The following is a 51497-nucleotide window of genomic DNA, read 5'->3' as shown; positions in this document are numbered from 1 at the left end:
TCTCGCGGCCCATCGGCCGTCCGCTGGGGGCACGGGGGGGGGCCGGCCCCCCCCACCCCCCGCCAGAGGGGGCGAGCCCCCTCTGAACACCCCGCCCGCGCCCGGTTCAGAGCTTGGCGAAGAGACGGGCGATGCGTTGCGATTCGCCTTCGAGCCCCCAGGGCGGGTTCAGCACGAACATGCCGGATCCGATCATGCCGTGGCCTTCGCGGGCAGGGGGGAAGCGCACCTCGGAGATCAGCGCCTCGGGATGCGCCCGTGCAAGGCCGCGCGCCATCGCCGCCTGATCCTGCGCGACCGCGACCGCGGGCGCGAGGATCGGATACCAGAGCGCGATCACCCCGACGTTCCATTTCCGCGCGATCTGGCCGATCAGCCTCGGGATCGTCTCGTAATCCGTTTTCACCTCCCACGAGGGGTCGATCAGCATCAGCCCGCGCCGCGGCACCGGCGGCGCCATGGCCAGCGCCATCTGCAACCCGTCCTTGTGGTGCAGGATGCCGCCATAGGGGGCCATGGCGGTGCGCAGGGCCTCGAACTCGCGCGGGTGCAGTTCGCACAGCTGGATGGAATCGATCGGCCGCAGCAGCGTCGCCGCGACCATGGGCGAGCCCGGATAGGCCGCCCGCCCATGCGCCGCGCGGGTGGCCGCGAGCGCCCGCATATAGGGGTGATCCGGCCCGAACCAGCCGAGCCGTTCGATCCGCGAAATCCCCGCCGCGGCCTCGCCGGTCTTGACCGCCTCGCTTGCGTCCAGCGCATAGGTCCCGCGGCCGGAATGGGTTTCCAGATAGCTCAGCGGTTTGTCCTTGCGGGTCATGTAGTCGATCATCACCGCCAGCAGCGCGTGCTTGTGCACATCGGCCAGATTTCCGGCGTGATAGATATGTTGATAGGACAGCATGGGGGCCTCCGCCGTATCGGTGCCTGCCCTGAATGACCTGTGCGGGCGATGCCCGCAACCCGGATGTCATGGCCGCAAAAGAAAACGGCGGCACCCAGGAGGAGGGGGTGCCGCCGTCAATCAACCAGACCCCAGGGAGGAGGAGGGGGTCCTGGCATGACTGGCGCCGCTCAGGGAGGAGGAGAGAGCAGCGCCTCCCGATGGTCCAAATGGGAGGAGGAGAACCATCGGTATAGATTGGCGGTGCCCTCAGGGAGGAGGAGGAGAGCACCGCCTTAAGCGTGGGCCCGGGAGGAGGTGGGCCTGCGCAAACACGTCGCCGAAGGGGAAAACGGCGACCCCAGGGAGGAGGAGAGGGGTCGCCGCCTTCGTAACGAGGCCTCAGGGAGGAGGAGGAGGCCATCGCATCGGCTTTCCGGCAGTGCCTTTCGGCTGGGGCCGGTATAGGGTGGCGGCGCCCTCAGGGAGGAGGAGGAGAGCGCCGCCGATTTCCGAGGCTCAGGGAGGAGGAGGAGCCTCAGGAACTTTATGTCGTTTCGGCGGGTCGGTCCGCCTTGGCTCGGGGTTGGTTTCCCTTCGCTGTTGACGCAAACATGGGCCTAATGCTGCATCTGCACAATAGGGTTGAGCCTCATCGCAGCCATGCGCGAATTGCATAACGTCTGCTGACCTATTTTTCGGCGATTTTTGGCAATGATCTTTCGTGGTGGCCCGCAAAAGAAGCATCGTGAAGTCATGTTTGCGCCATTCGCCTTGAACTTTGCGGCAAAAACGCCACAGTCCACCCCAAACATCTGGAGAATGAAATGACCCTGAGCAAGGAATCGGTGCTCGAGACGCTGCGTAATGTCGCCCTTGAACCCGGCGGGGACCCCGTTTCGCGCGGACTGATTCACGCTTTGGCGGTGGAAACGGGCGTTGTGCGCTTCGTTCTGGAGGGCGCGCCGCTGTCGGAACTCGAATCACTGCGCCCGCGGGTCGAGGCGGCGGTGAAGGAACTGCCCGGCGTGGTCAGCGTGACGGCGGTGATTCCCGCAGGCTCGGCGCCGCGCATCGGCGGCCATCCCACGCCGCAGGCGGGGCCGCTGCCGGTGGCGGGGGTGAAACATGTGATCGCCATCGGCTCGGGCAAGGGGGGCGTGGGGAAATCCACCGTCTCGGCCAATCTGGCGGTGGCGCTGTCGCGGGCGGGCAAGAAGGTCGGCCTGCTCGACGCCGATATCTACGGGCCGAGCCAGCCGCGCATGATGGGCATCAACCGCCGCCCGGCCTCGCCCGACGGCAAGACGATCCTGCCGTTGCAGGCGCATGGGCTGACGCTGATGTCGATCGGCTTCATGCTGAAGGAGGAAGAGGCGATCATCTGGCGCGGGCCGATGCTGATGGGCGCGCTGCAGCAGATGCTCGGGCAGGTCGTGTGGGATTACTACGGCGCGCTGGACGTGCTGATCGTCGATCTGCCGCCCGGCACCGGGGATATCCAGTTGTCGCTGTGCCAAAAGACCAGGATCGACGGGGCGATCATCGTGTCGACCCCGCAGGACATCGCGATGCTGGATGCGCGCAAGGCGCTGGACATGTTCCGCCGCCTGAACACGCCGGTGATCGGCCTGATCGAGAACATGTCCACCTATGTCTGCCCGAACTGCGGCCATGAGGTGCATCTGTTCGGTCATGGAGGGGTCGAGGCGGAATCGAAGCGGCTGGATATTCCCTTCCTCGGCGCGCTGCCGCTGGATCTGGAGGTCCGGCTTTCAGGCGATTCGGGCACGCCGGCCGCGACGGGCGATGGTCCTGCCGCGCAGGCCTATGCCGCGATCGCGCAGCAGCTGATCGCCTCGGGCCGGGTGTAGGCGCGCTGCCGTCGTGCGGAAAACGGGCTGGCGGGATCGCCGTGCTTCGGGCAGGGTGGCGTCATGACGCCGCGGATCATCCTGAGCGAAAGCGATATTGCCGAGGGCATGGACTGGCTCGCCGCCTGCGAGCCGCAATTCGCGCAGGTGGCGCTGTTGACCGGCCCCTGGCCCCTGCGCCGCCGCGAGGAGGGTTTCGCCGCGCTGCGCGATGCGATTCTGGGCCAGCAGGTGTCCGTCGCCTCGGCGAATGCGATGCGCGGTCGTCTTCTGGCGGCGGGGCTGGGCGCGCCCGAGGCGATCGCGGTGGCCACGGCCGAGGATCTGCGCGCCTGCGGCCTGTCGCGGCAGAAGATCGTCTATCTTCAGGCGCTCGCCCGTGCGGGGATCGACTTCAGCGCCCTGCGCGGGATGCCGGATGCGGCGGTGATGGAGCGGCTGCTGCCGCTGCCGGGAATCGGCTGCTGGACGGTCGAGATGTATCTGATCTTCGCGCTTGGCCGCTCGGACGTCTTCGCGGTGGACGATCTGGCGCTGGCCGAGGCGGCGCGTCTGCTGTTTCGCCTGCCCGCGCGGCCGAAGCGCGGCGAATTCCACGACATGGCCCTGCGGTGGTCGCCCTGGCGGGCGGTGGCCGCGCGCGGGCTCTGGGCCTACTATGCGCATCTGAAACAACGTGAGGGAGTAGCTCCGTGACGGAAGAAGTGACACGTGAGTTGAAGATCGGGCGCGTCGCGCCGAAATCGGGCACGGTGAAATCGGTGCTGGTGTTCCTGCATGGCTATGGCGCCGATGGCGCGGATCTGCTGGGTCTGGCCGAGCCGATGGCGGAACAGTTGCCGGATACGTTGTTCCTTGCGCCCGATGCGCCGGAACCCTGCCGGGGTGCGCCTTTCGGGCGTCAGTGGTTCCCGCTGCCCGGGTTCGACGATTCGGATGACGAACAGGCGGCCGCGGGCTTCGCTGCCGCGGCGCGGGATCTTGATGCCTGCCTCGACGAGATCATCGCGCAGGAGGGGATCGGGGCGGATCACCTCGCGCTCTTCGGCTTTTCGCAGGGTGCGATGATGGCACTCGAGGTCGCGCCCCGCCGGGCGGAGCGTCTGGCCGCGGTGGTGGCCTGTTCGGGGCGCCTGCTGCGGCCCGAGAAACTGGCGAAGGATACCAAGACGAAACCGCCGGTCCTGCTGCTGCATGGCGATGCGGATCCGGTGGTGCCGTTCGAGAATATGGGGCTGGCGGGCGACGCGCTGGTCTCCGAAGGGTTCGAGACCTATGCCCATGTGATGCGCGGCACGGCGCACGGGATCGCCCCCGATGGCCTTGCGGTCGCGCTGTCGTTCCTGAAGGACCGGCTCTAGCCCTGTCACGCCTCTGTCATCCGGGGCTGCGATCTTTCGGCCGTGGTGATCTGGCGCAGATTGCGGGGCTTGTCAGATGCAAAACGCCATATATAGTCGGACCGATGGCGGAGGTCTTCGGCGGCCCCGCCCGGATCGCGCATCGAGGCAAGGATGGATCCGTGATGCTAGACGGATGTGACAGGTCGGTTTTCGCAGTCGCGCCCCGGGGGATGACCCGCCCGGCGCGCGGCGGGATCGTGCCCTGTCCCGACTCTGCGCACAGTCGCCCGCGGATGCCGCAACCGGGGGTGACGATCTGGCGTGAGGCGATAGCCCAGATGCCGGTTCGGGTCCGGAATGATCGAGACAGACCGATGAAGCGCGTGGCCGACACGCGCTTTTTTCATGTCCGGGGCAGGGCGCCGGGGAAGGAGGCCGCATGATGACGCAAAACCTCAACGGGTTGAGGACGCTTGTCCTCAACGCCGACATGCAGCCGCTGAGCTGGGCACCGCTTTCGGTCTGGAGCTGGGAAGACGCCTTTGTCGCCGTCCACCGGGAACGGGTCATTCAGGTCAAGACCTACGACGATGTGGTGGTCCATTCCGCCTCGCGCACCTATGAGGTGCCGGCGGTGGTGGCGCTGAAACGCTACCGCAAACGCAAGAAGGTGGCCTTCACCCGCTACCATCTGTTCCTGCGCGACGAATTCACCTGCCAGTATTGCGGCCAGCGCTTCGCGGCGAAGGAGCTGACCTTCGACCATGTGGTGCCGCGCTCGAAAGGCGGCAGTTCGAGCTGGACGAATATCGTTGCCTCCTGCAGCGCCGACAATCTGCGCAAGGCCAATCTGACGGTGAAACAGGCGGGGATGAAGCTCTTGCGCCGCCCGTTCGAGCCGACGGTGCATCAACTCGATCAGGCCGCCCGCCGCCTGCCGTTCACCAAGGGTGAGCTGCACCAGACCTGGATGGACTTCCTCTACTGGGATGCCGAGATCATCACCGATTAGGCCGGGACAGGACCGCGCGATCCGGGTGGGCTTCCGTCAACGGGCGCAAGGTTCGGACGTTGCCTGAGCAGGGCGGTTGCCCGAAACGACAGAAGGCAGCCCGGAGGCTGCCTTCCATAGGTGCTTCGGTGAAGAAGCGGATTATTCAGCCGCGAACTTCGTCGCGAACTCGCCGCACCAATCGGTGGGCTTGACGACCGGCCAGTAACCGCGGCTGTCGGCATCCTTTTGGGTGACCGGCGGATTCGCGCGGCACAGGCCGGCATCGGAGAGCTGGCTGTCGGAGTTGGCGGCATGGTTTTCATAGAACGCACAGGCGTTGCAGTTATGAGCCATGATAACCTCCTGGCTGGCTGATGGTGGATTGCTGGCTGGCTTTCGGCTGGCTTGCTGTCTGATGAACACCATATAGGGGCCGCGTCGGGGTCGTCAAGTTTTTTCTTTTATTATCAAATAGTTGAGTGATTTCCTCGGGGACTTTCGCCTGACTGTTTCGGTTGGATTTGGGTTTTGTCAGGGTCCCGAAGGCGGGGAAATTGAGGTCGCCACCGGAATAGCCCGCGCAATCAGCACGTTGGGACGCCGGTGCCGCGACGGCCTGCCGTCCCTGCCCGGAGGCGGAGAACTTTCCTATCGTCGGCGCGCCCGTGACAGTGGAACAATTCTCCCTTCCGCCGCCTTGGCGAAACGTGGCTGCCAAGTTGGCGCCCCGTCCGTTCCGGGCCGTGGTTTTCGCTTCCGCGCTTTCGTTCGGGGGCCTTATCATCGGCCAAAGCCGGATTTCAGCGCGCGGCTGAGCAAGCGAAAGGAACGGACCGATGACCCGACGGGGCGACACCAGCGGCGCGACCGGGATCTGGTCCGTGCCGGAGCGGCCAAAGAGGGCGATCCACGGCGCCATCGGCGCGGGGGAGGACTGGCGTTCCCGTGTCCTGCCGCGGCGGCAGGATTGAAAGCCGGGACCCCATCGCAGATGACCGCCGATCTTTCCCCGCCCCGTGACGATTTCCCCGATATCGACGCCGTCGTGCGCGAGCTTGCCGCCGCGCGCCATGACTGGCGTTCGGCGCATCACCGGCTGAACGAACCCGGCCCGCGCGAGCTTCCGTCCCGCGAACGGGTGGCCGAGATTGTCGAGGCCCTGCGCGGCGTGCTGTATCCGATGCGGCTCGGCCCCGCCGACCTGCGGCAGGAGCATGAAAACCGCTATGTCGCGCTGACGCTGGACACCGCACTCGGGGTGCTGCTGGAACAGGTGCGGCTGGAGCTTGCGTGGGAGGCGCGCCATATCGCCGCCGAGGGGGCCGCGCCGCTGCCGCGCGGCGCCGAGGCCATCGTCACCGATTTCGCCAACGGGCTGAGCGATATCCGGCGCCTGCTCGACACCGATGTGCTTGCGGCCTTCAACGCCGATCCCGCCGCCCGCAGCGTCGATGAGGTGCTGCTGTGCTATCCCGGCATTCAGGCGCTGATCCATTACCGGATCGCGCATCGGCTGCATCTGCTGGGGGTGCCGCTGATCGCGCGGATGGTGTCGGAACTGGCGCATGGCGCGACGGGCATCGACATCCACCCCGGCGCGACGATCGGTGAACGCTTCTTCATCGACCACGGCACCGGCATCGTGATCGGCGCGACGGCGATCATCGGCGACCGGGTGCAGATCTATCAGGCCGTCACGCTTGGCGCCAAGAGCTTCCCGACCGATGCCGAGGGCCGCGCGATCAAGGGCGCGCCGCGCCATCCGATCGTCGAGGACGATGTGGTCATCTATTCCGGCGCGACGGTGCTGGGCCGCGTCACCATCGGGCAGGGGGCCATTCTGGGCGGCTCGGTCTGGGTGACGGAGGATGTGGCCCCGCACACCATCGTTTCGCAGGCGCGGATGCGCTCGGTCGGGCAGCCGGAGGAACGCAGGACCGCCTGAGGCATCGGGCGCCGCGCATCAAACGGCCGGCGCCCGGGGGGGACGCCGGCCGTTTCGTTTCCGCGCCAGAGGATCAGATCCAATAGGGCGGAAGGCCGTAATAGTCGTAGGTCCGCTTTTCCCAGTCGCGGTCGCTGCGCCAGGTATCCGCCGCCGGCGGAGCGCCTTCGAGATCCGCCTGCGTCAGGTCGGTGACATAGCCGTGCAGCCCGCTGTCATAGCGCAGGCGGCCGAACGGAATCGGGTGGGTATCAGACCCGATACCGAAGAAACCGCCGAACTGAAGGATGCCATAGACAACCTTGCCGGACGCCGCGTCGATCATGATATCCTCGATATGACCGAGTTCATCGCCAGCGGGGCTGAATACCTTGGTCCCCTGAATGGTCTTGCCGGAGATGAGCGACGAATCCACGGAAATGTCTGCCCCGGTGGGGGGGAGAGTAGCTTCGGTCTGCATGTTCGTCTCCTTCTCTTGTTCACGACGTCCCGGGCTTGAGCCGTCATGTGCAGGGAAAACCCGCGGAGGCGGCCGGGGTTCCGTCGGAATGGAGCCGGCGGCGGGAATGCGCTGAAACGGAGCCGGTCCGGCGCCATTTTGCCGGGATGGGGCGCGATGCGCGGCGCGGTTTCGGGCTTGCGCCGGCCGCGCCGTGCGGATCAGATCCGGGCATGCGCATCCTCGCCCTCCTGCTGAGCACCTTTGGCGTTCTGCTGACGCTCGCCACCTTTCCGGCCATCTACTGGCTGGTGGTCTTTGCCTGCGGCATGGGCACGGCGGGATGCCGGCAAAGCGGGACGGCGCTGTTTGCGGAGTTCATCCTGTCGCATGAGGCGTGGATGTTCTGGGTGCCTCTGGCGACCGGGCTGGCGCTGGTCTGTCTGGGATGGCGGATGCGGGTGGCGATCGCGCGTGGGTGCGGAGAACGGGAATAGGCAAGTCTGCGCGCGCGGATAGGGGTTGCAGGGGGCCAGCCCCCTCGCCCGTTCCGGGCTCACCCCCGGGATATTTATGGAAACACGAAGAACAGGAGGTCGTGTGGGGAGGATGCGCTTTGAACCCCCGCGGTCACTCGGTCCCGGTTGCCGCGCGTTCGGCTTGTGCCGCGGCGTCCCGGGCCTCGCGCTGCGCCCGCTCCAGTTGATCGGGCGAGATGGATGGCGCGCCGTCATAGCCGCCGGTCGCCCGCTCGCCGATGCGGAAATCGAGCATATGCGAGCCGATCGCCAGACAAAGGATGGCGAATGCCGCGAGAATGCACAGCGCGCGGCGCATCGGCTAGCCCATCAGCGGCTTGGTCCGGTCCACGGTGATGACGGCCCGGTTTCCGGAGAATTGCAGCCGGAACATGCGCAATAGCTCGGGCGCGACCCTGCCGAGATGGGTGAAGCTCGCCGACACCCCGAGACCGAGGAGCAGGTTCAGGAATTCCTCCTCGAATTCCGGGTGCTGGCCGACGAAGCGCACCTCTGCCTTGGAGATGCCGCTCATCTGCCGGGTGATGAAGACGATGGCCTTTTCATCCAGATGCTGAAAGCCGAGTTCTGGCAGGTCGGGCATGGGGTGGCTCTCCTGGGTTCGCGGGCGGCGGCGTGCAACCTACCCGACGGACGGGGGGGCGCCAGAGAGAGTTCGCTGGCGCGGCGTGATTTCGCCGATCGGGCGGGGCCGGTCCGTGGCGGTGGGCGCCACGTGCGGTTGGTGTTCGTTTTGCCGACCGGCTTTGCGGTGCATCCGGCGGGCGCGTCGAGGACGCATGGCAGGCGACAGGCCGGAGGGTCGGTCGCGGTGTGCGGCCTCGATATCCGAACGTCTATCATGGAACGGGCGGGGGATGCCACCGCCCCCTGTTCCCTTTCCGACGCATTGGCGGTTCCGTCTTTTGCATGCCGGCTTTCCGTTGACGCGGCGGCAATTGCCATTGCGGGCGCGCTGTGGCCTGCTGCGGAGCGTGAATGACATGATTCCGAAGATATGCGGCTTTGGCCCGGATCAGCCCGACGTCGCGGGGACGGGCTCCCCCGCGCGCGCCCGTCCGCAACCCTGCGCGGAGGCATGACCGTGCCGATCAAGGGCCTTCATGAGGCGTCGGCCCGGGGCGGGTTCCGGGCGATCGCGGAACGTGCGGGCGTCAGCGTCAGCACCGTCGACCGGGTGCTGAACGAACGCGGCAGCGTCTCGGCCGAGCGCAGGGACCGCGTGCTGGAGGCCGCGCGCCTGCTTGGCATCCGCAGGATCCTGCCCGAGGCCTGGCACCGGACGCGCCGGGTCGAGATCATCCTGCCGCGGAACAGGCCGGGGAATGCGACACCGTTCTGGGACCGGCTGGATCAGGCCGCGCAGCGCGAGGCGCGGCTGGCCCCCGCGCATGTCGCGTTCCACCGCACCCGCATTCCCGAAGGCGATGTCGAGGCATTGCGGCAGGCCATCCTGCATCCGCCGGTGCAGCGCGACGCGCTGATCCTCCCGCCCGATGCGTCGGACGCGATCCGGCAGGCGCTGCGTTCGGTCATCGACCGGGGGGAGCAGCTTCTGACCATCGTGACCGATATTCCCGGCCTGCCGCCGCATGCCTATGCCGGGATCGACAACCGCGCCGCCGGCCGGACCGCGGGATTCCTGATGTCGGGTTTCGTGCGGGGCGAGGGCAGGCTTCTGGTGCTGGCCCCGGGGGATCAGCGGCAGGATCACAAGGATCGGGTCCAGGGCTTTGCCGAAACGGTCGCCGCGCGGTTTCCGGTCGATGTGATCGTCACCGACGAAACCGCCGAGCGGACTCGGGCGCTGACGCTCGAGGCGCTGCGCCGGGGGCCGGTTTCCGGCATTTACCTGACCGGCCATACCCCCGAGGCGATCGCCGATATCGTCCGGGACCAACCCGTCAAACCGGTGTGGATCAGCCATGAACTCAGCCCCGCCCATGTGGGCCTACTGCGCGAGGGGGTGCTGGATTTCGTGCTGGATCAGGATCCGGACGCGCAGATCGCCTGGGCGGTCGGCATGGCCATCTCTGGCGGGGCAATCGATGGCGGGGAGGGGACGGAAAACGGCGCATCCGCGCCGCGCGGCCCCGAATTCCGGATCTACTGCCAGACGAATGTCTGAGCCCGCAAAAGGCAACCTCAAAATTTGACGCGAACACGTCAAATTGGAGGGGCGCGGCGACTTGTCTCACCCTCCGGACGGGCGATATGCGACGGCATCCCGCTTGCGCTCCTGCGGATCGGTTCCCGCGTCCGGCGGATGGTTCCATGCCATCCCGGCCGCGTTCCGGAAGCAGCCGCAAGGGGCGTCTGACGTCGGGCACCCGGGCTGCGAAGACCTGCCGGTTTTCCGCAAGACCCGCGGCACCTTCGTCGTGCGGACGAATATCCCGCAAAGGCGCCGGCTCCGCCGTCGCATAAGGAGTGGCATAGTATGAAACCTTGGGTTCGATGGGTGATCAGCGGTCTTGGGATCGTTGTTGCCCTTCTCGGGCTTGCGCTGGCACTGGGGGGCGTAAAGCTCATCTCGCTGGGCGGGTCCTGGTTCTATCTGTTGGCCGGGCTCGCGATGATCGCGACCGGCTGGTTCGTGTTCCGCCTGCGGGCGCCGGCGCTGTGGGTGGCGCTTGGCCTGCTGGTGGTGAGCGGGCTGTGGTCGTATTGGGAGGTCGGCACCGACTTCTGGCAGACCGTGCCGCGTGTCATCGTCTTCCTGTTCATCGCGCTCGGCGCGGCGATCGTCTCGCCGGTGCTGGTGGACAAATCGGGCAAGCCCGCGCTGCGCTGGCAGCCTGCGGCGGCGCTGTCCGTCGTTCTGGCGGTGGCGCTGGTCGCCCTTTTCGCCAACATGTTCCGTCCGCATCCGACCGTCATCGCCGACGCCGGCGCCAAGGCCGCGGTGATCAAGGCCGACGCCGGGCAGGACAGCGGCAACGACTGGCCCGCCTATGGCCGCAACACCGAGGGCAACCGTTTCGCCCAGTTCGACCAGATCAACCGTGACAACGTGAAGGATCTGCAGGTCGCCTGGACCTATCACACCGGCGATCTGGCGGTGGACGGCAAGGAATACCAGGTCACGCCGATCAAGATCGACGACACGATGTATCTGTGCACGCCGTCGAACATCGTGATCGCGCTTGACCCGACGACCGGCGCCGAGCGCTGGCGCTTCGACCCCGAGGTCAAGGACAACTTCGGCAACCAGAACTGGAAGCGCTGCCGGGGCGTCGCCTATATCGACCTCGACCAGACGCCGCCGCCTTCGTGGCGCGTGACGCCGGCTGCCGACCAGACCGGCACCGATGGCACCGCGCCCGTCACGCCCGTCGCGCCCGCGCCGGGGATCGCCGCCGCGATCTGCCACAAGCGGATCGTGACCACGACGGTCGATGCGCGGGTCTTCACGCTCGACGCGGAAACCGGCGCGCTCTGCCCCGATTTCGGGGACGGGGGCTATGTCGACCTGCTGAAGGGCCTCGGCCCGACGGCGGAGGGGTCCTACTACCTGACCTCGGCGCCGCTGGTGGCCGAAGGCATCGTGATGATCGGCGGCAAGCTGAACGACAACCTGACCGTGGGGGAAGCCTCGGGCGTGGTGCGCGGCTATGACGTGGCCTCGGGCGATCTCGTCTGGGCATGGGATCCGTCGCGCGGCGCCACCGACAGCAGCCCGCTGCCGGAGGGCGAGATCTACAAGCCCGAAACCCCGAACTTCTGGGGCACCGCGGCCTATGATCCCGAGCTTGGCCTTGCCTTCTTCCCGACCGGCAACCAGACGCCCGACTTCTGGACCGGCAACCGTCACCCCTATTCCGACGAATACAACGATGCGGTCGTGGCGGTGGATGTGAAGACCGGGCAGGAACGCTGGCACTTCCGCACGGCGAACATCGACCAGTTCGACTATGACGTCTCGTCGCAGCCGATCCTCTACGATCTGCCCAAGGCGGATGGCACCACGGTTCCGGTGCTGATCCAGCTGACCAAGCGCGGCCAGATCTTCGTGCTCGACCGCCGCACGGGCGAGCCGGTGGTTCCGGTCGTTCAGCAGCCCGTCGCCACCGATGCGATGCCGGGCATGAACGTCGCCCCGACGCAGCCGCATTCGGCGATCTCGGTCGGCACCACGCCGTTCAAGGAAAGCGACATGTGGGGCGCGACGATCTTCGATCAGCTCTACTGCCGCATCCAGTTCAAGGACATGCGGTGGGAAGGCGAGTTCACGCCGCTGTCGGACCAGAAGCGCACGCTGATCTATCCTGGCTACTACGGCGGCTTCAACTGGGGCGGCGGCGCGATCGACGCCTCGACCGGCACGCTGATCGTCAACGACATCCGGATGGCGCAATGGGGCCGCTTCATCAAGCAGGACGCGGCGGAGAAGATCGGGCTCGAAGCCACGACCGAGGGCGAATATTCGACCCAGACCGGCACGCCCTGGGGGGTTGAACGTTCCATGTTCATCTCGCCGCTCGGCGTTCCGTGCTTCAAGCCGCCCTTCGGCACGATGACCGCGATCGACCTGAACAGCGGCAAGACCAAGTGGCAGGTTCCGGTGGGCTCGATCCAGGATGCGCCGGTGCATGGCATCGTCCCGGGCGTGCGCATTCCGCTCGGCATGCCGACGATGGGCGGGCCGCTGGTGACCGGCGGTGGGCTGACCTTCTTCCACGGGTCGCTTGACTACTATGTCCGCGCCTTCGACAACGACTCGGGTGAGGAGTTGTGGCGCGGTCGTCTGCCGGTTGGCGGGCAGGGCGCCCCGATGAGCTACATCGGCAAGGACGGCAAGCAATACATCGTCGTCGTTGCGGGTGGGGCCACGCGGACCGGCACCAACGACAACCGCGGTGACGATGTCATCGCCTACACGCTGCCGGGGAACGTGGGCCAGTAAGGCGCGCGGATACCTGACACAGGACTCCCCCGGCAGTGATGCCGGGGGCGTTTTTATTTTGGCGGTGGCCGGTTTCTGTGCCGGAACCGTTGGCGCGTGTGGAGAGGGGGTAGGGGGCCAGCCCCCTCTTTGCGCTGACGCGCAAATTCACCCCCGGGATATTTATGGAAAAACGACGGCAGGAAGGCCGTTGCGGGAGAGAGCCGGGGCGCGCCGCGCCCCGGGTTCGGCGGCATCAGGCGGGGCTGCAGGATTTTTCCTTCAGCACCGTGCCGTCGCTGTCGATCTCGCGCAGGATCACGTCGTAGCTCCACAGATTGGCCAGATGCTGAAGCACGCGGCGGGCGTCCGCCTCGGTCAGCAGGATGCCGTTGACGACATGATGGTGCAGGATCAGCCGCCGATCGCCCGTCAGATCGACGTCGGCCACCTCGATATTCGGGTCGATCCAGCCCACGTCGTGGCTGCGCGCGAGCGCGCGGCGGATCCGGCGGTAGCCGCGTTCGTTCTGGATCGCGTCGATGCGGATCCCCTCGCTCACCCCCGGGTCGTCGTGGATCTGGAACATCCGCATCTGTCGCATCAGATGCGGGCTGAGGAACTGGCCGATGAAGCTTTCGTCGCGGTAATTGGCCCAGATGTCGCGCAGGACCGCCATCGCATCGCCGGTGCCGGCGATCTCGGGGAACCACTGGCGGTCCTCCTCCTCGGGCGTGGTCACGATCCGCTCGATGTCGCGCATCATCGCGAAGCCGAGCGCGTAGGGGTTGAAGCCGGAAAAGCGCGGATCGTCATAGGCCGGCTGGAAGATGACATTGGTGTGGGATTGCAGGAATTCCATGAAGTTCCCGTCGGAGATGCCGCCCCGTTCGTGCAGAATGTTCATGATCCGGTAATGGACATAGGTGGCGGTGCCCTCGTTCATCACCTTGGTCTGGCGCTGCGGATAGAAATACTGCGCGATCTGGCGCACCATGCGCAGGATCTCGCGCTGCCACGGCTCCAGCCGCGGGGCGGATTTTTCCAGGAAATACAGGATATTCTCCTGCGGCAGGCCAAGCAGCGCGCGCTTGCGTTCGGCGCTGATGCCGGAGGGCGCGGGGCTCGTGTCGCTTCCGGGCACGGTGCGCCACAGGTCGTTGAAGTTCTGCTCGTCATAGGCGCGGCGTTCGCGTTCGCGGCGTTCCTCGTCGCGCAGGTCGGGCTTCTTCTTGCCCGGATAACGGTGGACGCCCTGACCCATCAGCGCATGGGCGGCGTCGAGCGTGCGTTCCACCCGCGCCTGACCGTAGCGTTCCTCGCACCGCGCGACGTAGTTCCGCGCGAAGCTCAGATAGTCGAGGATGCCTTCGGCATTAGTCCACTGGCGGAACAGGTAGTTGTTCTTGAAGAAATGGTTGTGCCCCATGCAGGCATGCGCGATCACCAGCGCCTGCATCGTGGCGGTATTCTCCTCCATCAGGAAGGAGATGCAGGGCGAGCTGTTGATGACGATCTCATAGGCCAGTCCCTGAAGCCCGCGGCGATAGACCGCCTCGTGCTGGGTGAAATGCTTGCCGAAGGACCAGTGCTTGTAGAACAGCGGCATCCCCGTCGAGGAATAGGCGTCAAGCATCTGCTCGGCCGTGATGACCTCGATCTGGTTCGGATACAGATCCAGCCCCAGCTCCGACACGGCGATGTCGGCGCAGGCGTCATGGATGCGTTGCAGCGTCGCGAAGTCCCATTCGGCGCCTTCGTAAAGCGGCGCCATTCTTGCTGTCGTCATGAACCGGCCCTCTCCGCCTCGCGGCGCTGGAACAGGTCGCGGAAGACCGGGTAGATCTCGGCGCGCGCGCCGACCTTGCGGGTCGCCAGCGGCTGGCCCTCGGCGCGGAGCCGTTCGTAAAGCCGCCACAGCGTCGAATCCGGCCGGGCCGAGGGATCGCGCCCGGCCTCGCCGACCTCAAGATAGGCGAAATACTGGCAGACGGGCAGGATCTCGTCGCGCAGCAGCCGCGCCGCCACCTCGTTGTCCGAGGGGAAGTTGTCCCCGTCCGAGGCCTGCGCCGCGTAGATGTTCCAGTCCTGCGGCCGATACCGTTCCGCGATGATCCGGCGCATCGCCTCAAGCGCGCTCGACACCACCGTGCCGCCGGTCGCGGGGTTGTAGAAGAAGGTCTGCTCGTCCACCTCCTCTGCCCGGTCGGTATGGCGGATGAAGACGATCTCCACATGGTTGTAGCGGCGCGTCAGGAAGATGTAGAGCAGCATGTAGAACCGCTTCGCCAGATCCTTCATGTGCTCGGACATCGAGCCGGACACGTCCATCAGGCAGAACATCACCGCCTGCGCCATGGGCTTCGGCCGGTTCTCGAACCGGCGGTAGCGGATGTCGATCGGGTCGATATAGGGGATGCGGCGCATCTTGGCGGCAAGGGCCGCGATCTCGGCCTCGAGGAAGGCGCGGCGGCCCTCGTCCTCGCAGGCGGCGAGTTCTTCCTGCAGGGCCTCCATCTCATGCGGGGCGGGGCGGCCGAGCGCGATGCGCCGCGACATGGCGATCCGCATGGTGCGGGTCACCGCAAGGCTCGCGGGCGAGCCAGAGACGGAATAGCCGGCGCGCCGCACGCCCTCGGTCGCGACCTCCTTCAGCTTGCGCTTGGCGAGGTCCGGCAGTTCCAGATCGTCGAGGAAGATGTCCAGAAACTCCTCCCGGCTGAGCATGAAGCGGAAGGCGTCCTCGGTCGCCTCGCCGCCATCGCCGGCGCTGTTCGCGCCACCCCCCTCGCCGTCGCGGCGGGGAATGACGTCGCCTTCGGAAAAGGTCCGGTTGCCGGGCATCACCTCGTCGCGGATGCCGCCGGCGCCCGGCCGGAACTGCGGCTCGTCGATGCCGCCCGCGGGGATGCTGATCTCGCCGCCTTCGAGGATGTCGGGGATGTCGCGCCCGGCCGTGGCCTCGCGCACCGCGCGCTGCACATGGGCCTTCGCACGGCGCAGGAAGCGCTGGCGGTTTTCCAGGCTCTTGTTCCCCTGGTTGAGACGTCGGTCAATGATCTGCATCGGCTCTCCCTGCCTGCCTGCCTGTCAGCCCGCCTGCTTGACGCGCATGTACCATTCAACCAGCCGACGGACCTGACGTTCCGTGTAGCCGCGCGCCACCATGCGATCGACGAACTCCTCATGCTTCTTTTCGCTCTCGCCGTCCTTCTTGGACCCGAAGGATATCACCGGCAGCAGATCCTCGGCCTGGGCGAACATGCGCTTTTCGATCACGTCGCGGATCTTTTCGTAGCTGGTCCAGGACGGGTTGCGCCCGCCGTTGTTCGCCCGGGTGCGGAGCGAGAACTTGACGACCTCGTTGCGGAAGTCCTTCGGATTGGCGATGCCGGCCGGTTTTTCCACCTTGGTCAGCTCCTGGTTCAGCACCTCGCGGTCGAGCATCTGCCCGGTGTCGGGGTCCTTGAAATCCAGATCCTCGATCCAGGCATCGGCATGGGCGACATAGCGGTCGAAGATGTTCTGCCCGTAGTCGGCGTAGGATTCGAGATAGGCCTTCTGGATCTCATGGCCGATGAACTCGGCGTAGCGCGGTGCCAGCTCTCCTTTGATGAACTCAAGATAGCGCCGTTCGGTCTCATCCGGCAACTGTTCGCGGCGGATCATCTGTTCCAGCACATACATCAGATGCACCGGATCGGCCGCGATCTCGGTCGTGTCGTGATTGTAGGTCGCGGCCAGCACCTTGAAGGCGAAGCGGGTCGAGATGCCGTCCATCCCCTCGTCCACCCCGGCGGCGTCGCGGTATTCCTGCACGCTGCGGGCCTTGGGATCGGATTCCTTCAGCGCCTCGCCGTCATAGACCCGCATCTTGGCGAAGAGGGTCGAGTTCTCGTGCCGACGAAGCCGCGACAGCACCGCGAAACGCGCCAGCGTCTCGATCGTCGCGGGGGCGCAGGGGGCGGCGGCCAACTCCGAGCCGTGGATCAGCTTTTCGTAGATCTGGCCTTCTTCGGTCACCCGCAGGCAATAGGGCACCTTGATGACGGAAATCCGGTCGATGAAGGCCTCGTTGTTCTTGTCGCTGCGGAAGCTCTGCCATTCCGCCTCGTTCGAATGGGCGAGGATGATGCCCGAAAACGGGATCGCGCCGATGTTTTCCGTGCCGATGTAATTGCCTTCCTGCGTGGCGGTCAGCAGCGGATGCAGCATCTTGATCGGCGCCTTGAACATCTCGACGAATTCGAGAACGCCCTGATTGGCGCGGTTCAGCCCGCCCGAATAGCTGTAGGCGTCCGGATCGTTCTGCGAGAAGGTTTCCAGCTTGCGGATGTCGACCTTGCCGACCAGCGAGGAAATGTCCTGATTGTTCTCATCCCCCGGTTCGGTCTTTGCGATGGCGATCTGCCGCAGGCGCGAGGGTTGCAGCCGCACCACGCGAAAGCGCGAGATGTCGCCGTCGAATTCCTCCAGCCGCTTCAGGCACCAGGGGCTCATCAGCCCGGACAGGCGGCGGCGCGGGATGCCGTAGCGTTCCTCGATCATTGGGCCCATGGTTTCCGGCTCGAACAGGCCGAGCGGGCTTTCGAAGACCGGGCTGATCTCGTCGCCCGCCTTCAGCACGTAGATCGGATGCACCTCCATCAGCGCCTTCAGCCGTTCGGCAAGCGAGGATTTGCCGCCGCCGACCGGGCCGAGCAGATACAGGATCTGCTTGCGCTCCTCGAGCCCCTGCGCCGCATGGCGCAGGAAGGAAACGATCCGCTCGATCGTCTCTTCCATGCCGTAGAACCCTTCGAAGGCCGGATAGATGCGTATCGTCCTGTTCAGGAAGATCCGGCCGAGCCGCGGGTCGCGCGCGGTATCGACGAATTGCGGCTCGCCGATCGCGTCCAGCAGCCGTTCGGCCGCATTGGCATATCGCATCGGATCGTTCCGGCACGATTCGAGATATTCCGACAGTGTCATTTCCGTCTCGCGACGGGCCTCGAAAGAGCGGGTGAATGCACTGAAAACCGGGTCGTTATGCATGCTATCCTCTTCGACGGTGGGGTCAAATGTCCAGATGCGATCCGATGCCGGAGCTGATCGACAGGATCAGCGCGGTTCCGGACCCGTGTCATTTCAGCTTTGCCTGAACACCTGATTAAATAGGTGCAGGATGACGATGGGGTAGGCGGTTTGCACAGTGAATTTACCGAATTGCCCATAATTTGATCGATTGAGGGGCGGCAGAGACCTGTCCAAGGTGTTCCACGAAGTCCGGATGCACGCGCAGCGTGCATGTGCCGAACACCTGCCGTGGACAGGGAATCCGGACGAACAGGGGTGAATCGCCCCTGATGCGCCATGGGGATTTCCCCTGCCCGGGACAAGAGGACGCCGGATCCGCCGCGCCCGTTCCGGCGTCCGGGCTTGATGGGGCGACCACGCGACGGCGGCTTTCCGACCCGCGGCCAGAACGGATCAGGGCGATGAACACAGACCGGGGACGGCGGCGAAAGAGCCCGCCGCCCCGCCCCCCGGGTATATCCCGTCACATTGGCCCGACCACGCGGATCGGTGGGTCAGCCCGACAGACCGCGAAACCGCCCCGGCCTCCGCGCGCCCCGCGGCCCTGCCGTGACGCCCTCTGGCCTTCGTTTTTCCATAAATATCCCGGGGGTGAATTTGCCGTTAGGCAAAGAGGGGGCAGCGCCCCCTTTCCCCCGCGGCGGATCGCGCGCGGTTCCCTGTGCCTGCCGCCACGGCAAAGCTGTCAACGAACCCACACCCGCGCACCCGCCGCCATGAGGCGGCGGGCGGTGTCCGGGGTCAGGCGCTCGCGCGATCCAGCGCCGCGATATCCTCGGCCGTCAGCTTCAGGCTGGCCGCTCTGGCGAAACTCTCGACCTGCGCCACGCTGGTGGCCGAGGCGATCGGCGCCGTCACGCCTTCGCGCGCGATCAGCCAGGCCAGCGCCACCTCGGCTTGCTTGACCGAATGCGCACCGGAAACCTGATCCAGCGCCTTCAGGATCGCCTCCCCGCGCGGGGTCAGGTATTTCGCGATTCCGCCGCCGCGCTTGGATTTCCCCAGATCGTCGCGGGAGCGGTATTTGCCGCTCAGGAAGCCCGAGGCGAGGCTGTAATAGGTCACGACGCCCAGCCCCTCTTTCAGGCACAGATCGCGCAGGGCGCCATCATAGCTGTCCCGGTCATACAGGTTGTATTGCGGCTGGAGCACCTGATAGGCGGGCAGGTCCGCATCCTTCGCGACCTTCAGCGCCTCGGCCAGATGCTCCGCATCCAGATTAGACGCGCCCACCGCGCGGATCTTGCCCGCCCTCAGCAGCTTGTCATAGGCGCCGAGCGTTTCGGCATAGGGCGTTTCCGGGTCCGGCCAGTGCGAGAAATACAGGTCGATCGTCTCGATCCCAAGGCGCGAGAGCGACCCTTCGACGGCTTGCAGGATCCATTTTTCCGACAGCCCCTTCTGCCCCGGCTGGCCCAGATCCGACCCGACCTTGGTGAAGATCGTAACCTTGTCGCGCATCCCCGGACGGGCCTTGAGCCAGTTGCCGATGATGGTTTCGGACTCGCCGCCCTTGTTGCCGGACACCCAGGCCGAATAGACATCGGCCGTGTCGATCGCATCGAAGCCCTGATCCACAAAGGCGTCGAGGACGGCGAAGCTCGTCTTTTCGTCGATCGTCCAGCCAAAGACATTGCCGCCGAAGACCACCGGGGCGATGTTCAGCCCGGTCTTTCCAAGTGCTCGTTTTTCCATTGGTTCGTCCTTTCGTTGTTGTCAGGCGATCAGGCCGCCGCCGTCCACATAGACGGTGGAGCCGGTGATATAGGGGTTGGCGATGAAGGCCATGATCTGCACCGCGATATGTTCCGGCGTGCCGACAAGACCGGCAGGCAGCCGGGCGGCGCCATTTTCGTACATCGTCCTGCGGGCGGCTTCGTCAAGGCTGTCATACATCTCGGTCTGCACCAGCCCCGGCGAGACGCAGTTGACCCGCACCGGCGCGAATTCCAGCGCGAGGCCGCGGGTCAGCCCCTCGACGGCGGCGTTGATCGCGCTCTGGATCGCGGCGCCCTTCCTTGGCCGCTGCGACAGAAAGCCGGAGACCAGCGTCAGCGATCCGCCCTCGGCGATCTTCGCCGCGCGGGCGATGCGGTAGGCGCCCCAGAATTTGGAATTCATCGAGCCATAGGCATCTGCAAGCGGCAATTCCCGCACCGCCGCCACCTTGGTCTTGGAGGCCGAGACGACCACATGGTCGAAGGCCGGGCGGGCGGCGAAGAAGGCCTCGACCCCGGCCTCGTCGGTGGTGTCGAGGACATGCCCCTCCGCCCCCGCGCCAAGCCGGGCCAGCGCCGCGTCGATCCTGTCCTGCGAGCGGGAGGCGATGGTGACCGCCGCCCCGTCCGCCAGCGCCGCCCGTGCCGCGCCGAAGCCGATGCCGGAGCTGCCCCCCACGACGAGGACGCGCCTGTCTTTCAGGGTCATGGTTTCGATCTCCTTTTGTCAGGGGAAGTAACATGCCGGCCCACCCCGGGTTCCAGCCGCAGGCAGTCGAGAATCGCGGCCAGCGACACCGCCGCGACGATCAGGAAGGCGATGCGGAAGGGCAGGACCGGATCGCCGCCCTCCGTCGCCACCGTTCCGATCCGCCAGGCGATGGCGCCAAGCGCGATGCCCAGCCCCATCGCCAGCTGGAAGGCGGTGGAAAACAGCGTGTTCGCGCTGGACATGCCCGCGGGCGGGATGTCGGCGAAGGCGATGGTGTTGAGCGCGGTGAACTGCATCGACCGGGCCATGCCGCCGATGAACAGCACCCCGCAGATCAGCCAGAGCGGCAGCCCCGGCCCGAACGCCGCGATGGCGGCGATGGCCAGCGCGTTGATCAGCCCGTTGACCACCAGCACCCGGCGGAAGCCGAAGCGGCGCAGCACCGGCGTCGTCATCGGCTTCATCACCAGATTGCCGGCAAACACCGCCATGAGCAGCGCGCCCGCGTGAAAGGCGCTGAAACCGAAGCCGATCTGGAACATCAGCGGCAACAGGAAGGGCACCGCGCTGACCCCCATGCGGAACAAGGATCCGCCCCAGATCGTCACCGCGAAACTCGGCACCGCGAGCGCGTCCAGCCGGATCATCGGCGCCGCCGCCCGCCGCAGGTGCCGCACGCCGACGGCCAGCAGCGCGATGCCGATCAGGACCGACAGGCTCGTCACGCTCCAGACCACATCGGGGCGGGCAAGGGCCTCGGTCGCATAGAGCAGCAGCACCAGCGCGCCGCCGGTCAGCAAGAAACCCGGCCAGTCGAAACCATCCGCCGCGCGCCCCGAGCCGCGCGGCACCAGCCCGCAGGCCAGCGCAAAGGCGATCAGCCCCAGCGGCAGGTTCAGCCAGAAGATCCAGCGCCAGTCCGCGTGATCGGCGATCAGCCCGCCAAGCGGCGGCCCCAGAACCGGCGCCACCAGCGCGGGCCATGTCAGCGTGGCGATGACGGCGATCAGCCGGTCCTTCGGGGTGACGCGCAACACCACCAGCCGCCCGACCGGCACCATCAGCGCGCCGCCGATGCCCTGCAGAATGCGCGCGGCCACGAATTGCGGCAGGCTCTGCGACATCGCGCACAGGATCGACGCCAGCGTGAACAGCGCGATGGCCCCGGCAAAGACCCACCGCGCGCCGAACCTTTCCGCCATCCAGCCGCTGACCGGGATGAAAACCCCCAGCGTCAGCATATAGGCCGAAACCCCGGTGTTCAGATCGACCGGCGCGACGGCGAAGCTCTGCGCCATATGAGGCAGCACCGGGGCGATCACCGTGGCATCAAGGTTTTCCATGAAGAAGGTCCCCGCGACCAGCAGGGCAAGCGCGGTCTGCCGCCCGGTCGCCGGGGCAAGTGCCGCGCCTGTCAAGGGATGACCCTGCGGGCGCGGAATTCATCAAAGAGCCGCATGAACATCGCCTCGGATTCCACCACGGGGGCAAAGCCCGCCTGCCGGATTTTCGTGGTCGAGGAAATCACGTCCCAGTCGCAGCGGAAGATGAAATCGCCGAAACCCCATGAGGCGACCTTGTCGAACGGCACCGGGATCAGCCCGTGTTTTTCGACGATCCTGTCCCAGACCGGCCCCTTGTCGGCCATCATCTCGGTCAGCGAGATGGTCATGGGTGGCGCCAGCTCCATGCCCAGATGGCGGGCAATCTTTTCCCATAGCCGGTTCCAGCGGAAGAGGTCGCCGTTCGTCAGGTTGTAGGCCTCGCCCCCCGTCGCATGATCCGCCGCCCATTCCGATCCCGCGGCAAGCTGCGCCGCATCCGTCACCTGCGCGAGCCGGCCGTAGCAATCCGCCGTGCCCGGAAAGCGCAAGGGCATCCCGAGTTCCTTCGAGATCGCCGCATAGACCGCGATCACCATCGACAGGTTCATCGGATTGCCGACGGCAAAGCCGCAGACCACATCGGGGCGCAGCACGACCACGTCCCAAGGCCGGCCCGCCGCCCGGTCGCGCAGCCAGTCTTCCTGATCGTAGTAGAACATCGGCGGCATGACGCGGGGCGCATCCTCGCGCGCCGGGGTCGGGAAGGCGCCCAGATGCGCGCCGTAATATTTCGCGCCCTCATACAAGACCACCCGGCGCAGGGCGGGGGAGGCGGCCTCGGCCCCCTCGACCAGATTGCGCAGCATGGCGAGATTGGCCGAAACCTGCACGGCCGGGTCCGCATGTTCCTGATAGGCGGCGTAAAAGACATGGGTGACGTCGGAAACATCCGCCAGCCCCGCCCGCACCGCACCCGCATCCATCAGGTCGAGTGACAGGAACCGCGCGGGCGTGTCGAAATCCGGGCTGCGGCGCGAAATCGCCGTCACCTTCCAGTTGGGCTGCGCGGCCAGATGCTCGACCAGATTGCGGCCGATGACGCCAAGCCCGCCGGCCACCAGCGCATGTTTCCGTCCTGTCATCTTCAATCCCTCCTGAACCGGCGTTTCCCGCCCCGGATCGCGGCCAGCATGGACATTATCATGCCGCCTGTGACACATAATTAGATCACTGGATAAGGGACTATTCGGACAGGCCGAATTATGGATCAGTTCAACCTGCTGCGGCTGTTCGTGGCGATCGCCGATCACGGCAGCCTTGCCGCCGCCGGGCGGGCCCTGTCGCTGTCGCCCGCGACGGTGACGGTCGGCCTTCAGCGGCTGGAAGAGCGGGTGGCCGCCCCGTTGGTGACGCGCACCACCCGGCGGCTGTCCCTGACGCCCGAGGGGGAACGCTTCCTTGCCGATTGCCGCCGCATCCTTGCCGATGTGGACGAGGCGATGGAGGCCGCCGCCGACCGCGGCCGCCTGCGCGGCGAGATCCGCGTGACCGGGACGAACGATTTCGGCCGCAACCGGCTGGTGCCGGTCATCGACCGCTTCATGCGCGCCAATCCGGAAATCAGCGTCGCCCTGATGCTGAGCGATTCGGTGCTCGACCTGACCGAGGAGGGCTTCGACGTGGCGGTGCGCGTCGGCCCCTTTGTCGGGTCGCGCCCGGGCCAGAGGCTGTTGCTGTGCGGCACCCGCAAGATCTGCGCGGCGCCCGCCTATTGGGACCGGGCCGGGCGGCCCGCGCATCCGCGCGATCTGGCGCAGCACAACTGCATGGTGCTGGCGCGGCCCGACGCGCCGCAGACGACATGGCATTTCCGCGAGGGCGACCGCGAATTCGGCGTGCGCATCCGCGGCGACAGGACGGCGAACGACGGCGGCGCGCTGCGGAACTGGGCGATCGCGGGGGCGGGGGTGGTGCTGAAATCCAGCATCGACATCGAGGAGGATCTGGCCGCCGGGCGGCTGGAATCCGTGCTGGACGATTTCACCCTGCCCGACATCAACCTCTATGCCGTCTATCCGGCCAGCCGCCGCCTGTCGCGTCGGGTCGCGGTGTTCATCGACTATCTGGCGGAAAATCTCTGAGGCCGCCCATTCCGTCCGAATGGTGCTAACGTGATAGGCGCGGCCGGGGCGGGGCCGCTTGCGACGGGGGATCAGGATGGCGCAGGCCGGGGTGACAGAGGCGGAACAGCAGCCGGTGATCGAGTTCCTTGCCGATCCCGCCACCCATGGCGGCGCGGCGGTCGAGCGGGTCGAAACGCATATCTCGCGGATCTTTCTGGCCGGAGACCGGGCGTGGAAGATGAAGCGGGCGCTGCGGACGAATTACCTCGACTTCACCACGCTGGCGAACCGCGAACAAAGCTGCCGGCGCGAGATGGAGGTGAATGCCGCGGCGGGCGATATCTATCTGGGGGTCGTTCCGGTCGTCCGGCGGGAGGGGGCGCTGCACCTGGGCGGGGCAGGGGAGCCGGTCGAATGGCTGGTCGAAATGCGCCGCTTCGACCGCGAGCGGGAGCTTGCGCGGCTGTGCGACCGGGGCGGGCTGACCCGCGACATCGCCGAGCGTCTGGCCGATGAGATCGCGCAGATGCACCGCGCCGCGCCCGTCACGCCGGGGTTCGGCGACGACGCGGATCTGGACGGGAGGATCGAGCAGATCGCCGGGGCGTTGCGGCAGGCCGCGGGGGGCATGGCCTTCGCGGAGGGGATCGAGGGCTGGTGCACCGCCGCCCATCGCGCGCGGATCGTGCACCGCGGTCTGGTGGCGCGCCGCCATCGCGCCGGGCGGATCCGGCGCTGTCACGGTGATCTGCATCTTGGCAATGTGGTGATGATCGGGGACCGGCCGGTGCCTTTCGACGCGATCGAGTTCAACGAGGCGATCGCCTCGATCGACGTGCTGTATGATCTGGCGCTGACGCTCTCGGACCTGCTGATGCGCGGGCATCCCGATCTGGCGAATGTGGTGCTCAACCGGTATCTGGGCGCGACGCGGGATTATGGCGGGCTGCCGCTGATGCCGCTGTTCCTGTCGATGCGCGGCGCGGTGCGGGCGATGACGGCGGCTTCGCGCGGGGCCGAGGCCGAGGCCGCGCATGATTTCGCCTTCGCGCAGGATGCGCTGCGCGGGGCGGGCCCGCCGCGGCTGATCGCCGTCGGTGGCCTGTCCGGCAGCGGCAAGTCGAGCGTCGCGCGCGGCCTTGCGCCGCAGATGGGGGCGTTGACGGGGGCGGTGGTCCTGCGCTCCGACGTGGTGCGCAAGCGGCTGGCCGGCGTGGCGCCCGAGACGCATCTGCCCGCGAAGGCCTATTCCGCCCGCGTCAGCCGCCGGGTTCTGGTCCGGATGGCCCGGGACGCCCGGGTGGCGTTGCGCGCGGGCTGGCCGGTGATCCTCGATGCGACGTTCCTCGACCCGCAGTGGTGGGCCTGTGCGGAAAATCTGGCGACGCGCGAGCGGGTGCCTTTCGACGGGATCTGGCTCGACCTGCCGGTCGCGGCGGCGATCGACCGGGTCGACCATCGCGGCGCGGATGCCTCGGACGCGACGGCCGAGGTGGTCCGGAGCCAGTCCGCGCAGGCGCAATGTCCCCCCGGCTGGCAATCCATAACCGCGGCGGCCCCGCTCCCCCGCGTGCTCGATCAACTGCGGGAGCGGCTGCCCCGGCTGTTTGACCAGAGGTGCTGAGCAGGCATTTCCCGCGATCGCCTCTGTCCGTGAGGTCATTGCGGGGCGGAGGTTCACCCGTTTGAGGGACGTGCGTTTGCCGACCGACCAGAGGCCGGGGAACGGCTCGGCCAGCCGAGACCTTTTCCGCAGGGCCACGGGCCTTCCGAAGACGCAGAGCCCGATACACCCCAGAACCTCGGCCGGGGCCAGACATCGAGGACATCCTGACGAAGACTTGAGATATCTGTCAGACGACCTGATCTCACCCGATCCCCCCGCCGCTGACCTCATGCAGTTGTCGGCACGCGATCACGACCGGATTCACGGGGAACCTCGCGGTCCCGCAGCAGGATTTGCATATCTGCGCCGGAGTATTTTCTACAGGCGGGGAGGCGCGCCGGCTTCCTTCCAGTGTCCCGCGCGAAAGTCCGAGAGGAATATGCAAATTGTCATTTCCCGTATCGCGTCGGCTCTTGACACGCGCCCGCGGCTGCGCCAAAAGCACCGCCACGGCGAGGGGCTGTAGCTCAGTTGGGAGAGCGCATCGTTCGCAATGATGAGGTCAGGGGTTCGATCCCCCTCAGCTCCACCAAGCCGTTTAGTGTCAGCGAAGCATAACAGTGCAAATCGGAAGCATAAGATTGCCGAACTGCTGTCAATATGTTTCTTGGCGCACAGAACTCCCGCAAAGTAGATCTTTCCCGCCGAAAGTGCGTGCGGCAGTCATGCGGCTCGGCAGGGTGCGTCTGACATGTTCGGCCCTATCCAGACCTTCGCCAGGTTCGGGCTCGCTGCGGTGCGGCCCACTCGAACCGGTCATCCGTGGCATCGTGCAGCATTTTCCGAGGCGCTACGGTCTGAAGTGAGGACGGAACGGACTTACACTGAGATGTACGTGAAGGTCTGTTTTAGTTACGGTGTCACCGACGTCTTTTAGTTCGCAGCGGTCGGTTGGAGTCTCCATCGTGTCCCCAGACAAAATTGGTCATATCGATGCCCTCGGTGGCAGGTATGTCTATCGTTTGGAATCGGTCTGGGAAATCTTCGAACAATATTTTCTGGAGGATCGACCGTATCGCATTTTTGCACAGATCGACCGAATCGAAGACCACGCTCACATCCCTCAGCTGCAGATAGGGCAGTCGTGGTGCGGCCTTTGGTTCCTCACCGATGTCGAAGATGCCATCGCCTTTCAATCGAATGAACCGACAGCGAACGCTCTTGGGGCGTCGCCTCTCGACAGCGTTGTCCTCGCACTAAAGGGTCGGGCAGGTGTACTCGACCGCCCCATGCGGCTCATGACGCGGATCAGCTTGGCAGGGTTTGAAGGACGAACCTTCCGGCCCGATCTCCCACTCATTCACGAATATCCATCGTCGATGTTCGACCTCCGCCCCGCCAACATTGGCGAAGCCAAGTCGCGTGAAGGCAGGCTAACTGCGATCGTCACGATGCCCAGCAAACACATTGAGGTCTTTTATGATGGGCGATGGTATCCGAAACGTCTTGCGATCGGGCGAATGATTAGATGCAAAATCCTGTGCGAAAAGTCAGCCAGGGGGATCCTGTTCATGAAGTGAGGGATCGAACCGGTCACGCGGCGCAGCAGCATGGGCGTATGAGCCGCCAAGCCTTAGCGCTACGCGCTCGGCCCTTAACCGCCGGTCGACTACCGTCGAGCGCTACAGGGCGGCCTCCCCAGAGCGGTCAGTCATGCTTGCCGCAGCAATTCTAACCGGGCAATGTCTCTGATGCGGGATGAAACATCAGTCCGTTTTACGGAAGTTTCTACGTTGAAAGGTTATTGAAATGAGCCAGAATGTCGTGCCACCTACCCGCGAGGGCTCTCCAACTGCACATGAGGTCTACCTGTCTGTGGGTATTGCTCTTTCATGGTGGGAGGCATCCGAGGACATACTTGAAATGCTTTTTACGCAGCTTTGCGGAGCGAAGGAACCGGTGGCAGCCGAGACTTTTCGGGTTGCCCCGCGGCAATCACGGGCAATGATGATAAAGTCCGCACTAAGGCACCATGCCTCTCGTGCGACGCCAGAGGAAACCTCTATAGTGACCGACGCAATGAAGAAGATAGACAAACTCGCTCCAACAAGGAACGAGATTGCTCACGGGCACGTCTCCGAGATCAACGAGACCATTGACGGTCTCATTGTGAAGAGAGGCAATTTTCTTTCTTCCACGCTGGATCCGTTAGGTCATATTGCATCGCGTGAAGCCAACAAGAGATACGCGCATACGGCTGCAGAAATCGATGAATGGCGGGATAAGGTTCGCCACGAACGCGGAAGGATCATGGATGTATGGATGGCTATTATGATGCGAGATCAAGCTGCACGAAATCAAGCATGATCTTGATTAGGATCAAGCCATGCGCTGGACCTGGTCGTCTCCTTCTGTCTCGAAGCGTCGAGCTACTGGCCGGAACGCACCTCTGCCCCCTTCCAGCCTCGGCCCATGGACGAAGCCGCTCCGCGGCATTGGCGCCCTTGGTGAGGGTTCAGCGATGATATGAGCCGCGTGCATTTGGCTGCGTGCATTTCTGTCTGACGATTGGGGACTTTCCCCTTCATCAGACAGGAGGTTTCTATGACGGAGGAACGAACCACCCCGCTGCGCCAGCGGATGATCGAAGACATGCGCATCCGTGGCATGGGCGAGAAGGCCCAGCAAGCGCACATCCGTGCCATCAAGGATTTCGCGGCCTTTCTCGGGCCTTCGCCTGATGCGGCCACGCGCGAGGAACTGCGGGCCTATCAGTTGCACATGACCGACACCGGGGTCACGCCGTCGACGTTCAATGTGCGGATCGTGGCGCTCAGGTTCTTCTTCGGCATGACCTGCGGGCGCGAGGATATGAAGCGGTTCATGCAGTTCAGGACCGAGCCGCGCAAACTGCCGGTGGTGTTCAGCGTCGAGGAAGTCTCCGACATTCTGATGGCGGCGCCCGGGCCGGGGCTGAAGTATCGCGCCGCGCTGAGCATTTCCTACGGCGCGGGACTGCGCGCCGCCGAGGTCTGCAACCTGAAGATCGGCGATATCGACAGCGACCGGATGCTGATCCATGTCGAACAGGGAAAGCCCATCAAGTATGACAAGCGTCGCTACAAACGCCGTAACAGGATCGAGATCATGTTCGGCCGCCTGAAGGATTGGCGAAGGGTTGCCTCCCGCTACGACCGGTCACCGAAAGTCTTTCTGTCAGCTATCGCCCTCGCCGCTACCGTCATGTTCTGCCTAGTCGCTTCTCGACGCGCCGAGGTGAACCTCGTGGGTGAGATGCTGAAGTCGCAGTTGCGGGTTGTGCCGATGCAGTACGTTGAACCCAAGGCCAAGCATCAGATGCTAATCGAAGAAAAAAGGCTCCTCGACGATTCAGAGCCTTGCATAGATCTCTTGAACTTATGCGATCGGTCAGGCTCTATGAGGTGTGCACGGAGGTTGCTCGCGGTCATCAGGCTCTCCCGAAGAAGACTTTGACATCAATGCCGCAGAATGCCGGAAGGGGGACCGTGGGTGCCTAGAGTTTTTGACAATATTGAAAGTGGGCTGTTGCCCGCCCTGCGTGACACACTGAGGGTATCCAATCGAAGTGATTTCTGCGTCGGATATTTTAATCTGCGCGGATGGAAGGCCATAGATGATCTGATTGCACTTTGGCCTGGTGGCGAAGGCTCTTGTTGTCGACTTCTCGTCGGCATGCAGCGTTTGCCTGAAGATGAGCTACGCTCTGCTTTGGGGGTCGGGAACGAAGAACCGGCACTAGATAATCAAACCGCTATTCGTCTGAAGCGCAAACTTGCGGAGGAGTTCCGTGCGCAACTAACGCTCGGAATGCCAAGCAACGAGGATGAAGCAGGGCTGCGGCGCCTGGCCGAACAGCTACGATCTGGAAAAGTGGTCGTAAGGCTTTTTCTTCGGCATACCCTTCATGCCAAGCTCTACTTGATGTTTCGTTCTGATCCGAACAATCCGATTACTGGGTTCTTGGGAAGCAGCAACTTGACGCTATCCGGGCTTTCAAAGCAAGGCGAGCTTAATGTTGATGTTCTAGATCATGACGCAACAAAGAAGCTGACTAACTGGTTCGACGATCGTTGGGAAGACCGGTGGTGTATTGATATCACTTCCGACCTGATTGAAGTCATCGAAGAGAGTTGGGCTAGAGACGATCTAGTTGATCCGTACTTGATTTATGTAAAAATGGCATATCACCTAGCCCAAGAGGCGCGTTCAGGGCTAAGTGAGTTTCGGATACCGAGGGAGTTTGGCAAGAAGCTTTTTCCGTATCAAGAAGCCGCTGTGAAAATATCTGCGCATCATCTTCAGAAAAGAGGTGGTGTTCTGATCGGGGATGTCGTTGGTCTTGGAAAGACACTTATGGCCACAGCGGTGGCGAAAATTTTTCAGGATGATCACTCCACTGAAACTCTCATCATCTGCCCAAAGAACTTGGTGAAGATGTGGGAGGGTTATGTTGAAGAATATCGCTTAATCGCAAAGGTCTTATCGGTAACACGTGCAGTTCGTGAGCTTCCTAATTTGCGACGGTTCCGGTTGGTCCTAATTGACGAAAGCCACAACCTCAGAAACCGAGAGGGGCAACGCTATAAGGCGATTCGGGAGTATCTTGCCGAAAACGAGAGCCGCTGCATTCTCCTGTCGGCTACACCATACAACAAGGCCTACATCGACCTTTCTAGCCAACTTCGACTCTTTGTGCCGGAGGATCATGACCTAGGAATCCGCCCCGAACGGTTGCTATCCGGCATAGGCGAGACCGAGTTCATCCGTCGACATCAATGTTCGGTTCGATCACTGGCGGCTTTCGAGAAGAGCGAGTTCCCAGACGACTGGCGTGAACTCATGCGCCTGTATATGGTTCGCAGAACCCGCACCTTCATTCAAGAAAACTACGCCTCCACAGACCCGGAGAATGGTCGGCGATATCTGACTTTTGAGGATGGGGCGCGCTCCTATTTTCCGGAACGGCGTCCACGCACGGTCAAGTTTAAGATCAGTGATGAGGACGCGACAGATCAGTATGCTGGTTTATATGCATCCTCGGTTGTGGATGCGATAAATGAGATGCATTTGCCGAGATATGGCCTTGGGAATTATGTCGCTCCTGCTCCGGATAGCCCTCCCACAACGCCGGAGGCTCGTCAGCTGGATGATCTGTCTCGCGCGGGGAAGCGTCTCATGGGTTTCTGTCGTACGAACCTGTTTAAGCGCCTTGAAAGTAGTGGTGAAGCATTTCAACAGTCTTTGGAGCGGCATGTCCTTAGGAATTATGTTTTCCTACACGCTATCGAAAATGACCTCCCCCTGCCGCTCGGGACGCAGGATGCGGGCCTTTTGGACACCGCAAATTATGATGAAGACATCGATGACCAGAGCGCCGATGCTGAGATAGTGGCTGAGGGCGAAGATGACCTCTTCCAGGCAGCACAGGCCCTTAATCTGAGGGATATCCCGTCGTTTCAGCGAAGGGCTGCTAATGCGTATGAACTGTACTCTGGGCGCTTCAAGAAGCGCTTTAAGTGGCTGCGCCCAGGCCTCTTCGTTTCAGATTTGCGATCGCATCTCCTCGAGGATAGCGCGACGTTGATGAAAATACTTAATGACTGCGGTCCCTGGAAAGCGTCGCAAGACAGAAAGTTGGAAGCCCTGCTATCCCTTCTGAAAACGACGCACCCGACAGAAAAAGTCATGATCTTCTCCCAGTTCGCAGACACTGTGCGTTATCTTGAGCGCCAGATGAAAAAGAAGGGGTTTGAGGCAGTTGCTGGCGTAACGGGAGAAACTGAGGACCCAACAAGCTACGCTTGGCGCTTTAGCCCTGTTTCGAACGGTAAGCGGGCTCAAGTGAAGGAGCAGGACGAGCTGCGGATCTTGATCGCCACTGATGTTCTGAGCGAAGGGCAAAACCTTCAGGACTGTTCCATCTTGGTGAACTTTGACCTTCCTTGGGCCATTATTCGTCTCATCCAGCGTGCTGGCCGAGTTGACCGAATTGGCCAGAAGGCGGCTGAAATCCGCTGCTATTCGTTCCTTCCCGCGGATGGCGTAGAGCGGCTTATCAATCTTCGTGCACGGGTCTCTCAACGGCTTCGTGAAAATGCTGAAGTTGTCGGAACAGATGAGAGTTTCTTTGAGGACGAAGGGGACTCAGGGGCGTTGATTGATCTCTACAGCGAGAAGTCGGGCATCCTAGACGGAGACGCAGACACTGAGGTTGATCTTGCTTCTTATGCCTATCAGATATGGCGGAACGCGACCGAGAGTAATCCTGTGCTGGCGAGACTTGTTCCGTCTTTGCCGGACGTGATTTATGCGACCAAGGCTTATGCTCCATCGCCAAATCGGCCCGGTGGCGCTTTGGTCTACATGCGAACAGCACAAGGCAACGATGCACTGACGTGGGTGGACCACGTTGGGGATGCGGTTACCCAGTCGCAGTTTGAAATTCTGCGGGCTGCGGCTTGTGAGCCTGGCACGATGGCACTTCCGCGGCAGGATCATCACCATGCTATCGTGGGCAAGGCTGTCTCACACATCGCTGCTGAAGAGAAGAAGGTCGGAGGTCAGCTGGGGCGGCCGACAGGAGCACGATTCCGTACGTATGAGCGTCTCAAGGACTATGCCGCAAAGGTAAAAGGAGAGCTCTTTGATACGCCGGAACTTTCTAGGGCGGTCGAAGAGATCTATAGGTTCCCGTTGCGCCAGGCGGCAACAGACACACTGAACCGGCAGCTCAAACTAGGGATTTCTGACGAAAAACTGGCCGATCTTGTGCTGGCGCTGCGAGAGGAAGACCGGCTTTGCATAGTACAAGATGAGCAGCAGCAGGACGAGCCGCAGATCATCTGTTCGCTCGGCTTAGCTAGTGGGACGAATTGAGGGTGCACGATCATGAAACTTAAGGTCGAACGGGCGCGTGTCCTACTGGACGCCTTTGATTTCCAGCGACTATTCATCGATGAAATGGGCTGGGACAACCATGCCGCGTCGCTCACGGTGGACGTCGAGGGGGATAGCTTCGCTCTCAATGCCTGCGCCCAGAAAAGAGGTGTCGTCGTCTGGCGCATGGATTCCGCTCCCGGCGCCCTTCTCCCGGACCGTGAGGTTCGGAAGAAGATCGAGCGCCAGGTGGCCAAGACAACACTCGAGCATCTGATCATCTTTACCGACAGCGCCAAGAGGGAGCAGATTTGGTGTTGGGCGCGACGAGAGCCGGGCAAGCCTGTGGCCGTGCTCGAGCATTTCTGGCGTGTAGGTAGCGCCAACCGGGCATTCCTTCAGAAGCTTGAAGCCATTACCTTCACCTTTACCGAGGAAGGTGGCCTCGGTCTGATAGACGTCACCAATCGCCTGCGCAGTGCCCTCGACGTCGAACGCGTGACCAAGCGCTTCTTCGACCAGTTCACTAAGGAGCATAAGGCTTTCCTCGGGTTCATTTCGGGCATCGAGGACGTTGCTGACAAGGAGTGGTACGCATCCCTGATGCTGAACCGCTTGATGTTTATCTACTTCATGCAGAAGAAGGGCTTTCTGAACGGCGAGTCCGACTACCTCCGGACCCGTTTGGCCAAGTGCCAGGCGGAAAAGGGCAAGGACGCCTTCTATTCCTTCTACCGCTACTTCCTGATCCGCCTGTTCCATGAGGGCCTCGGCAGTCGCCCACATGATCCCGAACTGGTTAGGTTGCTCGGCAAGATTCCCTACCTGAACGGTGGTCTCTTTGAAAAGCACCCAATCGAAGACCGCTGCCCCGACATCCAGATCCCCGATGCCGCGTTCGAGCGCATCTTCGCTTATTTCGACCGCTACACTTGGCACCTCGACGAGCGGCCGCTGCGGAACGAGAACGAGATCAACCCAGACGTCCTCGGGTACATCTTCGAAAAGTACATCAACCAAAAGCAGATGGGAGCCTACTACACCAAGGGGGATATCACCGAGTACATCTCGAAAAACACGGTGATCCCCTTTCTGTTCAATGCGGCCAAAGCCAAGTGCAACGTCGCCTTTGAGAACCCCGGCGGCCCGACGGTCTGGGACCATCTGCGCGATGATCCTGACCGTTATATCTACCCAGCGGTGAAACATGGCATCAGCTGGGATATCCATGCCGACGAAGGCCGTGGGGCACCGCTAGATTCGCCGCACGACCTCCCCGCAAACATAGCCGCGGGGATCGCAGACGTTGCCCAGCGCGGCGACTGGAACCGCAGCGCGCCCGCTGACTTCTCCCTCCCCACCGAGATTTGGCGCGAGGTTGTTGCCCGTCGCACCCGCTATGCCGAGGTGCGCGCCAAACTGGCGAACGGCGAGGTGCGAGAGATCAATGATCTGATCACCCTGAACCTCGATATCCGCCAGTTTGTCCAGGATGTGATCGAACGGTGTGAGGGGCCTGATCTTCTTCGCGCCTTCTGGAAGGCCATCGAGAACCTCACCGTGCTTGACCCTACCTGCGGGTCGGGTGCCTTCCTGTTTGCCGCGCTGAACATCCTGGAACCGCTTTATGCCGCCTGCTTTGACCGGATGGAGGCCTTTGTGGCCGACCGGCAGCGCGCAAGCGGCAAGGAAGAAGACAACCCCAAAGGGTTCCGCGAAGTGCTTGCGCGCATCGATGCGCATCCCAACGCCCGTTACTTCATCCTGAAAAGCATCATCCTGAACAACCTTTTCGGCGTCGATATCATGGAAGAGGCGGTGGAGATCTGCAAACTCCGCCTGTTCCTGAAGCTGGCGGCGCAGGTAGAGCCCGATATGCGGGCCGCGAACCTTGGGATCGAGCCGCTGCCGGATATCGACTTCAACATCAAGGCAGGCAACACGCTCGTCGGCTATGCCACTTGGGCGGAGGTTGAAAAGAGCGCAGAGGGCGACTGGATCAGGCAGCAAGAGCTTGAGCAGATAAGACCGAAGGCGGCTGACCTACAGCAGGCATTTAATGAGTTCCGGCGACGGCAAATTATGGGCGATGGCTCAGTACCTGGGGCGGACAAGGAAGAGCTGAAAAAGCGCTTGGGTGTGCTTGAGCAGCGATTGAATAATCAGCTTGCCAAGTCTTGTGGTGTAAAGCTGAATGATTTGAGCGCGATGGATGCTTGGGCGAAATCCCATCGTCCGTTCCACTGGTTCATTGAGTTCTTCGGAATCATGGATGCGGGTGGTTTTGATGTGATCGTCGGCAACCCGCCCTATGCAGAGATACCGAAACACACAAATCGCCATCTCCTGCGTTCAGTCTTCAAGACTGCGCTTGAGAAGTGGAGTAGAGATGAGGACCTGTATACGCTGGTTGTCGAACGCAGTCTGCGACTGCTAAGGGCAGAGTCAGGCCAGTTTGGAATGATCTTGCCGCTCTCATTGGCGTTTTCGACGAAACGTCCCTACACTAAGTTGCGCGAAGTCCTAGAAACAGAAGGCACACTGTCCGCCTATTCTCATTTTGATCGGATACCAAGCGCTCTGTTCGGAAATGAGGTCCGGACACGTTGTACGATAGTTGTAATTTCTAGAGATTCTTCACAGAAGAAGAATACCCTGTCGACTGCCTTGTTCCGTTGGAGCGCGGATGCCAGGGACACGCTCTTTGCGAGGCTTACCTATTCGGGTGTTCCATCTGAAATTGGACCGCGCATATTGAAGCTAAGCTCGAATATCCAATCTAGAACAGTTGATGCTTTGCTTAAACGAAACCTACCGCTTGGACTGGACCTGAGGGATACAATTCCGTTCGCTGCCTTGGCGAGGATGGCGCCAAGATTTCCACGGAATGCTGTCTATGTTGGAGGAACTGCATACAACTGGTTTCCAGCTTGGAGAGAAATCCCAGAGACGACAGATGTCGATGGACGTCCGTCGCTACCGGCGAGAACGGCAGGCTATCGATTTGCGACCGAAGACGAGGCCAATTTGGTTTTCGCACTCCTGTGCAGTTCGATGGGGTACTGGTGGTGGTCGGTTGCCTCTGATGGGTTCAATCTCAAGAAATGGTTGCTTGATGCGTTTCCTGTTTCGACAAGGATGTTTTCGGCAAGAGACCGAGCGTTGATCTCCAGTCTGGGAGCAGAGCTACTTATCGCCCTTCGTGCTCAGTATGTGTTCAAAGATAACAAGGGTAGGATTGGGAACTTCTTTCTGCCCGGGTGCCAAGATGTAGTGCTGAAGATCGACACTGCTATCGAGCAGGCCGATGTCGGAATTGAGTACGGCTTCTTTGCAGATATTCGCGAGCATAATGCGATATTTGCCAAGTCTGGACTTTCGGGAGTCGGGGTTTACGAGGAGCAAGAGTATTGAGAATAGCCATAATAGGTTGGGGTTCGTTAACTTGGGACCCACGCGAACTCGCTTTGGTTGACGGGTTCAACCCAATTGGTCCGATCCTGCCGATCGAGTTCTGCCGCGTCTCTGGAAATGACAATCCGCCGCGCCGACTGACCCTTGTGATCGATGACGATATAGGCGTTCAATGCCAGACCTATGTTGCCCTCAGCGCATTCGACGATCTTGAGGCCGCGCGAGAGAACCTGCGGAGCCGCGAGGGGCTTGCGCATGTCAACGGCATCGGGTTTGCCGTTAAGGGCGGCGCCTCAAGCGCGCGAGCGATCGAGCGGCACCCCAAAGCCGTGATGGCGATAGAAGCATGGCTTGCCGCCAGCGACTTCGACGCAGTGATCTGGACAGCATTGGCAAACAACTTCGCGGAACGCGCCGGTGAGGCGTTCTCGGTCGAAGCATCTATCAGGTTCCTCGAGGCCCAGCCAGAAGAGCACTTGCCGCGCGCCCTCGAATACATCCGCAAGGCACCGGAGCCGGTTCAAACTCCAGTGCGCGCAGCCGTCTCTGCACGCTGGCCACAGGTATAGCCGATGGACGGGTTGCAACCATTGTCCGGGTGCGGCGGACAGTACTAGGTCGGGCGCAGTATCCCCCGCGCCTTTACGGCAGATTAGGGTCTGGAGTGCCCTACCCACTGAGCGACACCAGCACGGTGGATGTGCTAACTGTACCGGCGTCTATGTGTCTGAAGAAAACTTCAGTGGCAGGTCACGTAAAGTGTCGCGGTGGGGTCGGTGCACTGAGTATAGGTGTCCGCCTCGCCTGAGTTGCAGCTAGCCTCATGCTGCCCTGCCGTCAGACCGCTTGCCGCCCCTGATGGCCGTTTCGACTGGATTGTCGCTGCGCTCTGCATGAACGGCTGGATTGACAAGGTTTCTGCCAACGCCAAGCCGCACTGCCGTTAGTCCGCTCTCCGCCCAACCTGACGATGTGGGGGGATAGCGAAGGCGGGAAACGCTGCGATATGTGAGGTCTTCGCGCTTCCCGCCTTCGCGCCACAGCTGTTGGACAAATGCTGGTTGGCAGATGTGCCGTCGCGCAATGGCTGATCTGTCCGCTGGAGCGAGTCAGTTTTGATGCTCCCTCCAATCTGCGGTCCCGCATAGCGGCCAGCGTCTTCCATATGATCTGACCTGACTGCCCCGCCTTCGCCATTGCGGTGGCGACAGTGACCTGCCCCCCGGAAGTTCCCTCGCCGTGATGTAGAGTCTGCCCAACCTTGCTCTGCTCCCCGGGTTTGGACCGCCGCGATCTGGAGTTTCGCGGCTCTGATCACGGGGGCGGGCTGGTTGCACCACCGGGAATATGCAGGTCGATCGGCACGTTGTAACCGATCGCGCTGTGAGGCCGGACCTCGTTGTAGTCTCTGCGCCAAGCCTCCAACTTTTCGCGCGCATCCGCAAGATCCATGAACCAGTGGGCGTTCAGGCATTCCGCCCGCAGCTTGCTGTTGAACGCCTCAATGAAGCCGTTGTCGGTCGGCTTGCCAGGCCGGGAGAAGTCCAATGTGACACCGTTGGCATAGGCCCAGAGATCAAGGTCGCGGGAGATGAACTCGCCGCCGTTGTCGACCCTGATCGTCTGCGGGTAGCCGATCTGCCGACAGACCCGTTCCAAGGTCTGAACCACGTCCTCGCCCCGGTAGGTAAATCGTGGATCCGTTGCCGGGCAATAACGCGAATGGATATCCACGATGGTCAATATCCGCAGTTTCTTGCCCAAGGCGAGCTGGTCATGGACAAAATCCATCGCCCATACTTCGTTCGGTCCAGAGGCCTCCTGGCGGTCCTCGCGTAGCTTCGCCTTCACCCGGCGCTTCGGATGCTTGTTGCGCAGCTGCAGGCCCAACTCATTGTAAATCCTGCGCGTCTTCTTGATGTTCACCTGCCAGCCCTCCCGCCGCAGCAGCACATGGATGCGCCGGTAGCCATAGCGCACACGCGTCGCGCAGATCTCACGGATCCGCAGTTCAAGGCCGGCCTGTCCGGGGCGGCGGGATCTGTAATGGTAACTCGAGGTGTCAAACCGAAGAGCCTGGCAGGCCCGCCGGATCGAGACACCCCAGTCGACCAACATCCCGTCGACAAGCTTGCGCGTCCGGGCAGGCCTCAGAGCTTTCGGCGAATGACGTCCTGCAGCATCTCCCGGTCGAGTGTCAGGTCCGCGACGATCTTCTTCAGCCGTGCATTCTCGTCCTCGAGCGCCTTCAACCGTCGCATCTCGTCGGGAAGCAACCCGCCATAGCGCTTCTTCCAGTTGAAGTAGGTCGCCTGGCTGATCCCCGCCTTGCGGCAGATCTCCGCAACAGGCGTGCCCTCTTCGCCCTGCCTCAGGATGAACGCCTTCTGCGCCTCCGTGAACTTAGATGCCTTCATCGTTCTCAGCTCCTCTCCCAGCCAGGGAAACGTAGCCGAAAACTCCAGTTTCAAACGATCCAGTTTCCAGGGGGCAGAGCAACCTGAAGGAGCAGACGACATGAGGAAAAGCCGTTTCACCGAGGCGCAGATTATCGGGATGATCAAAGAACAGGAGGCGGGTTTGCCCACCTCCGAGCTTTGCCGGAAGCACGGGTTGAGCCCCGCGACGTTCTACAAGCTGAAGGCCAAGTATGGCGGTATGGACCTGTCCGACGCCAAGCGGCTAAAGCAGCTCGAGGATGAGAATGCGAAGCTCAAGCGTCTGGTGGCAGATGTCATGCTCGACAATGTGGTTCTGAAGGATCTGCTGGGAAAGCCCTGACGACGCCGATGCAACGGCGGGACGCAGTGCTGCGGGCGATGAAGGATCATCCGATCTCTCAACGCCGGGCCTGTGTCCTGATCGGTGTCGATCCGAAGACGGTGCGGCGTGAGCGACCGCCCGACAACCCGGAAATCCGTGAGTGCGTGTTTCGCGTGATGGCGGGCAGTGATTTCAGATGATGGCGGGCGCCCGTTTCGCGCGATGACGGGCAGTGATTTCACGCGATCGCGAGCAGCGATCCGGCATCACCAACTTTCGATTATAGCTCGAAGTCTACTTCTACGCCTCGTTAAAACGGTAGGATTACCCCGCCATGGGAGCCGTTCCTGAAATGACGCTTGCCCGTTCACCCAGTGGGAGGGCCGGCGTACGGTTTGAGAGCACGAACCAACCTGAGGACTTTCTATGAAATCCGGCCACGATCTCGAAGGGCTGATGCGTTTTCTCGGTCGCGACGACATCTGGCGCGAGCGGCTTCAGGATGTGCTCGATGAGCATTTCGGCCCCGCCATGGAGGAGTTCGATGTCGATTTCGAGGAACTTGGCGACATCGTCGGGGATCACTGGCCCATGACCCTGTGGGGCTGCGCCTTCGAAGACCTGTTGTCGCGCGAATATGGCCAGAACCACGAAAACATCATCGATCAGTACCTGAAGCGGCGCGGCTGGTCGGAAAAGGCGCTGAACCGCGCCTATATCGAGGGACTGCGTCATGCCGTCATCAGTCTCTACGAGGTGGTAGAGGTGCAGCCTGACGATGGACTGATCCTGCGGAATCTTCTGTCCGATGAAGAACTGATCAATGTCCGTGAAAAATCCGCCACACGATCCCTGAAAAAATGGGACAAGATTGCCGTGCGCGTCGTGCCACGACGCGATCACCATGTCATCTCAGGCGGGCTCCTGCCATTCTCGGCGGCAGCAACGGAAATGCTGACCGATGGCATCCGTCAGGTCCTGAAGCTGAAGAAGACGCAGGATATCTGCCTTGACCGCGTGCAATTGCACCGCTGCGCCCCGCTCTTCGTCACGGCCTGGCTATTCATGGAACTGGACCGGGCCGCTGCGTCGCAGGAGCTGCCGGAGATGACGAACAGCGACGGCGATCCTCTCGTCTTCCATGAGGTTCGCTTTCCCTTCGCCCAAGGAGTGTTGCAGAAAGATATTGCCGCCTGGCTCGGCAAGGTGAAAGGGCTGGAAGCCGATGGCGTTAAAACCTGGCATTGGCTTGCCGCGAAGAAGCGCGGCGCCGCTGCGACGAAACGCTTGTCGGGCGAGGCCCCCATGTTCGATGAGGCAACGGTGCTTGGGATGCTGGAACTGAAGGGCAAAACTCTGGTGTTGACGGTGAACTCTGCTGCTCGCGCCGAGCGCGGCATTGCGATGGTAACGAAGGCGACAGGCGGACTGCTGTGCCCACCGTTCACATCCATCACCACCGTCGAACAGATGATGTCCGAGCAGAATAACGATCGTGATCACCCTGAATCCGCATCGGATGACATCCCGCCAAAAATCGTCGAGCAGATCATCCGCGAGCAGATGGATCGGCATTACCGCGACACTCTCGACCAGTCGATCCCGGCCCTGGGGACAAGACCCCCAGGCAGGCAGTGAAATCGGCCAGGGGACGGCGCGAGGTCGGTGAATGGCTGAAGCTGATCGAGAACCGCAGCGCCCATCAACCAGACAGCCCGATTGGCCGATACGATTTCAGCTGGATGTGGGTTGAGCTGGGACTGCTGGATGAGCGCGGATGACGCTTTCCGCCCAGACCGGCGTCGCCCGCTCGGGCCGGAACTTTCTATAGAGAAAGCGAGGTGAGAAACCCGCAGCTTCGATGAGCATTGGTCGGGCACGTCTTCCCGAAGGCTGCTTACGCTGTCCCGCCAGTCGCTCGATGCGAAACCGGAGGTGCTGAAGCCGGGGTGCGGCTGTGCCACCGGACTGGATGCCGCAGGCTGCCATCCAACGGGCTTTGCGCGGCCTGGCAAGCGGGCCGGATGCGCTTTTGACCGAATATGGCAACAGTCTCGGCCCGCTCAACCTGCGCCGGATCCTCGCGCGCCAGTTTGCCGAGGAGGGCCTGGATATCAGCCTCGAGACGATTCTGCTGACGGCTTCAGGGTCGCAGGCCGTTGACCTGATCTGCCGCTACCTGCTGCGTCCACCCCCGCCGGGAAGGCAATCATTTGACCTCAAGGATGGGCAGCCGCCGCGCCAATGCGTCCGGGTCCACCGACGAGGGCACGAGCAGGCGCCGCCCGTTTAGCAGAACAATATCGAGCTGGACAGTCGAGGACGGCTGTCAACGGCGGCGCAAAAGTCGTCCATGGTGGCGGAGCAAAACCAGGCCGGTTGGTGAGGATGTGCGCCATGGCGCGCACGCTTCCCACGTAGCTGGCTCGTGCCATGGCGCACTCGCCCGTCAGCGCCAATCGTCGTCAGATGTCTGGATCGGGATCAACGCCACTTGCCGGCATTACTGTTAGCGAGGCGGTAAACCGGCTATCTCGGGGCCTATTTGCGCGAAGACCGCGGTTGGGGCGGCACCGCGCCGCCCCGCGTGGTGTTCCACTACCGGCCCGGCCGAAAGCGGAAATATGCCCCCGAAATCCTCGACGGCTTCGATGACACGATCCAGGTCGATGCCTATGGTGCCTATACCCATCTCGCCACGCCGAAACGCACGGGGGCACCCCCTTTGCGGCTGGCCTTCTGTTGGGCACATGCCCACAAGAATTGCACAGCGCGGGCAAGGTGAGAACTATTCAGTCTCGATAATACGCAAGTTCGGCGCATTTTGGTCGGACTTTTCCGCTAGAAGTCGGGCCGCATTTTCTTCCAGGCCTTGCAGCAGCATTTGCTCGTAACGTAACGGCATGTCGTGAAGGCTCAACGCGCGCTGCTTGTCGGGCCAAACCTCATCGAAGACTTCTTCGGTCATCACCACATAGGCGATCCTGCCACCCTGCCTGATCCATGTCGGACCCTTCCGGGCCTGTTTCGCGAGGGATAGCGCCTCATGCTGAAGCGTCTCGATGTCAAACGCGCGCCCTTGTATCCGGGGTAAATCCTTGGGGTGCATATTCTCTCCTGTCATGCGCGCATAGAAAATGGCCGCGAGGAATTCGCGGTGCTGCGCGGAACGGAGAGGTGGTTAGGTCATCGTGATTCCCCAAGGCTGCTTACACTGACACCCTGACATCGAACTCGAAGCGAACATCATCAAATTGCGGCATGAAGTCCATACTGTAACGTGGAATCGACGAATGCTCAGGTGATCCGTTCTCTACGGACTGCCTCAATTGTCAGGCTGATATCGAACTCGAAATGGAGACTATCATAGGGGAACTCGACCCCGCTTTGGTTGCGGTCAACGATGCCGGCTTTCACAAGTATGGCCACGTCGTGATCCACCGCCTTCACATCACTGTCGGTCAGGTCCGCCAGCTTGCAGATCGACAGCACACCTTGCCCCATCAAAGCCCTCAGGATGGCGATGCGTGATGATGCCAGCACACGGTGCATGTGGTCGAAGCTGGCGAAATTCAGCGTAGGAACCGCCCGGACAGTCTTCCCTGCGAGGGCGAGCTTGGTCGCTCGGGAAATGCGAGCCCTCGTGTCGGACATGGTACTCAGGCGAATGGTGAGCGTGTTCATTCCGCATCCTTTTCCGTATTGGCCGACGCGCGGTCAGGTCGCAGCCGCTTCGCGTGGAATCCAATTTCACAGATGCTGCGGATTTGTGCGATGGCCTTTGAGCCAGAGATAATAAGCCGAGCGCCCGATCTGCGGCCCCGGCATAGCGGCCAGCGTCTTCCAGATGATCTGACCTGACTGCCCCACCCTCGCCATTGCGATGGCAACAGCTATGCGCTCCGGAGTCATCGACCGCGGGCGTCCATGTGGCTTGCCCCGCGCCCGTGCTTTGTTGATCTCATGTGCGACGATTGCCGACATCGTTCTTTTTTCGGCGCGTTTAAGGTCACACACCAAAAGGCTGATCAGGCTTGCCTCGTCGTCTACGATAGCTTCAGCCTCGGACGTTCGAACTCGCTCGCGAAGGCGAGACACCCACTCTTCCGCTTCACTCATCAGTGTCCGCATCTTATGACCTCCAATCATTACGGACTGGAACATATAGAGAACATATGGCTTCGAAAACCTTTGGCTGTCGGGTATCGTGTCCGCCTGGCCGATCATCACGAAAATATGATTACCGTATTTATTTTCCCCTTGCGCTCCTGAAGACGAAATTTTCCGGTTTCTTCAAGACGCGCTCCAAATGACGTTGCGTTGGGTTCTGTGAAAATCTTCAATGAGGACAATGCTTTGGGCATGAATGTGATCTTTGCGAAAACCTAATCCATTGAAAATAGTATCAAAATAGCTGAGGAAGAACCTGTTGGGAGATTTGGTACGATCCGGGTTACCGCTCCGAATCGGCATCTTGCACCGCGAATCGGGATGCGCCACAGTCTCAAGTGTACTTTAGCACTAAGGCTGTCAGCGTGGATCAAGATCGCCATCGTCACGAAACCCTTCGCATGAAGCTTCGGCTTGCAGGCACTTCTTTCGCAGATATTGCGCGAAATTTGGGCGTGACGCGCACGAGCGTCAGCTCATGCTCGATCGGCCGAGGGCGGTCTCATAGAATCCAAAGCGCCATTGCGAAAGCGCTCAGTACAACACCCCAAGAGCTCTTCCCCGAGAGGTATGAAAAGGATCATCTCATGAAGTCATAAGAAAAAGGCCTTCCGCGCGCCAACGCGAAAAGGCCTCGTCCTTCAGATGAAGGTCTGTCAGTCGCCGAGAAACTTCCGACAAGATCTTCATCCCTGAAATCATCGCGAAAGTCAACCATCCGATGGCGCGCCGCCATCGGGCGGAACAGTTCAACCTGATGAAGGAGATGCAGGCGCGCGCCTGAAGACGGCTTTTGCCGCCAAATGCGCGCGGACTGCCAAGCAAACCATGACAGTCAAAGTTCTCACCTGGCCGCGTGAAGCGGCGGGAGGCTTCGTCGCGCCTTCAAGGCGTTCCTTTCCCATCCCGGTCCTGGCGGGTCACGGCGAAACCGCCGCTTCATTGCTGGGCAGAGCCGCGCGGGCAAACGGGTATGACCGCCTTCAGGATGCATGCGCCGACCAGCAGATTTTGTTCCGGGAACTCGCCAACGGTCGCGAGGATGAAGTCCGAAGCGTTGCGCGGCTCACGGCTGCCGATCCTGAACGGCTCCTATTCAATACGCCCTGCTTGACCGAGCCGGGTTGGTTTGTGCTTGGGCGAGAGCGGATCAAATTTTCGGTGTTCCAACGGATAGGCGGCCAAATCTGTCCTGTTTGCCTGCTGGAGGACAGGGCCGTCGATGGCGATGCCGGCCTCTTTCAGCGAGGAATTTGGCAGGTCGGCTCCATTCGCAGCTGTCATCGGCATCGCGTCGTGCTTGAGCGCAACAGGCTTGGTTGCACAACCCGAGAAGCCCACGACATCATCCCGCACCTACGCGCCTGGAGACCGTCCCCGCCGACATCCATACCCAAAAACGCACAAATGCTCGAAGCCCATCTGCTTGACCGGATTGCAAAGGGCCGATGTGAAGACTGGGCAGACCGCTTCGAATTTCATGTAGTTGCACTCTTTTGCGAAGCCCTTGGGACGCTCATGCAGTTCGGCTCGAATGCCCGTGCTCATGCTCTTTCGGCACAAAACCTGATTGAAGCTGGTGCTGCTGGCTTCCAAGTCTTCCGTGATGGACCGGCCAGAATTACATCCTGCCTCAAGGAACTTCAGGCGAGGGCGGGTGCCGATCAGGCGGACTACGGTAAGCTTTACACTCCATTGTTAGCCTGTCTTCGCGAGCGGCGCAAAGATGAAGCTTTCGACGAACTCCGCCGCCTGGTACGCGAATTCATCCTCAATAATTTCCATGTTCCCGACGGGACTTCCGTTTTGGGGGAAGTATCCCATACCTCACGGGTAGTAACGATCGGCATTGCGGCAAAAGAATCTGATGTTCCGATTTCCCTACTGAATCGGCAACTCAGCTTGGTTGGCGCAATACAAGGAAAAACTTCTAGCAATACGATCAGCGATCGCGCCACGCTCATTCCTCGCGGAATCATGGACACCGCAGTCGCAGAGGTTCGAAAGTTTACTTCTTTCGCTGTTACGCGCAGCACGATCGGCGCGGATCGATATACGATGGAGCGTCTCTGCGCAGATCGAGTAATAAACCCGCACTTCCTGATTGATGATGAGGGTATGCCAGTTTTTCATGAGGACGAAATAGTTCGTTTCGTGCGGCGTCTTCAGGCTGCCACCGATTGTTGCATCACGCCAAACTCGGACCATGTGCCACTGCCCGAAGCAGCAGCGCGGTGCCACTGCACGATTGCCGCATTACTTACACGCGCACTTTCCGGTGAATTCCGCCTTACCTCACCGATTGATGCGCCGTTCAGGTTGCCGGACTTTTATGTGAACTTAGTCGCTATTCATCTGCGCCTGTCCGAATTTCCTGCCGAATTTATGACAGCGGCTTCGGCGGCCAAGCTGATGGGCGTAAAGCCGGGCACCATTCATGCTCTTGCCAAGGGCGGATTCTTGCCCGGGGTCATGGTAGATTTTCGCCTTGCAAACCGCGCGGTTCGTTTGTTTCGGCACGCTGATATTGAGGTTTTTGCGAATGAATACATCGTTCTTCGCGCGTTGAGCGGCACCAGAAGGGCAAACTTCGAAGAGACACAGCGTTATATCGTCGCGCATGGTATCGCGCCTTTGCCGTTGGCTGGAGATAGCCGAAAAATCTTCCGGCGCACCGACATCGAGCGCATCGCTTACTTTCCGGGTGGAGAGCGTTTAGCGCGGCTCCTTCTTGTCGATGAGGCGCGGCTTCACAGCCTGTTCCCGAACTGAACATCCCTTAGAATATAGAAAGCAATCGGTTCTGCCGAGTTGCGGAGGTATAAGTCATGCATAGTCAATATATTGTCGATCACGACGAATGGGCCTATGGTCAGCCCAAGCTTAAATCAGCGGGTAAGATCGAGCTACGCCCGATCCCTGGGGTGTTGCCCTTTACGGGTGTAAGAAATCCGCTGACTACCAGCAGTGTCAGTCAGAAAGTTACGTTTAAATACAGAACTGGGGCGAACAATTGGCAGCCGAAAGTCGGTCTGGCTGAAAGCCTGGCGGAACTGGCCGTGGCACATGAGGCTTTGATCAATCCCGACATCCATGATGTAGAGTTCCAGCCCCTTCAGTTTTACTATCAGCGGCCAGACGGCAGCACCCACTTACACACCATTGATCTGAGGATCACCTTCCGCTCAGGGCTTCGCTGCCTGATGTTCGTGCGCAACTCAGAGAGTTTGACCAAGTCAAGTGTTAAAGAAGAAATCCGAGCTATATGGAGGGCGGCACCGGCTCATGAAGCCCATAAATTCGTGGTTATTGATGCCGATGCCTACAGCCGCGCGCGGAGAGACAACCTCCGCCGCATGCATCAGGCCGTGGCTTTCGAACCTGATCCCGAAGCCGATACGATCGTGATGACTGCGGCTACCAACCTCGTCACTCTTTGGCGCGTCAGCGATCTGTTCCGTACCATCGACCTGTCATCTGGAAGGATTTTCAGGGCCTGCCTGCGCCTGGTCGCATGTGGCTTGCTGCAAGCAGATATGGATGCCGTCATCTGCGATCGCTCCCGGATTTGGAGGGTTAAAGCATGACGCTAGAATTTCGTCCGATGATCGCGCCCGGAACCCAGTTGACCAAAAATGGTTTGAGCCACCTCCTGTATCCATCGCCTGGCGGCACCGTGCGCGCAGAAAGCCTCGAGACAGGTCGACAAGAAATATGGACGCTGCAAGAATATCTTACGAAATCGACCCACCCGGGGGCGTCGCAATCAGCTGGGCATGCCCACGCGACGGCAACTCTTGCCAGGCTGAGACGTGGCAAGCTAATGCACCGCGATCAACTCTCACCGCAGCACCGCGACGAGCTGGATTTCCGAAAAGCTCTGGTCTTTGGTGTTGAGGCGCTCGCCGCACAGGGCCAGCCTGTCAGAGCATCCAACCTGAATGTGCTCGAGACTCGCCGCAAAATCCTTGACGTTGCGCGTCAGCATTACACGACACGCCCTATAGGCATAGCGCTGCGCGGTGGGTCAATCCGTTTGGTCGCCACGATGCCAAAGGGGCGAACGCTGTTCATTTATTGGGATCGATTTGTTCAATCCGGCTATGATGAAATGGCGCTGGTTGACCAGACGTGGATGCGGGGTAATCGCACTTCCCGCATTTCGTTTCGCGTGCGAGAGTTGATTGACCAAGCCATCGACGATGTCGCGCTTGACTTGAAGCAGCCGAACGCGGCAGTAGTTCATCGGCGTCATGAAAGCCTGATCACGCTGGAAAATGTTAAACGCGCGGCGAATGGCCTTGAGGACTTACGGCCTGTTTCGCGCAAAACTGTCTCGGATCACATGCAGGCGATTGGTGCCACGGCTTTGGCTATTGCTCGAAGCGGCGAGCGTGCAACCGTAAACGCCCGCACGCGGGGCCGCACAGATGAACATGCCCTTTCGGTCGGCGAACTGGTCGAAATCGACGAAAACAAGATTTCTCTAATCACGATCACGCGCCGGGTGGGAATGTGGCAGCGCCTTTCTGTCGAGGAAAAGACCGCGCTACAGAAACTGGACGCATTCGTGAAAACACGATTGTGGCTGGTTGTGGCGCTTGATGTCGCGACGCGTATGCCACTGGGATGGGTATTGGCGGATGCGCCAAATGCCGAGGCAACGCTTGAAGTGCTGCGTATGGCGACGCGCAGCAAAGAAAGAGAGAGAATTATCTACGGCTGCGAGTCTGATCCGATGCCCGCCGTGGGTATCGCCTGCGTTCGCAACGACAACGGTGTAGGCCTGCGCAACGGTGCGGTCAAAACAGCCTTGCTGGGCATGGCCGCCCAGATCGTTGATGTGCGCGCCTATCACAGTGGCGACAAGCCTTATGTCGAGCGTTTCTTCGGCAGCATGGAGACCCGCCTATTCAATCTGATCCATGGCTATACCGGCAACCGCGCAGGCGCCCTGGAAGGCTATGACGCGATCAAATCCGCAGCCTATATCCGTGCAGAGCTATATGCGATCATCACAAAGTACCTGATCGACGAATACCCTTTGGAGCGCAATTATGGCACAACATTCATGGGCCAACGCCCCTTGGATGTTGCCGAAAGGCTGGCCAGGGACGGCTGGGGCACTCCACCAGTTTCCCCGCAAAATCGGCGATTGCATCTTGGATGGCGCTTTGAGGCGACGATTACCGACGAGGGCATCAAGGTGCTTGGGTTGCCCTATAATTCGCCCGCCTTGCAGCGCCATCGCGATAGCGCTCACCGTAAAGTTGCAGTTTTTATCGACCCGGATAGCACCAATGAAGTGACCGTTGTGGTGCAAGGCTTCCCCGGTCTGATCATGGCTGACCTCAGCTGGACCGGGGCGCGCGACATGACGTTTCCGGAATTTCTTGCCCACGTTCAGACCTTGCGCGCAGAAGACCCTCTGGACACCAAGGACATCGATCTGCGGCTGGCGCGTATCCGCTCGGAACGGTTCGATATGCTGCGCAAAGACGCCATCGAGCGCGATATCCCGCGCAGCTACATGACGCGCAACGAGGCTCAAACGAAGGCCAATCGCCTTATGGCGGGGATGCACGCGCACCGGCCCGAGCCAATGGCAGGGACGCTGGCCCCAGGTATGATCGGCAACCTTGGTGAGATGTCGGAGGCATGGGACATCGGTGCAGGTTTTTCGCCCCCAATCGATGGGCAAATCTCAGAGCCGGAAGACCTGCCGCAACCCGCGCCCTTCGGCCGCCCGAATACCACGGGCAAACTGACATGAGCTTTGTGAACACCAATACCGCTCAGGCCTTTGCCGATCTGCGCGGCGCCCATTACACCTTCCCGCGCGCGCAAAAGTTGCGCGAGGGGTTCGAATGGATGCTGACCGACTATTGGTCCAAGGCCTTACTCGGCCGCCGGTTCGAGGCGCGCGGCCTCTTGGTAACCGGGCCTTCACGAACAGGGAAGTCGGCGGAAATCGAGCATCTGCTTGCGAAGGTCAACGATGGTGAAACCGCCATGCCAGATGGCAGGCCGGCAAAAATCGTCAGCGTCATGCTCGCAGGCACCATGACTTGGAAAGACCTTGGAGTACACACTCTGCGAGAGGGGCTTCATCTGCCGACGCGGGGCAAGATGACACAAACAGAAATCTGGGATATGGTAGGGTTTCAGGCTCGGGCTCAGGGCGTGCATGGCATTCATTACGACGAGTGCCAGCACATCTTCCCCCGAAAAAGCGTCGAGGGCCGGGCCATGATCCTCGACAGCTTCAAATCCCTGCTGAAGAATCCGGATTGGCCGTTGATGCTGGTGCTCTCGGGCGTGGATGAACTGGTCGGGCATATCGCCAGCGAAGAGCAGCTGGCCTACCTCCTGCGCCCGGTCCAGTTTCATGAAATAGGCTTGCAACGCCCCGAGGATCAGCAAGAATTGAACAGCCTGTGCTTCGCCTATGCCGACAAGGCAGGGGTGGATTTTTCGGGTCTCAGCTCGCTCGACTTCTTCCGCCGCCTCGCCTGCGCCTGCGGCAATCGGTGGGGGCTGGCCATCGAACCGTTGATCGACGCCTGTGTCGCGGCACGAAACTCCGCTGATATGGCTCTGACATCAGAGCACTTCTGCCGGGCGTTCACCGCCCGCACTGCCCTCGCACCGGGGTACTCGCCGTTTTCGATCGAGAAGTTCGAGCCGTTGTTCAAGGGGGAAAAGATGTTCGAGCTTTGGGAAAACAAGCGGGCGGCAGCGCAACGATGAGGTTGCCGATGGCCAGAACACAGCCACGACGATGCGATTGGCAAACCCAGAACAGGCTGGATGAGCTACGATGACGACATGTCAACGAGGAGTAAGTAACATGCCGACATTTCCGGTGTCTATGCCGGCCACCATCACCACGGCAGATGTCACAGGCCACACCAATGAATGGCAGACAGCCCGTATACGAGCTGGCGTCAGTGCTGCCCGCGACGGCAAGATCGTTCCTGCGGATGAAGTTTTCGCGGCGATCGCCTCGAAGCACGACTGGCCACGATGAGATGCACCCAGATTGCCGAACGGTCTCAAATGAGATACGGTAATTTCAATGATTGGAGCTGTTCAATGCCTGCACGTACTTCAATGTTGCATGTCCGCGTGGACGACGCGCTCAAGGCTCAGGCGAGTGAAGCCCTGGCGGGAGTCGGTCTGACTCTCTCGGATGCGGTGCGCATCCTACTGACCAGGGTGGCCCGAGAAGGCGGCCTTCCGGCCGGTCTGACCGCGGATCCCGACGCATATGATATCTGGTTTCGGGCGAAAGTGCGCGAAGCGCTGGATGATGACCGTCCGGCCGTGCCCCATGCCGAGGTCATGGCTGAGATGCGCGAAATGATCGACCGAAAGCGCCGTGCCTGAACTGGAATGGCGCTGGACCGCGCGCGAGGATCTGCGGGTCATTTTCGAATACATCTCAGATGACAACCCGGCCGCCGCACTGGCTTTACTGGAAGAGATCGAGGTCAAGGTCGGCCATCTGCCGGAGCAACCGCAGGCCTATCGGGTAGGGCGGATGATTGGCACGCGCGAGATGGTTGTTCGACCGAATTACCTTGTGATCTATCGGGAAACGCCCGATCTGATCTCGATCCTGCGTGTTTTGCATGCGGCCCAGATGTGGCCCTGACCATCTGGGCTCAGTGGTGAACCATCGGCGATAAGCCGCATCTTAACGGCGGCGCTGCTCGCCGGGCTTTACATACAACCCAGTTCCATGAGGCCCGCTTTGGCGGGCTTTTTTTCATGCCCAATGTGGCCCGTGCGGATTTGCACGGATATGCTTCCACTGTGCACGCAATTGCTTCCGGGCTCGTGGAGTCCGATAATAAGCAATTATGTTCAGTAACTTGCCGCCGATTCGTTTCGAGAACTGTCAGAGATCGCACTGTTATGATTCCGTGACATTAGTGTCAGCTGTCAGCGAAGCATAACAGTGCAAATCGGAAGCATAAGATTGCCGGATTGCTGTCAACATGTTTCTTGGCGCACAGAACTCCCGCAAAGTAGATCTTTCCCGCCGAAAGTGCGTGCGGCAGTCATGCGGCTCGGCAGGGGGCGTCTGACATGTTCGGCCGAGGCTGTGTCAAAATTTGGTGGCGGGGCCTGTCGGAGGGTGATTTTCCGTGCTGCCCGGCATAGCGACGTCAGGTCTTCCTTTCGAACGGGTGGCGGCCCGATAAGCCTCGCCAGACGCAGTGCGGCGCCGGAGGTGGGGCAGAAAGGCCTGATCAGGCCGGAATGGCCTGCATCAGACGCCGGATCCCGATCAGGGAAACCACCCGCTTGATGTTGTAGGCCAGAACGTTCAGCGCCATTTCGGTGCGCACGTTTTTCAGCGTGCGGGTCAGGAAATGGGTGTGCCCCATCCAGGCCTTGATCGTGCCGAAGGGGTGCTCGACGGTGCAGCGGCGAAGCGTCATCGGATCGGTGTCCCGGCTCAGCCTTTCGCGCATCGCGTCGATCAGATGTTCGTGCTCCCATCGGGTGATGCGGCGTTCCGTGCCTGTGGTGCATCGGTTTTGCAACGGGCAGGTCTGGCATTCGTTGATCCAGTATCGCTGAACCTGAACGCCGCGCTCCTCGGTGGTGTAGCCGTAGATCAGCTCTTCGCCTGCGGACGGCTTTGTTGCGCTATTCGGGATGAGGTCGGATTTGTCTCTTTCCCGGCTATGGTCAGCGCCTGCGGACGGTCTCGGGCGTGCCGAGTGATGTGAAGCGGTTCATGACTGAGCAGGTGAAC

Annotated in this window: 43 protein-coding genes, 1 tRNA gene and 3 pseudogenes; 30 read left to right on the top strand and 17 right to left on the bottom strand. The window is 61.8% G+C overall.

Annotated elements, in window-relative coordinates; translation table 11 throughout:
* Positions 1-106: 106 nt before the first annotated feature.
* Positions 107-904, bottom strand: a complete 798-nt coding sequence (rlmJ, locus tag D2T30_RS07875; RefSeq protein ID WP_128208425.1) for a 23S rRNA (adenine(2030)-N(6))-methyltransferase RlmJ — start codon at positions 902-904, stop codon at positions 107-109.
* 806 nt (positions 905-1710) lie between these two features.
* On the opposite strand from rlmJ, the gene D2T30_RS07870 reads away from it, so the two are divergent.
* The 4 genes from D2T30_RS07870 to D2T30_RS07855 all read left to right on the top strand — a co-directional run bounded on the left by D2T30_RS07870 (position 1711) and on the right by D2T30_RS07855 (position 5112).
* Positions 1711-2757 carry an Mrp/NBP35 family ATP-binding protein gene (locus D2T30_RS07870; protein ID WP_128208424.1) on the top strand — a complete coding sequence of 349 codons (1047 nt, stop codon included), beginning with the start codon at positions 1711-1713 and terminating at the stop codon, positions 2755-2757.
* A 63-nt stretch (positions 2758-2820) separates the two neighbouring features.
* Entirely contained in the window at positions 2821-3453 is a 633-nt protein-coding gene (locus tag D2T30_RS07865; protein WP_128208423.1) for a DNA-3-methyladenine glycosylase family protein, read from the top strand.
* An 8-nt stretch (positions 3454-3461) separates the two neighbouring features.
* Positions 3462-4118: an alpha/beta hydrolase gene (locus tag D2T30_RS07860; RefSeq protein ID WP_128208428.1), complete on the top strand. Its 657-nt coding sequence runs from the start codon at positions 3462-3464 to the stop codon at positions 4116-4118.
* 421 nt (positions 4119-4539) lie between these two features.
* The gene (locus D2T30_RS07855) at positions 4540-5112 is read left to right on the top strand and encodes an HNH endonuclease (protein WP_241560567.1); all 573 of its coding nucleotides are present in this window, start codon (positions 4540-4542) and stop codon (positions 5110-5112) included.
* Positions 5113-5253: 141 nt separating this feature from the next.
* Here D2T30_RS07855 and D2T30_RS07850 read toward each other — a convergent pair whose 3' ends face one another.
* Complete coding sequence (locus D2T30_RS07850; RefSeq protein ID WP_128181317.1) at positions 5254-5448, bottom strand: hypothetical protein; 195 nt, start codon at positions 5446-5448, stop codon at positions 5254-5256.
* Positions 5449-5930: 482 nt separating this feature from the next.
* Here D2T30_RS07850 and D2T30_RS23915 point away from each other — a divergent pair, with 482 nt between their 5' ends.
* Together D2T30_RS23915 and epsC are read left to right on the top strand one after the other, a co-directional pair.
* The gene (locus D2T30_RS23915) at positions 5931-6065 is read left to right on the top strand and encodes a hypothetical protein (protein WP_277749552.1); all 135 of its coding nucleotides are present in this window, start codon (positions 5931-5933) and stop codon (positions 6063-6065) included.
* A 20-nt stretch (positions 6066-6085) separates the two neighbouring features.
* Positions 6086-7039, top strand: a complete 954-nt coding sequence (gene epsC / locus D2T30_RS07845; RefSeq protein WP_128208422.1) for a serine O-acetyltransferase EpsC — start codon at positions 6086-6088, stop codon at positions 7037-7039.
* Between the two features lie 73 nt (positions 7040-7112).
* Here epsC and D2T30_RS07840 read toward each other — a convergent pair whose 3' ends face one another.
* Entirely contained in the window at positions 7113-7499 is a 387-nt protein-coding gene (locus D2T30_RS07840) for a PRC-barrel domain-containing protein (RefSeq protein ID WP_128181313.1), read from the bottom strand.
* Positions 7500-7711: 212 nt separating this feature from the next.
* On the opposite strand from D2T30_RS07840, the gene D2T30_RS07835 reads away from it, so the two are divergent.
* Positions 7712-7975 carry a hypothetical protein gene (locus tag D2T30_RS07835; protein WP_128208421.1) on the top strand — a complete coding sequence of 88 codons (264 nt, stop codon included), beginning with the start codon at positions 7712-7714 and terminating at the stop codon, positions 7973-7975.
* Between the two features lie 133 nt (positions 7976-8108).
* Here D2T30_RS07835 and D2T30_RS07830 read toward each other — a convergent pair whose 3' ends face one another.
* A complete protein-coding gene (locus D2T30_RS07830; RefSeq protein WP_128208420.1) occupies positions 8109-8315 on the bottom strand; it encodes a hypothetical protein in 207 nt (68 codons plus the stop codon).
* A 3-nt stretch (positions 8316-8318) separates the two neighbouring features.
* The gene (locus D2T30_RS07825; RefSeq protein WP_128181307.1) at positions 8319-8600 is read right to left on the bottom strand and encodes a hypothetical protein; all 282 of its coding nucleotides are present in this window, start codon (positions 8598-8600) and stop codon (positions 8319-8321) included.
* A 495-nt stretch (positions 8601-9095) separates the two neighbouring features.
* Here D2T30_RS07825 and D2T30_RS07820 point away from each other — a divergent pair, with 495 nt between their 5' ends.
* Positions 9096-10145 (top strand): LacI family DNA-binding transcriptional regulator, encoded by a 1050-nt coding sequence (locus D2T30_RS07820; protein ID WP_164884249.1) that lies wholly within the window; start codon positions 9096-9098, stop codon positions 10143-10145.
* A 312-nt stretch (positions 10146-10457) separates the two neighbouring features.
* Positions 10458-12923: a membrane-bound PQQ-dependent dehydrogenase, glucose/quinate/shikimate family gene (locus D2T30_RS07815; RefSeq protein ID WP_128208418.1), complete on the top strand. Its 2466-nt coding sequence runs from the start codon at positions 10458-10460 to the stop codon at positions 12921-12923.
* A 235-nt stretch (positions 12924-13158) separates the two neighbouring features.
* Here D2T30_RS07815 and D2T30_RS07810 read toward each other — a convergent pair whose 3' ends face one another.
* The 7 genes from D2T30_RS07810 to D2T30_RS07780 all read right to left on the bottom strand — a co-directional run bounded on the left by D2T30_RS07810 (position 13159) and on the right by D2T30_RS07780 (position 22875).
* Positions 13159-14691 (bottom strand): SpoVR family protein, encoded by a 1533-nt coding sequence (locus D2T30_RS07810; protein WP_206612887.1) that lies wholly within the window; start codon positions 14689-14691, stop codon positions 13159-13161.
* Entirely contained in the window at positions 14688-15968 is a 1281-nt protein-coding gene (locus D2T30_RS07805) for a YeaH/YhbH family protein (RefSeq protein WP_128208417.1), read from the bottom strand. The genes D2T30_RS07810 and D2T30_RS07805 overlap by 4 nt, the downstream gene beginning before the upstream one ends.
* A gap of 24 nt (positions 15969-15992) precedes the next feature.
* Positions 15993-17936: a PrkA family serine protein kinase gene (locus D2T30_RS07800; protein WP_128181299.1), complete on the bottom strand. Its 1944-nt coding sequence runs from the start codon at positions 17934-17936 to the stop codon at positions 15993-15995.
* Between the two features lie 783 nt (positions 17937-18719).
* Positions 18720-19673 (bottom strand): aldo/keto reductase, encoded by a 954-nt coding sequence (locus tag D2T30_RS07795; RefSeq protein ID WP_128208416.1) that lies wholly within the window; start codon positions 19671-19673, stop codon positions 18720-18722.
* A 21-nt stretch (positions 19674-19694) separates the two neighbouring features.
* Positions 19695-20405 carry an SDR family oxidoreductase gene (locus D2T30_RS07790; protein WP_128208415.1) on the bottom strand — a complete coding sequence of 237 codons (711 nt, stop codon included), beginning with the start codon at positions 20403-20405 and terminating at the stop codon, positions 19695-19697.
* Entirely contained in the window at positions 20402-21826 is a 1425-nt protein-coding gene (locus D2T30_RS07785; protein WP_206612886.1) for an MFS transporter, read from the bottom strand. The genes D2T30_RS07790 and D2T30_RS07785 overlap by 4 nt, the downstream gene beginning before the upstream one ends.
* Entirely contained in the window at positions 21823-22875 is a 1053-nt protein-coding gene (locus D2T30_RS07780; protein WP_128208414.1) for an SDR family oxidoreductase, read from the bottom strand. The genes D2T30_RS07785 and D2T30_RS07780 overlap by 4 nt, the downstream gene beginning before the upstream one ends.
* 120 nt (positions 22876-22995) lie before the next feature.
* Between D2T30_RS07780 and D2T30_RS07775 the strand changes: the two genes are divergently transcribed.
* From D2T30_RS07775 to D2T30_RS07735, 9 genes are all read left to right on the top strand, one after another.
* Positions 22996-23874 carry a LysR family transcriptional regulator gene (locus D2T30_RS07775; protein ID WP_128208413.1) on the top strand — a complete coding sequence of 293 codons (879 nt, stop codon included), beginning with the start codon at positions 22996-22998 and terminating at the stop codon, positions 23872-23874.
* A 76-nt stretch (positions 23875-23950) separates the two neighbouring features.
* On the top strand, positions 23951-25480 hold the full coding sequence (locus D2T30_RS07770; RefSeq protein WP_128208412.1) for a bifunctional aminoglycoside phosphotransferase/ATP-binding protein: 1530 nt from the start codon (positions 23951-23953) through the stop codon (positions 25478-25480).
* A 498-nt stretch (positions 25481-25978) separates the two neighbouring features.
* Positions 25979-26054 (top strand) — tRNA-Ala (locus D2T30_RS07765).
* Positions 26055-26427: 373 nt separating this feature from the next.
* Positions 26428-27042: a hypothetical protein gene (locus tag D2T30_RS07760; protein ID WP_128208411.1), complete on the top strand. Its 615-nt coding sequence runs from the start codon at positions 26428-26430 to the stop codon at positions 27040-27042.
* Positions 27043-27271: 229 nt separating this feature from the next.
* Complete coding sequence (locus tag D2T30_RS07755; protein ID WP_128208410.1) at positions 27272-27829, top strand: hypothetical protein; 558 nt, start codon at positions 27272-27274, stop codon at positions 27827-27829.
* A 237-nt stretch (positions 27830-28066) separates the two neighbouring features.
* Positions 28067-28957, top strand: a complete 891-nt coding sequence (locus D2T30_RS07750) for a tyrosine-type recombinase/integrase (protein WP_380729908.1) — start codon at positions 28067-28069, stop codon at positions 28955-28957.
* 36 nt (positions 28958-28993) lie between these two features.
* A complete protein-coding gene (locus tag D2T30_RS07745) occupies positions 28994-32380 on the top strand; it encodes a helicase-related protein (RefSeq protein ID WP_128208409.1) in 3387 nt (1128 codons plus the stop codon).
* A 12-nt stretch (positions 32381-32392) separates the two neighbouring features.
* Positions 32393-35794: an Eco57I restriction-modification methylase domain-containing protein gene (locus D2T30_RS07740; protein WP_128208408.1), complete on the top strand. Its 3402-nt coding sequence runs from the start codon at positions 32393-32395 to the stop codon at positions 35792-35794.
* 53 nt (positions 35795-35847) lie between these two features.
* On the top strand, positions 35848-36363 hold the full coding sequence (locus D2T30_RS07735; protein ID WP_206612885.1) for a hypothetical protein: 516 nt from the start codon (positions 35848-35850) through the stop codon (positions 36361-36363).
* A 745-nt stretch (positions 36364-37108) separates the two neighbouring features.
* Here the strand turns inward: D2T30_RS07735 and D2T30_RS07730 are convergent.
* Positions 37109-38211 (bottom strand): IS3 family transposase gene (locus tag D2T30_RS07730; RefSeq protein ID WP_128208406.1). Its coding sequence is split into 2 segments (ribosomal slippage): positions 37109-37950 and positions 37950-38211, totalling 1104 coding nucleotides; the frame shifts between segments, so codons are not numbered across the junction.
* 100 nt (positions 38212-38311) lie between these two features.
* Here D2T30_RS07730 and D2T30_RS07725 point away from each other — a divergent pair.
* The 4 genes and pseudogenes from D2T30_RS07725 to D2T30_RS07710 all read left to right on the top strand — a co-directional run.
* Positions 38312-38718, top strand: a pseudogene (locus D2T30_RS07725) (transposase); the annotation flags it as partial.
* 265 nt (positions 38719-38983) lie between these two features.
* Positions 38984-40195 (top strand): hypothetical protein, encoded by a 1212-nt coding sequence (locus D2T30_RS07720; protein ID WP_241651221.1) that lies wholly within the window; start codon positions 38984-38986, stop codon positions 40193-40195.
* A gap of 334 nt (positions 40196-40529) precedes the next feature.
* A complete protein-coding gene (locus D2T30_RS23030; RefSeq protein WP_164884248.1) occupies positions 40530-40850 on the top strand; it encodes a hypothetical protein in 321 nt (106 codons plus the stop codon).
* A 231-nt stretch (positions 40851-41081) separates the two neighbouring features.
* Positions 41082-41318, top strand: a pseudogene (locus tag D2T30_RS07710) (IS66 family transposase); the annotation flags it as partial.
* 27 nt (positions 41319-41345) lie between these two features.
* On the opposite strand, the gene D2T30_RS07705 reads toward D2T30_RS07710, so the two are convergent.
* The 3 genes from D2T30_RS07705 to D2T30_RS07695 form a co-directional block, all read right to left on the bottom strand.
* The gene (locus D2T30_RS07705) at positions 41346-41666 is read right to left on the bottom strand and encodes a hypothetical protein (RefSeq protein ID WP_128208405.1); all 321 of its coding nucleotides are present in this window, start codon (positions 41664-41666) and stop codon (positions 41346-41348) included.
* 188 nt (positions 41667-41854) lie between these two features.
* Positions 41855-42241 carry an HVO_A0114 family putative DNA-binding protein gene (locus D2T30_RS07700; protein WP_128208404.1) on the bottom strand — a complete coding sequence of 129 codons (387 nt, stop codon included), beginning with the start codon at positions 42239-42241 and terminating at the stop codon, positions 41855-41857.
* A gap of 66 nt (positions 42242-42307) precedes the next feature.
* On the bottom strand, positions 42308-42688 hold the full coding sequence (locus tag D2T30_RS07695) for a hypothetical protein (RefSeq protein ID WP_128208403.1): 381 nt from the start codon (positions 42686-42688) through the stop codon (positions 42308-42310).
* Between the two features lie 440 nt (positions 42689-43128).
* Here D2T30_RS07695 and D2T30_RS07690 point away from each other — a divergent pair, with 440 nt between their 5' ends.
* The 8 genes from D2T30_RS07690 to D2T30_RS07655 all read left to right on the top strand — a co-directional run bounded on the left by D2T30_RS07690 (position 43129) and on the right by D2T30_RS07655 (position 50384).
* Positions 43129-43326, top strand: coding sequence for a helix-turn-helix domain-containing protein (locus D2T30_RS07690; protein ID WP_128187354.1), 198 nt, complete (start codon positions 43129-43131; stop codon positions 43324-43326).
* 229 nt (positions 43327-43555) lie between these two features.
* Positions 43556-45499 carry a TniQ family protein gene (locus D2T30_RS07685; RefSeq protein WP_128208402.1) on the top strand — a complete coding sequence of 648 codons (1944 nt, stop codon included), beginning with the start codon at positions 43556-43558 and terminating at the stop codon, positions 45497-45499.
* Positions 45500-45555: 56 nt separating this feature from the next.
* Positions 45556-46314, top strand: coding sequence for a hypothetical protein (locus D2T30_RS07680; RefSeq protein WP_128208401.1), 759 nt, complete (start codon positions 45556-45558; stop codon positions 46312-46314).
* Entirely contained in the window at positions 46311-48500 is a 2190-nt protein-coding gene (locus D2T30_RS07675; protein ID WP_128208400.1) for a Mu transposase C-terminal domain-containing protein, read from the top strand. Before D2T30_RS07680 ends, D2T30_RS07675 begins: the two co-directional genes overlap by 4 nt.
* Positions 48497-49477: an ATP-binding protein gene (locus tag D2T30_RS07670; protein ID WP_164884247.1), complete on the top strand. Its 981-nt coding sequence runs from the start codon at positions 48497-48499 to the stop codon at positions 49475-49477. Before D2T30_RS07675 ends, D2T30_RS07670 begins: the two co-directional genes overlap by 4 nt.
* Before the next feature lie 100 nt (positions 49478-49577).
* Positions 49578-49757 carry a hypothetical protein gene (locus tag D2T30_RS07665; protein WP_241651220.1) on the top strand — a complete coding sequence of 60 codons (180 nt, stop codon included), beginning with the start codon at positions 49578-49580 and terminating at the stop codon, positions 49755-49757.
* Positions 49758-49822: 65 nt separating this feature from the next.
* Positions 49823-50116 carry a type II toxin-antitoxin system RelB family antitoxin gene (gene relB / locus D2T30_RS07660; RefSeq protein ID WP_128208397.1) on the top strand — a complete coding sequence of 98 codons (294 nt, stop codon included), beginning with the start codon at positions 49823-49825 and terminating at the stop codon, positions 50114-50116.
* Positions 50109-50384 (top strand): type II toxin-antitoxin system RelE/ParE family toxin, encoded by a 276-nt coding sequence (locus D2T30_RS07655; protein WP_128208396.1) that lies wholly within the window; start codon positions 50109-50111, stop codon positions 50382-50384. The genes relB and D2T30_RS07655 overlap by 8 nt, the downstream gene beginning before the upstream one ends.
* A gap of 601 nt (positions 50385-50985) precedes the next feature.
* Here D2T30_RS07655 and D2T30_RS07650 read toward each other — a convergent pair.
* A pseudogene (locus D2T30_RS07650) lies at positions 50986-51372 on the bottom strand (transposase); the annotation flags it as partial.
* Positions 51373-51497 lie beyond the last annotated feature (125 nt).

It is taken from the genome of Paenirhodobacter populi (assembly GCF_004022215.1).
GTDB classification, from domain to species: Bacteria; Pseudomonadota; Alphaproteobacteria; order Rhodobacterales; family Rhodobacteraceae; genus Rhodobacter; species Rhodobacter populi.
This window is presented reverse-complemented; position numbering and strand designations above follow the sequence as displayed.

What these genes read in the sequence shown, in the direction of transcription:
- rlmJ (WP_128208425.1), bottom strand. Translation starts at nt 904, where the DNA reads ATGCTGTCCTATCAACATATCTATCACGCCGGAAATCTGGCCGATGTG.
- D2T30_RS07870 (WP_128208424.1), top strand. Translation starts at nt 1,711, where the DNA reads ATGACCCTGAGCAAGGAATCGGTGCTCGAGACGCTGCGTAATGTCGCC.
- D2T30_RS07865 (WP_128208423.1), top strand. Translation starts at nt 2,821, where the DNA reads ATGACGCCGCGGATCATCCTGAGCGAAAGCGATATTGCCGAGGGCATG.
- D2T30_RS07855 (WP_241560567.1), top strand. Translation starts at nt 4,540, where the DNA reads ATGATGACGCAAAACCTCAACGGGTTGAGGACGCTTGTCCTCAACGCC.
- D2T30_RS07850 (WP_128181317.1), bottom strand. Translation starts at nt 5,448, where the DNA reads ATGGCTCATAACTGCAACGCCTGTGCGTTCTATGAAAACCATGCCGCC.
- D2T30_RS23915 (WP_277749552.1), top strand. Translation starts at nt 5,931, where the DNA reads ATGACCCGACGGGGCGACACCAGCGGCGCGACCGGGATCTGGTCCGTG.
- epsC (WP_128208422.1), top strand. Translation starts at nt 6,086, where the DNA reads ATGACCGCCGATCTTTCCCCGCCCCGTGACGATTTCCCCGATATCGAC.
- D2T30_RS07840 (WP_128181313.1), bottom strand. Translation starts at nt 7,499, where the DNA reads ATGCAGACCGAAGCTACTCTCCCCCCCACCGGGGCAGACATTTCCGTG.
- D2T30_RS07835 (WP_128208421.1), top strand. Translation starts at nt 7,712, where the DNA reads ATGCGCATCCTCGCCCTCCTGCTGAGCACCTTTGGCGTTCTGCTGACG.
- D2T30_RS07830 (WP_128208420.1), bottom strand. Translation starts at nt 8,315, where the DNA reads ATGCGCCGCGCGCTGTGCATTCTCGCGGCATTCGCCATCCTTTGTCTG.
- D2T30_RS07825 (WP_128181307.1), bottom strand. Translation starts at nt 8,600, where the DNA reads ATGCCCGACCTGCCAGAACTCGGCTTTCAGCATCTGGATGAAAAGGCC.
- D2T30_RS07820 (WP_164884249.1), top strand. Translation starts at nt 9,096, where the DNA reads ATGACCGTGCCGATCAAGGGCCTTCATGAGGCGTCGGCCCGGGGCGGG.
- D2T30_RS07815 (WP_128208418.1), top strand. Translation starts at nt 10,458, where the DNA reads ATGAAACCTTGGGTTCGATGGGTGATCAGCGGTCTTGGGATCGTTGTT.
- D2T30_RS07810 (WP_206612887.1), bottom strand. Translation starts at nt 14,691, where the DNA reads ATGACGACAGCAAGAATGGCGCCGCTTTACGAAGGCGCCGAATGGGAC.
- D2T30_RS07805 (WP_128208417.1), bottom strand. Translation starts at nt 15,968, where the DNA reads ATGCAGATCATTGACCGACGTCTCAACCAGGGGAACAAGAGCCTGGAA.
- D2T30_RS07800 (WP_128181299.1), bottom strand. Translation starts at nt 17,936, where the DNA reads ATGCATAACGACCCGGTTTTCAGTGCATTCACCCGCTCTTTCGAGGCC.
- D2T30_RS07795 (WP_128208416.1), bottom strand. Translation starts at nt 19,673, where the DNA reads ATGGAAAAACGAGCACTTGGAAAGACCGGGCTGAACATCGCCCCGGTG.
- D2T30_RS07790 (WP_128208415.1), bottom strand. Translation starts at nt 20,405, where the DNA reads ATGACCCTGAAAGACAGGCGCGTCCTCGTCGTGGGGGGCAGCTCCGGC.
- D2T30_RS07780 (WP_128208414.1), bottom strand. Translation starts at nt 22,875, where the DNA reads ATGACAGGACGGAAACATGCGCTGGTGGCCGGCGGGCTTGGCGTCATC.
- D2T30_RS07775 (WP_128208413.1), top strand. Translation starts at nt 22,996, where the DNA reads ATGGATCAGTTCAACCTGCTGCGGCTGTTCGTGGCGATCGCCGATCAC.
- D2T30_RS07770 (WP_128208412.1), top strand. Translation starts at nt 23,951, where the DNA reads ATGGCGCAGGCCGGGGTGACAGAGGCGGAACAGCAGCCGGTGATCGAG.
- D2T30_RS07755 (WP_128208410.1), top strand. Translation starts at nt 27,272, where the DNA reads ATGAGCCAGAATGTCGTGCCACCTACCCGCGAGGGCTCTCCAACTGCA.
- D2T30_RS07750 (WP_380729908.1), top strand. Translation starts at nt 28,067, where the DNA reads ATGACGGAGGAACGAACCACCCCGCTGCGCCAGCGGATGATCGAAGAC.
- D2T30_RS07740 (WP_128208408.1), top strand. Translation starts at nt 32,393, where the DNA reads ATGAAACTTAAGGTCGAACGGGCGCGTGTCCTACTGGACGCCTTTGAT.
- D2T30_RS07720 (WP_241651221.1), top strand. Translation starts at nt 38,984, where the DNA reads ATGAAATCCGGCCACGATCTCGAAGGGCTGATGCGTTTTCTCGGTCGC.
- D2T30_RS23030 (WP_164884248.1), top strand. Translation starts at nt 40,530, where the DNA reads ATGCCGCAGGCTGCCATCCAACGGGCTTTGCGCGGCCTGGCAAGCGGG.
- D2T30_RS07705 (WP_128208405.1), bottom strand. Translation starts at nt 41,666, where the DNA reads ATGCACCCCAAGGATTTACCCCGGATACAAGGGCGCGCGTTTGACATC.
- D2T30_RS07700 (WP_128208404.1), bottom strand. Translation starts at nt 42,241, where the DNA reads ATGAACACGCTCACCATTCGCCTGAGTACCATGTCCGACACGAGGGCT.
- D2T30_RS07695 (WP_128208403.1), bottom strand. Translation starts at nt 42,688, where the DNA reads ATGCGGACACTGATGAGTGAAGCGGAAGAGTGGGTGTCTCGCCTTCGC.
- D2T30_RS07690 (WP_128187354.1), top strand. Translation starts at nt 43,129, where the DNA reads ATGAAGCTTCGGCTTGCAGGCACTTCTTTCGCAGATATTGCGCGAAAT.
- D2T30_RS07685 (WP_128208402.1), top strand. Translation starts at nt 43,556, where the DNA reads ATGACAGTCAAAGTTCTCACCTGGCCGCGTGAAGCGGCGGGAGGCTTC.
- D2T30_RS07680 (WP_128208401.1), top strand. Translation starts at nt 45,556, where the DNA reads ATGCATAGTCAATATATTGTCGATCACGACGAATGGGCCTATGGTCAG.
- D2T30_RS07675 (WP_128208400.1), top strand. Translation starts at nt 46,311, where the DNA reads ATGACGCTAGAATTTCGTCCGATGATCGCGCCCGGAACCCAGTTGACC.
- D2T30_RS07670 (WP_164884247.1), top strand. Translation starts at nt 48,497, where the DNA reads ATGAGCTTTGTGAACACCAATACCGCTCAGGCCTTTGCCGATCTGCGC.
- D2T30_RS07665 (WP_241651220.1), top strand. Translation starts at nt 49,578, where the DNA reads ATGCCGACATTTCCGGTGTCTATGCCGGCCACCATCACCACGGCAGAT.
- relB (WP_128208397.1), top strand. Translation starts at nt 49,823, where the DNA reads ATGCCTGCACGTACTTCAATGTTGCATGTCCGCGTGGACGACGCGCTC.